44 protein-coding genes are annotated in these 52,866 nt (G+C 62.2%); 17 read left to right on the top strand and 27 right to left on the bottom strand.

Annotated features, from left to right (window positions below; genetic code table 11):
* Together AC1D35_RS19285 and AC1D35_RS19280 are read right to left on the bottom strand one after the other, a co-directional pair.
* Positions 1-1,351, bottom strand: a 1,351-nt coding sequence (locus tag AC1D35_RS19285; RefSeq protein WP_477939558.1) for a DUF5939 domain-containing protein, incomplete at its 3' end; no start/stop codon positions are given.
* 557 nt (positions 1,352-1,908) lie between these two features.
* Positions 1,909-2,478 (bottom strand): beta-keto acid cleavage family enzyme, encoded by a 570-nt coding sequence (locus AC1D35_RS19280; protein WP_477939555.1) that lies wholly within the window; start codon positions 2,476-2,478, stop codon positions 1,909-1,911.
* A gap of 211 nt (positions 2,479-2,689) precedes the next feature.
* On the opposite strand from AC1D35_RS19280, the gene AC1D35_RS19275 reads away from it, so the two are divergent.
* Genes AC1D35_RS19275 through AC1D35_RS19255 form a run of 5 tightly spaced genes read left to right on the top strand, consistent with a single transcriptional unit; the run spans position 2,690 to position 9,705 of the window.
* Entirely contained in the window at positions 2,690-5,791 is a 3,102-nt protein-coding gene (locus tag AC1D35_RS19275; protein ID WP_113309145.1) for an AAA family ATPase, read from the top strand.
* A 13-nt stretch (positions 5,792-5,804) separates the two neighbouring features.
* On the top strand, positions 5,805-7,007 hold the full coding sequence (locus AC1D35_RS19270; protein ID WP_113309152.1) for a YcaO-like family protein: 1,203 nt from the start codon (positions 5,805-5,807) through the stop codon (positions 7,005-7,007).
* Between the two features lie 10 nt (positions 7,008-7,017).
* Entirely contained in the window at positions 7,018-7,773 is a 756-nt protein-coding gene (locus AC1D35_RS19265; RefSeq protein WP_113309146.1) for a TfuA-like protein, read from the top strand.
* Positions 7,774-7,820: 47 nt separating this feature from the next.
* Positions 7,821-9,002: a gluzincin family metallopeptidase gene (locus AC1D35_RS19260; protein WP_113309147.1), complete on the top strand. Its 1,182-nt coding sequence runs from the start codon at positions 7,821-7,823 to the stop codon at positions 9,000-9,002.
* A 25-nt stretch (positions 9,003-9,027) separates the two neighbouring features.
* Positions 9,028-9,705 (top strand): hypothetical protein, encoded by a 678-nt coding sequence (locus tag AC1D35_RS19255; protein ID WP_477939552.1) that lies wholly within the window; start codon positions 9,028-9,030, stop codon positions 9,703-9,705.
* 69 nt (positions 9,706-9,774) lie between these two features.
* Here the strand turns inward: AC1D35_RS19255 and AC1D35_RS19250 are convergent, their stop codons facing one another.
* The 8 genes from AC1D35_RS19250 to AC1D35_RS19215 all read right to left on the bottom strand — a co-directional run bounded on the left by AC1D35_RS19250 (position 9,775) and on the right by AC1D35_RS19215 (position 22,423).
* Positions 9,775-10,074: a helix-turn-helix domain-containing protein gene (locus AC1D35_RS19250; protein WP_245503764.1), complete on the bottom strand. Its 300-nt coding sequence runs from the start codon at positions 10,072-10,074 to the stop codon at positions 9,775-9,777.
* Positions 10,075-10,590: 516 nt separating this feature from the next.
* Positions 10,591-12,036, bottom strand: coding sequence for an HlyD family type I secretion periplasmic adaptor subunit (locus AC1D35_RS19245; protein WP_477939550.1), 1,446 nt, complete (start codon positions 12,034-12,036; stop codon positions 10,591-10,593).
* Positions 12,033-14,177, bottom strand: coding sequence for a peptidase domain-containing ABC transporter (locus AC1D35_RS19240; RefSeq protein ID WP_477939549.1), 2,145 nt, complete (start codon positions 14,175-14,177; stop codon positions 12,033-12,035). Before AC1D35_RS19240 ends, AC1D35_RS19245 begins: the two co-directional genes overlap by 4 nt.
* Before the next feature lie 44 nt (positions 14,178-14,221).
* Positions 14,222-14,530, bottom strand: a complete 309-nt coding sequence (locus AC1D35_RS19235) for a hypothetical protein (protein WP_113301933.1) — start codon at positions 14,528-14,530, stop codon at positions 14,222-14,224.
* Positions 14,531-14,597: 67 nt separating this feature from the next.
* On the bottom strand, positions 14,598-15,830 hold the full coding sequence (locus AC1D35_RS19230; protein WP_477939546.1) for a GTP-binding protein: 1,233 nt from the start codon (positions 15,828-15,830) through the stop codon (positions 14,598-14,600).
* A 22-nt stretch (positions 15,831-15,852) separates the two neighbouring features.
* Complete coding sequence (locus AC1D35_RS19225) at positions 15,853-21,144, bottom strand: DUF4082 domain-containing protein (RefSeq protein ID WP_477939544.1); 5,292 nt, start codon at positions 21,142-21,144, stop codon at positions 15,853-15,855.
* A gap of 264 nt (positions 21,145-21,408) precedes the next feature.
* Entirely contained in the window at positions 21,409-21,939 is a 531-nt protein-coding gene (locus AC1D35_RS19220) for a dihydrofolate reductase family protein (protein WP_113312258.1), read from the bottom strand.
* 253 nt (positions 21,940-22,192) lie between these two features.
* Positions 22,193-22,423 (bottom strand): hypothetical protein, encoded by a 231-nt coding sequence (locus tag AC1D35_RS19215; RefSeq protein WP_113312257.1) that lies wholly within the window; start codon positions 22,421-22,423, stop codon positions 22,193-22,195.
* Positions 22,424-22,751: 328 nt separating this feature from the next.
* On the opposite strand from AC1D35_RS19215, the gene AC1D35_RS19210 reads away from it, so the two are divergent.
* Positions 22,752-23,225 (top strand): NUDIX domain-containing protein, encoded by a 474-nt coding sequence (locus AC1D35_RS19210; RefSeq protein ID WP_477939541.1) that lies wholly within the window; start codon positions 22,752-22,754, stop codon positions 23,223-23,225.
* 62 nt (positions 23,226-23,287) lie between these two features.
* Here AC1D35_RS19210 and AC1D35_RS19205 read toward each other — a convergent pair whose 3' ends face one another.
* Entirely contained in the window at positions 23,288-24,256 is a 969-nt protein-coding gene (locus AC1D35_RS19205) for an MBL fold metallo-hydrolase (protein ID WP_477939539.1), read from the bottom strand.
* Positions 24,257-24,650: 394 nt separating this feature from the next.
* Complete coding sequence (locus AC1D35_RS19200) at positions 24,651-25,031, bottom strand: winged helix-turn-helix transcriptional regulator (protein ID WP_477939537.1); 381 nt, start codon at positions 25,029-25,031, stop codon at positions 24,651-24,653.
* 155 nt (positions 25,032-25,186) lie between these two features.
* Between AC1D35_RS19200 and AC1D35_RS19195 the strand changes: the two genes are divergently transcribed.
* A complete protein-coding gene (locus AC1D35_RS19195) occupies positions 25,187-25,579 on the top strand; it encodes a DoxX family protein (RefSeq protein ID WP_477855143.1) in 393 nt (130 codons plus the stop codon).
* A gap of 35 nt (positions 25,580-25,614) precedes the next feature.
* The gene (locus AC1D35_RS19190) at positions 25,615-26,361 is read left to right on the top strand and encodes an SDR family NAD(P)-dependent oxidoreductase (protein WP_477855142.1); all 747 of its coding nucleotides are present in this window, start codon (positions 25,615-25,617) and stop codon (positions 26,359-26,361) included.
* A gap of 37 nt (positions 26,362-26,398) precedes the next feature.
* Here AC1D35_RS19190 and AC1D35_RS19185 read toward each other — a convergent pair whose 3' ends face one another.
* The 3 genes from AC1D35_RS19185 to AC1D35_RS19175 form a co-directional block, all read right to left on the bottom strand.
* Entirely contained in the window at positions 26,399-26,923 is a 525-nt protein-coding gene (locus tag AC1D35_RS19185) for a hypothetical protein (RefSeq protein WP_477939561.1), read from the bottom strand.
* Positions 26,924-27,023: 100 nt separating this feature from the next.
* Positions 27,024-27,605, bottom strand: coding sequence for a dienelactone hydrolase family protein (locus AC1D35_RS19180; protein ID WP_477939534.1), 582 nt, complete (start codon positions 27,603-27,605; stop codon positions 27,024-27,026).
* 138 nt (positions 27,606-27,743) lie between these two features.
* Positions 27,744-28,877, bottom strand: coding sequence for an FAD-dependent oxidoreductase (locus AC1D35_RS19175; RefSeq protein ID WP_477855140.1), 1,134 nt, complete (start codon positions 28,875-28,877; stop codon positions 27,744-27,746).
* An 83-nt stretch (positions 28,878-28,960) separates the two neighbouring features.
* On the opposite strand from AC1D35_RS19175, the gene AC1D35_RS19170 reads away from it, so the two are divergent.
* Positions 28,961-29,665, top strand: coding sequence for a TetR/AcrR family transcriptional regulator C-terminal domain-containing protein (locus AC1D35_RS19170; RefSeq protein ID WP_113311898.1), 705 nt, complete (start codon positions 28,961-28,963; stop codon positions 29,663-29,665).
* Between the two features lie 77 nt (positions 29,666-29,742).
* Here AC1D35_RS19170 and AC1D35_RS19165 read toward each other — a convergent pair whose 3' ends face one another.
* The 3 genes from AC1D35_RS19165 to AC1D35_RS19155 form a co-directional block, all read right to left on the bottom strand.
* Positions 29,743-33,300, bottom strand: a complete 3,558-nt coding sequence (locus AC1D35_RS19165) for a type 2 periplasmic-binding domain-containing protein (RefSeq protein WP_477939532.1) — start codon at positions 33,298-33,300, stop codon at positions 29,743-29,745.
* Between the two features lie 755 nt (positions 33,301-34,055).
* Entirely contained in the window at positions 34,056-34,307 is a 252-nt protein-coding gene (locus AC1D35_RS19160) for a KTSC domain-containing protein (protein ID WP_113301916.1), read from the bottom strand.
* A 42-nt stretch (positions 34,308-34,349) separates the two neighbouring features.
* The gene (locus tag AC1D35_RS19155) at positions 34,350-34,853 is read right to left on the bottom strand and encodes a hypothetical protein (protein ID WP_477939530.1); all 504 of its coding nucleotides are present in this window, start codon (positions 34,851-34,853) and stop codon (positions 34,350-34,352) included.
* Between the two features lie 306 nt (positions 34,854-35,159).
* Here AC1D35_RS19155 and AC1D35_RS19150 point away from each other — a divergent pair, with 306 nt between their 5' ends.
* Positions 35,160-35,717: a terminase small subunit gene (locus AC1D35_RS19150; RefSeq protein WP_113311893.1), complete on the top strand. Its 558-nt coding sequence runs from the start codon at positions 35,160-35,162 to the stop codon at positions 35,715-35,717.
* 6 nt (positions 35,718-35,723) lie between these two features.
* Entirely contained in the window at positions 35,724-37,208 is a 1,485-nt protein-coding gene (locus AC1D35_RS19145) for a terminase (RefSeq protein ID WP_113311899.1), read from the top strand.
* A gap of 165 nt (positions 37,209-37,373) precedes the next feature.
* Here the strand turns inward: AC1D35_RS19145 and AC1D35_RS19140 are convergent, their stop codons facing one another.
* The gene (locus AC1D35_RS19140) at positions 37,374-37,835 is read right to left on the bottom strand and encodes an Lrp/AsnC ligand binding domain-containing protein (protein WP_113301912.1); all 462 of its coding nucleotides are present in this window, start codon (positions 37,833-37,835) and stop codon (positions 37,374-37,376) included.
* A 158-nt stretch (positions 37,836-37,993) separates the two neighbouring features.
* On the opposite strand from AC1D35_RS19140, the gene AC1D35_RS19135 reads away from it, so the two are divergent.
* The gene (locus AC1D35_RS19135) at positions 37,994-38,899 is read left to right on the top strand and encodes a DMT family transporter (protein WP_477939560.1); all 906 of its coding nucleotides are present in this window, start codon (positions 37,994-37,996) and stop codon (positions 38,897-38,899) included.
* 214 nt (positions 38,900-39,113) lie between these two features.
* Here AC1D35_RS19135 and AC1D35_RS19130 read toward each other — a convergent pair whose 3' ends face one another.
* The gene (locus AC1D35_RS19130) at positions 39,114-40,427 is read right to left on the bottom strand and encodes a Clp protease/crotonase-like domain-containing protein (RefSeq protein ID WP_113311895.1); all 1,314 of its coding nucleotides are present in this window, start codon (positions 40,425-40,427) and stop codon (positions 39,114-39,116) included.
* A 550-nt stretch (positions 40,428-40,977) separates the two neighbouring features.
* Here AC1D35_RS19130 and AC1D35_RS19125 point away from each other — a divergent pair.
* Positions 40,978-41,292: a hypothetical protein gene (locus AC1D35_RS19125; protein ID WP_162748639.1), complete on the top strand. Its 315-nt coding sequence runs from the start codon at positions 40,978-40,980 to the stop codon at positions 41,290-41,292.
* A 112-nt stretch (positions 41,293-41,404) separates the two neighbouring features.
* Here the strand turns inward: AC1D35_RS19125 and AC1D35_RS19120 are convergent, their stop codons facing one another.
* Positions 41,405-41,932, bottom strand: coding sequence for an RBBP9/YdeN family alpha/beta hydrolase (locus AC1D35_RS19120; RefSeq protein WP_113311897.1), 528 nt, complete (start codon positions 41,930-41,932; stop codon positions 41,405-41,407).
* 105 nt (positions 41,933-42,037) lie between these two features.
* Between AC1D35_RS19120 and AC1D35_RS19115 the strand changes: the two genes are divergently transcribed.
* A complete protein-coding gene (locus AC1D35_RS19115; protein WP_113311900.1) occupies positions 42,038-42,514 on the top strand; it encodes an Lrp/AsnC family transcriptional regulator in 477 nt (158 codons plus the stop codon).
* Between the two features lie 543 nt (positions 42,515-43,057).
* On the opposite strand, the gene AC1D35_RS19110 is transcribed toward AC1D35_RS19115, so the two are convergent.
* Positions 43,058-44,578, bottom strand: a complete 1,521-nt coding sequence (locus AC1D35_RS19110; RefSeq protein ID WP_477939526.1) for a hypothetical protein — start codon at positions 44,576-44,578, stop codon at positions 43,058-43,060.
* Between the two features lie 190 nt (positions 44,579-44,768).
* Here AC1D35_RS19110 and AC1D35_RS19105 point away from each other — a divergent pair, with 190 nt between their 5' ends.
* The 3 genes from AC1D35_RS19105 (at position 44,769) to AC1D35_RS19095 (ending at position 47,043) form a co-directional block, all read left to right on the top strand.
* Positions 44,769-45,344, top strand: a complete 576-nt coding sequence (locus AC1D35_RS19105) for a transglutaminase-like cysteine peptidase (RefSeq protein WP_113311942.1) — start codon at positions 44,769-44,771, stop codon at positions 45,342-45,344.
* Positions 45,345-45,641: 297 nt separating this feature from the next.
* The gene (locus AC1D35_RS19100) at positions 45,642-46,265 is read left to right on the top strand and encodes an outer membrane protein (RefSeq protein ID WP_113302093.1); all 624 of its coding nucleotides are present in this window, start codon (positions 45,642-45,644) and stop codon (positions 46,263-46,265) included.
* Positions 46,266-46,578: 313 nt separating this feature from the next.
* Positions 46,579-47,043 (top strand): DUF3597 domain-containing protein, encoded by a 465-nt coding sequence (locus AC1D35_RS19095; RefSeq protein WP_113311943.1) that lies wholly within the window; start codon positions 46,579-46,581, stop codon positions 47,041-47,043.
* 120 nt (positions 47,044-47,163) lie between these two features.
* On the opposite strand, the gene AC1D35_RS19090 is transcribed toward AC1D35_RS19095, so the two are convergent.
* From AC1D35_RS19090 to AC1D35_RS19070, 5 genes are all read right to left on the bottom strand, one after another.
* Positions 47,164-47,460: a YkgJ family cysteine cluster protein gene (locus AC1D35_RS19090; protein WP_113302091.1), complete on the bottom strand. Its 297-nt coding sequence runs from the start codon at positions 47,458-47,460 to the stop codon at positions 47,164-47,166.
* Between the two features lie 107 nt (positions 47,461-47,567).
* Positions 47,568-51,818: a P-loop NTPase fold protein gene (locus AC1D35_RS19085; protein ID WP_477939523.1), complete on the bottom strand. Its 4,251-nt coding sequence runs from the start codon at positions 51,816-51,818 to the stop codon at positions 47,568-47,570.
* An 83-nt stretch (positions 51,819-51,901) separates the two neighbouring features.
* Positions 51,902-52,144: a hypothetical protein gene (locus AC1D35_RS19080; RefSeq protein ID WP_162748658.1), complete on the bottom strand. Its 243-nt coding sequence runs from the start codon at positions 52,142-52,144 to the stop codon at positions 51,902-51,904.
* A gap of 2 nt (positions 52,145-52,146) precedes the next feature.
* A complete protein-coding gene (locus AC1D35_RS19075) occupies positions 52,147-52,590 on the bottom strand; it encodes a hypothetical protein (RefSeq protein WP_113312179.1) in 444 nt (147 codons plus the stop codon).
* A 62-nt stretch (positions 52,591-52,652) separates the two neighbouring features.
* On the bottom strand, positions 52,653-52,866 hold a 214-nt coding region (locus AC1D35_RS19070; protein WP_477939520.1), incomplete at its 5' end, for a hypothetical protein.

Genomic DNA, 52,866 nt, shown 5'->3' with positions numbered 1-52,866 from the left:
CCAGTCCGTCGCGAACCCCAATCGCTTCGTAAACATCCTGACTGACGAAAATCTCGTCAGCGTCGGCAAGGTCTTGGACGCGCGCAGCGATGTTCACAGTCTGGCCGAAATAGTCGAGGCGCTCGTTCAGCGTAACAGCAATTGCCGCGCCTTTGTGGACGCCGATTTTGAGGATCAGAGCGTTATCTGGCTGCCGCTTGTTGAACGAGGCGATTTCGCTGCGCATATCGAGCGCCGCCCGCACGGCATCGGCAGGCCGCAGGAACGCCGCCATCACCGCATCGCCGATTGTCTTGATGATCGCGCCGTTGTGGCGAACTGTTACGTCCTGCAGCCGGTCAAAATGCTGTTGCACAAGYGCAAAGGCATTCAGGTCTCCGATCCGGTCATAGAGCGCAGTCGAGCCCTTCAGGTCGGTGAATAGGAGAGCGATGTCCTTGACGCTGAGCCCTTCGTGGCTGCGGATCACCTCGGAGCGGAAAAGGTCGCGGAACGTCTGGGTCGTGAGCAGCCTCTTTCCTGAGAGGAACGGCGCGAAGTGRAGCGGCGGCGGCCTATCGACGCCGGGCGGCAATTGAAGGATTCCGAACTCGATGCGTTTGTCCGCGACATTGGACATCTCGAAAATCACCTTGCCGGCCGCGATTGTGCCYGCATCCGGCGTGCTGGACTCGAGGTCAAGACGGATTGCAACGCGCTGTTCGCCAGTCGGGAGTGTGGGATCGACAATGAATGTGATACCTGCGTCGCTGTCGGAGCTGCTGCCATGTAATACGCCAGCTTCTGCGAYTATCTCAAAAACGGTCGTCTCGCCCGGCTCGATATAGGCTAATCCGCGGCTCAGCATCTCCCTCAGGTGGACAAAAGGCGTTCCGTCAGGGATCAAGCCCTCATTCGTCGAGCTATAGCGGAAAAGATAATCTTCMACCGTCAGCGTCTGCGGATCGTGATAGGCGATGCGGCGAATGGCGGGGTTCACGGTGAACGTTATCGCGATCATGTCGTCGAGAGCCGCCACGAAATCCAGATGGCAGTGGGTGCACCGGCAGCGACTGCCGAGATTCTTGAGAGCCCGGAAGCTATCGATGACACAGGAGCAGACCGGACAGATCAGAATCCAGGTCATGTCGAAGAGACCTAGCGCGGTGGCGTGCAGGAAGAGAGCAATYGTTTCCTCCTCGTTGAGGCTCTTGTCGGTGGCAAATTTGATCGGATTGATGCGGAAGAGCTCGGCGTCGCTTGCCGAACGGATGTTGCCCTCGAGCTTGGATACGATCCGCGCACTCCAGCTCCGGGCAGATTCTAGCGCCGTTAGCTTCTCTTCGAGGTTCTTCTCGTCGATCGATGCCATGGCGGCCTCCTCCCCGGACTGCCGTATTGTCAACCGAACGAGTCAGATGATTGTCCAACATCRGCGGTTTCACAAGTTGGCASCRTTCTAGGTTTACCATAGTAAAAGGCTTCATTGTAGTGGCAAGCCCCCAGGGTCCCAAGACGTGAGGAGTTGGTGCCGACGAGCCTTTCCGCCGCATCCTCCTGGYGGAAGCGGTCCTGAACAAGATTAGCGTCCGATTTCGCGCTTTCGCCGAAGGGTCGGCCACCGCCACTATTTCTCGACTGTCAATTCCGTCCGATCTGGGGCCGATATCGGCGCATCGCCGACCGGCTTTATTGGGGCCGTCTTCGGACTGTCCGCTTCGGGAGCGTAGAAAATGAAAGCGGTCACGCAACCGTCATGCGCTGAATCGGTCCAAAACAGACTCTATGCCAGTCTGACCGAACGAACATTTTTTCAACCTTCGCGACCGACTGGCCATTGCGCGTGTTGGTGATCCGCTAGCATGGCACCGAAGATTTCCGGGATCGATGCTCAGTGCCGCAGATCTGTTTCCCCGATTTTTCCTGCTTTCAGCCGGGCGGCGGCAGGCCAAGCAACGCCCGCGCCTCCGCAGCGGTCGCCGCGCGGCGCCCGTACTTTTCGATTGTTTCGACGCATTGCCTGACCAGCGCCGCGTTCGAGGGCGCCAACGCATCCCTGCCGATGCGGATGTTATCCTCAAGGCCTGTGCGGCAGTGTCCACCCAATTCGGCGCACCAATTGTTCAGCGTCACTTGGTGCCGGCYGATCCCAGCAGCGCACCAGGTCGCATCTGGCATGAGCCTCTTGGTAGTCYTTACCATGAACTCGAACGCCTCGCGGTCGACCGGCATGGCGTTCTTCACTCCCATCACGAACTGGACGTGAAGCGGCCCTTTGAGGCGCCCGTCCTTGACCATGCTCGCAGCTTGGAAGATGTGACTGAGATCGAACGCTTCGATTTCGGGTTTTACGCTGTGCTTACGCATCTCCGAAGCCAGCCAGTCGACGAGGTCGGGACTGTTCTCGTAGACGCGGGTTGGGAAGTTGTTTGAGCCGACTGCCAGCGAGGCCATGTCCGGCCGCAGCGGCAACATGCCGCCGCGCTCCGGGCCGCCCATTGCCACGTCCGTAATTCTGACGGGTCGGCGACCTCCGAATCTCTTTGAAATCGTTACGTAATTTCGACGTGCGGGTCTGCCCCGCCGCACGGCATTTCGAGCCGCGTACAATCCGATCTCCTTTCAACTTTTGGCTACCGACACATCGTGTCGGCCTGTGTTATAGTCGCTCTGTCAGGTGCAGGATTTGGCAGACACGCAAGGGGCGGCGATGGCGAGCGAAAGTCCTATCAACTCACCGAAGCACCCACGAAAATCGCCGGGCGGGGGCGCGCGGCCGGCGGAGCATGGCAGCGAGCGGCGCCTCATCACGGCGCTCTGCTACGATCTTGTCGGATCGACAAATCTTTTCCATCAACTCGATATCGAGGACTTCCAGGAGCTGATTTCCGCCTTTCAGCAGGCGGTGCGGTCGGCGATCGTCGCGCGTTCCGGCGTGATGCGGGTCGAGGCCGGTGACGGCGGTGTTGCCCTTTTCCCGACGGAACTTGGCTCGCGCGATGCCGCGTCACTGGCGATTCGCGCTGGCTTCGACGTTATCGAGGCCTGCCGGCGCGTCGGCCGCGAGGCGCGGCGCAGCGACATGCATGTCCGCGTCGGCATCGCCACCTCCATCGCGCTGGTCCAGGAACCGCGCGAGGAAGTCCCTTCGCAGGTGCCGGTGACGGGGGCGGCGCTCGCCATGGCGACGCGGCTGGAAGCGCTCGCGGCCCCTGACAGCATTCTCGTCTCGGAGGAAACGAAGACCCTAGCTGGACGCGCCTACGCCTTCATCTTCGAGGGCAGCCGGTCGCTAAAGGGATTTGCCGAGCCCGAAAGGGTTTGGCGCGCGCTCGAACATCGTACCGAAGTCACCCGCTTCTACGCCTTCGGACGGCTTGGCGGTTCCTTCATCGGCCGTGCCGCCGAGCTTGAGACAATTGGCCGTTGCTGGCGAGAGGTCTTGGCCGGGAAAGGCCAGATCCTGGCGATCGAAGGCGACGCCGGCATCGGCAAATCACGGCTTTTGCGGGAGATCCGCAAGCTTACCCGCAAGGAGCGATCGAGGACCTTCCTGTTTCAGTGCGCGCTCGGCGGCGCGCGCTCCACGCTTCACCCACTCATGCATGGCTTTCCCGGCACGGCGTCCAAGGCGGTTGGCCCCTCACGCCTGACGGCGACAACCGTCGCCGCCGCGTTCGCGCACCACGGCATAGAAGAGCCAGACGTCGCCGAACTGTTTTCGTATCTGCTCGGCGCTGCGGGCCGAAACGAGTCCCTCTCCGGCAGCGATCCCAAGGCAATCCGCGACAGGGCGCGGCGGGCGACCATCCATGCGCTGGAGACCGTCGGCGCCCGCGGTCCGCTGATCATGGCGGTCGAGGATATTCACTGGATCGATCCGACGTCGCAGGACCTCCTTGGGGAAATCGCCCGCACGGTTTCACGGCTTCCCATCCTTCTCGTCGTCACCTTGCGCCCCGGCGCCGCGATGGATTGGGCCGGCGGTGCCGACGTGGTGCACTTGTCGTTGAAACCCCTCAATCGCGACGAGACGAAGCAGGCGATCGAAGCGAGTTGGCCGGCACACAAGCGCACGGCGCTTCCGGAACTTCTGGAGGCGACGGAGCGGATTTCCGGCGGCGTTCCGCTGTTCATCGAGGAGATCTGCCAGTGGATCACGGAGATCGCGCCTGCGGATGCGGCGAATATTCCTGAGGCAATCGCGCATGACGGCGAGGCCAAGGTCTCTCACACGCACGCGCTTGCCTTCGAAGGGATTCTCGACGAACGGCTCGCGCGCCTCGGACCGGCGCGGGACGTGGCGCGAGCCGCGGCGATCGCCGGCGGCCGTACCACGCTGCCGCTGCTTCACGCGCTTTTGCCGGATCTCGCCAGGCGGTCGCTGGCGAGTGCGGCGGATGTGCTGTGCGAGACCGGCTTTCTGACGCGTGGCCGAACCGGCGGAACCGTGATCTACCGCTTCCGACACGCCCTGATCCAGGAAACGATCTACGAAGCACTGCTGCGCAAGCAACGGCAGGTTCTGCACCGGCGGCTGTTCGACGCCGTCAGCGACGACCGTGGGCTGGCGGAATGGATCGACACCGGCGGGCTCGCCGACCAGGCGGAACGCGCCGGGCTCACGGAGGAGGCAATTCGGCTGTTCATCGCCGCCGGCTCCGAGAGTGCCGGCCGCTCGGCGATGATCGAGGCGCGCCACCATCTGGAGCACGCGCTGGCCCTTTGCGCCGAGATGGACGAAAGCGAGGCGGTCGACGCCTTGCGGCTTTCCGCCTTCACCAGGCTCGGCCCGATCCTCACTGGCCTCGTCGGCGCCAATTCTCCGCCCGCCCGCAAGCTGTACGAAGACGGCGTCGCCATCGCCCGCCGCCAGCCGAAGGAAGACCAGCCAAAGTGGTTTCCGATCTATTGGGGCTGGTGGCTGACCGGGCCTGACTTTCTCGTCATGCACGACCGCGCACTCGAAGTGCAGATGATGATGCTTGGCACCGAAGATCGCGAAATCGCCCTGCAGGTCAAGCATTGCATCTGGGCGATCGACTTCAATCTCGGCTGGCACAGGGAGACGCAGGAGGCGATCACGGCGGGGCTTGCGCTCTACGACGAGCGATCGGCCGAAACCGCGCGAACGCTCTATGGCGGCCACGACGCCAAGGTCTGCGGCCTCGGACAACTCGCTCTGTCGCTCTGGCTGACGGGACAGGGCTCGGCCTCGGACACAGCACTTGCGGACATGGTCGGCCTGGTCGAGCGCATCGGCCATGTTCCGAGTACCGCCCATTCGCTCGACACCGAGGCGGTCTCGGCCTTCTACCGCGACGATTTCGAGCGGCTGGCGGATGTTTCGAGCCGGATGCAGCTCTTTGCCCAGCAAAATGAGATGCAGTCGCTCGCTGGCATGTCGCTGCTTTTCGGCGGCTGGGCCAAAGCCCACAGCGACGACCTCCTCGCCGGCCATGAGATGTTCGGCGAGGGATTGGCGCTGCTCAAGGATCTCGGCGCCGTCGCCGACCTGCCGATCTATCTCTACATGCACGCGACCCTGCTCGGCCTTGCCGGCAAGTACGAGCAGGCCATCGACGTCGTCACCGACGCCATCCGGCAGGCCAAGGAAACCGGCCATGCCTACTGGCTCGCCGAACTCTACCGCTGCCGGGCCGTGCTGCGCGCTCGGGGAAACGTGAAAACCAATCTTGTCGCCGCCGAACTGCTGACCGCCGTGACCATCGCCGAAAGCCAGGGTGCGATGGCTCTGCTGCAAAGGGCGAGCCGCTCAACCCGGGAGCTGGGCGTTGTTATCGGACGCTGACACGGCCGAAGGCCTGACCCCTGCCCCGCCGGCGATCGACGGACGGATTGCCGACTTTCGCGACGAGCTTGCCGCCGGCTTGAGGCAACCGCTCGATACGCCGGCCGACCCCGGCGCCGCCGAGGCATGTTTTCGCAGGCTACTCCCTTTCAGCCGCCGGGCCGGCATCACCCGTCTCGCCGACCTGACCGGGCTCGACCGTCTCGGTCTGCCGGTGGCGCAGGCCATCCAGCCGGCCGCGCTTTCCGAGGTGACCTCGCTTGGCCGCGGCCTCACCCTGATGGAGGCGGCGGTCGGGGCGATCATGGAGGGTCTCGAGCGTTTCTTCGCCGAGCGCATTCCCTCCTCGGACTGCTTTCTTGCGACCGCCGACGAGCTTCGGATCGACGCGGCCCTGCTCGAAAACCTGCTGCTTCCCCACGCCGGCACCGCATGGCGATCGCTGCCAATTCCCTGGACCTTGGCTGTCGATGTCGCGAGCGGAGCGCCGCAGCCGGTGCCGCTCGAACTTGTTCACACCTGCTATACCGATCCCGAGCCACAGGGCGACGGATTGTTCATCCGCACCACCACCGGCCTTGCCTGCCACAGCACGGCGCGCGATGCCTTCGCGCATGGACTGTTCGAATGCATCGAACGCGACGCGATCGCGCGGGCCTTCGCCACCCACGGCTTTTTCGATCGTTGCCGCATAGCGACATCGCACATCGGGCCGAAGGTCGAGCATATTCTTTCAGTCACCCGGACGCAGGGCATCGCTTTCGCGCTTTGGCACGCCCCCTCGCCCACCGACCTACCGGTGATCTGGTGCCAGGCGATCGAGGCCGGCGCGGCTGAGCCTACCCTGGCGTTGCCGACGGAGGGCCATTCGGCGGGCTTTACCGTCGAGACAGCGGCGGCGAGCGCGATGCTGGAGGCATTGTCGGCGCGCGCCGGGGCGATTTCCGGCGCGCGCGACGACCAGACGCGCGAACACTATCGGAAGAGCACCGATCCGCTCGTCGCGGACGCCCGCCGCCTGATCCTCGAAGCCACGGCTGCGGGCACGGCAGCGTCGCCCTTCGCCCCAACATGCCTGCGCGACGTCGTCGACCGGGTTGCCGCCTGCGGGCTTGGACCTGTTCTCGCCGTACCGGTCGGAGCGGACGCCGAAGCAGGCGTGGCCTGCGTGCGAACCATTCTTGCGGGTGCGCGGCCGTTTTCAATTTTGCGTTGAGGGGTTGCCGATGACGAATGCCGGCAAGGAAGGTCCAATTCTGGTATTTCTCGGCCCCACGCTGCGTCTCGAAGAGGCGCAGGCGGTGCTCGACGCGATCTATCTCCAGCCTGTATCCCAGGGAGACGTCATACTCGCCGCCCATGCCTTCCGCCCACGTGCGATGGTGCTGATCGACGGACAGTTCGAGGACCGCCCCGCCGTCCGCCACAAGGAAATTCTCTGGGCGATGGCAAAAGGCATCGTCATGATCGGCGCGGCCAGCATGGGAGCCTTGCGGGCGGCCGAGCTTGCGCCCTATGGCATGATCGGCGTCGGCCTGATCTATAGGTGGTACCGGCGCTGGCCGTTGACGGCGGAGGATGCGGTCGCCGTGCAGTCAGGGCCCGCCGAACTCGGCTTTCTGCCGCTCACGGACGCACTTGTCGACCTTCAACGGACGTTCTCGACGCTTGCCCGCCGAAATATGATGACATCCGATGAGCGCGACCAGCTCATAGCATTGGCGCGCGGGACGAACTTTCGCGATCGCTCGCTCGCAGCCCTATTGCGGGCTGGGGGATTTTCCAGTGACCGTATTTCGGCATTGCGGAAAGAAATGACCGGGCAAAAGCGCCAGGACGCCCTCCTTACGTTACGTAAGGCGCCTTCCCTAACAGTAGAGCGGCAGGGCCGCGACGTTGATCGCGCCTGGGTCGCGACCAATACTTTCATGAGAGATTTGGAAGCCTCGCATATTGACATCGACTTGATACGAACTTACTAATTAAACGTGTGGTTGCTCAATCCTTCTTCTTCGAAAGCGATTGTGCCATGGAATCGTATCCGAACAATGTGACGGAACGCGTGAACCCACGCATCGGAACACGATTCTGGATTTTCCCCCAGCCTCCCTTCATCCCCGGCTACGAAGAGCCCGATCGCGTCTGGCTCTCGATCCTGCCCGACGAGATTCGTGACGGACCGAGCGACCAGTGGGTGTACGTGGTCGATCCGTTGATCGAAAAACAGCCCTATGGTCCTGACGATCTGCCGCCGTTCGAAGGCGAGCGGCGACCGGCGGCACGATCTGGCCCGGATCGCAACTTCGACAATATGGACCCGAAATCGCGGGCCTACCTCGGCGTCCACGTCTATGCCTGCGTACATTTCGTGCTCGACATCTGGCACAGCTATCTCGGTCATCGCATCCGCTGGTTCTTCGACCCGGCCTTTCGCCGCCTGGAAATCATTCCCCTGGTCGACTGGGACAACGCCCATGCCGGCTACGGCTATCTGGAGCTGGGAGCCTCCGATGTCGGCGGCGTGCTGCGGCCCTATGCGCTGAACTTCGACACGATCGCCCACGAGGTCGGCCATTTCATCAGCCTGTCGGAACTCGGCATCCCGATGATCACATCGCGCGAGGCCGATTTCTTCCCGTTTTCGGAAGCCTTTTCCGACTGTGTGTCGCTGATCTCGCTGCTGCATTTCGATTCCGCCGTCGACCGGCTGCTGCGTCGGACGCAAGGCAATCTTCTGCTCTCCAATGAGCTCAACCGTTTCGCCGAGACTAGTCCCGAGACGCAAATCCGGCTGGCTACCAATTTCCGCCGCATGTCGGAAACCACCCGCGAACCGCACGACCGCTCGCTCCCCTTCCTCGGCGCGATCTTCGACAGCATCGTAGACGTCTACCACCGCCAATTGGTTCGCGAAGGGTTCGCCGACCCGCGCCTGCTCGACGTCGATCTCAGTGAATTGACGCTCGACCAATTCGACGAGTTTCGCGGCTTGACCGAGCGATCGTTCCGCGACCGGCCGCTCTATTTCAAGCTGGCACTCGAAACCGCCCGCGACCAGGTCGGTCGCGCGCTCGCGGGGTCGCTGCGCTCGCTCGATCCAAACACTATGACGCTTGATCAAGTCGCAAGGACGGTGGTTGCAGCAACGGTCGACGGGGTCGCGGCCGAACGGCTCGAGGCAAATTTTGTATGGCGTGAAATCATCAGGTGAAACCAGTCCTTGATAGGAGGGGAACATGAGCGACTGCTGCTGCCATCCCGGTGTAGGTCCAAACCCAACAGGCCTAACGCCTCCCAACTATAGCGCCTATAGACCAGGCGAAGTGCGATTATATGGGCGCTTGGCTGATCACGCGCCCATCTTTGTAAATTCCGAGAAAGAGKTACTAAAACGACTCGAAAATGACCTACACGTCAACAACATCGAGGGCGATACAAAGAAAATAGCAGAAATCGTAAGAAAAAGCCTAGCATACACCCTTGATCCCATCTTTGCGATTTTTAAGGAAAAAATCACACTCGCGGGCCTGCTGGGTTTCGATGTTTATTCTCTCCCGGTGGAGATATCCTCCAAGAAATGCTGCGACGATGACAAAGGCAGGTGTATCGGCGTCATATACGGCTACTCCTATGAAGGGCACTGCTATGATTTGCCAAAGCCGTTGATCATGTTCCTGCCATGTCTACCCCACCAGCTTACATCCGGCTATTGCGAATGCGATTGCGGATACGGCCCAGGCCTCGGCTATGCCGTATGGCAGATCGACAAGCTTGAGGATGTCATCGTGATCGATATTCGCATCGACGATGTAAAGACGCTCATCCTCGACGCCAATCTTCCGGGCAACCGTTCACCGCTCGCCTACTCACAGACCATGAGGCTTGCACCGTCGCGGCCGCCGATCAGCGGCTGACTCCGGTATCACGCGGCTAGTGTGGCCGAAGCTATCGGCCACACGCCGTTCATGCGTCTCAAACACACCTCAATTCATCTCGGTCGAGAACCAGGCCATCAGTTCCGCAGCGTTCCTGATCCCGGTGGAGCGCATCATTCTCGCGCGGTGCGCCTCCACCGTGCGCCGCGACAGGTTCAGCTCCTCGGCGATCTCGCCGCTCGTCTTGCCCTGCGCCATCATCGTCAATATCTGCCGCTGCCGGCCGGTCAGCGGATTTTCCGCGTCTGCCAGCGGCCGGTTCAGTGCTTCGAAACAGTAGAGCGCCTCGGCGAAAGGGCGGAAGAGGAATATCTCAGGCTGCCGCCAGTATTGTCTCCGTGCTGGCATTTGTCTGCCGGTGTTCTTCGTCGTTAGCACAGCAAGCCATAAAGCCATCTCGCCCCGGATCAGACTCGCCAATATGTCCTTTCGGAACTAGACTTTTTCGGATTGCAGCATAGCGCCACTACACTGCAGTGCCGAGCCCTCGTCACTGAAATGGCGAGATGACAGCTTATGGCTCCGCTGCGACCGGGTGTTTTCACCACGTAATGTCCGCTTTGCGGCGACGTCGACCGGTGGCTCGATGACCACTATGGAGGCGCGAAGCGGCCTTATCCTTGATCAACGAAAAAGCCCGATTCTGCCCTGAAAGCGGCCATGGCTGCAGATGAGTTCACCTTGGGCGCAGGTGCCTGCCTCAAACTTCCCGTCATGACTGCTTCCCACCGAGATGACGGGCCGAAGACGCCGCGCACCCGGACGCCCAAAAACAGGTCTGGGGGCAGCGCCGTAAGCGGCGGCGCGCCCCCATCCCCTGGCTGGTGCAGGGCCCCTCGCCCTACACCTCGCCCTGCGGCCCCCTCAATTCGGCTCCCGGATCGCGCTATCCAGCCCGCGCAGCAGCGGATAGAGGAAATACGAGATCACCGTCCTGTTCCCCACCTTGATCTCCGTCGTCACGGTCATGCCAGGCAGCAGCCTTACGGGCACGTCCGATGCATTCAGCCGGGTGTCGGCGAGCAGGATCCTTGCCTTGAAGAAAGGCGCTGCCGGTTGGCTGGGCGTGGCGGTCTGTTCCGGTTGGCCGGTGAGGAACGTGTCCTGGCTGATCGTCCTCACCTCGCCCGAGGCCGTGCCGTATTTCTGGAAGGGATAGGCGTCGAGCTTGATGCGGGCGTCCTTGCCGACGGCGACACGGCCGATGTCGCGGGTGTTGATCGAGACTTCGGCTTCGAGCGGCACGTTGATCGGCACCAGCGTCACCACCGGTTCGGCCTCGCGCACGACGGAGCCGATGGAGCGCTGGGCGAGATCGAGCACGACGGCATCGGCGGGTGCGGTCAGCGACACCATGTTGCGGCGCAGCTCCATCTTCTTCAGTTCCTCGTCGGCCATGTCGCGCTGGCCGCGCAGTTCCACCAGCTGCTCCATCGCGGCGCGGCGGAAATCCTCGATGAAGGCCTGGCGGTCGGCCCTGAGCTTGGCATAGGCGTGCGCTGCCTCGTCGGCCTTGCCGCGAACGGCGGACAGGCTGGACTCGACGTCGAGGCGGGCGTCGCGCGAGCCGAGCAGCGTGATCAGCGAGCCGCTCTGCTTGTTATAGAGCCGCTCCCGCGCTGCCTCGATCTGCGAGAGCCCGTCGCGCCTGTCGTTGAGCACGGCCTCCTGGTTCTTGCTCGCCGCAAGAGCGGCCGACTGGCCGGCGATCTGCTGTTCGAAATTCTGCAGCTGCGCCATGTAGAAGGCCCGTCGCTGGCCGAAGAGCTGCGCCTGCAGCGTCTGGTCGGGGGTGTTTCCCGCCAACTTCGTATAGTCGTCGCCGGCAAGCTCGGCCTCGATGCGCTTCACCTGGGCGTCGAGTGCGGCGAATTTCGCCTGCTGCTGGTCGACATCGGCCTGGCTGAAAGTGGCGTCGAGGGTCGCCAGCGTCTGCCCGGCATGCACCACCTCGCCGGCCTTCACCTCGATCGTGCGGATGATCGAGGTTTCGAGCGGCTGGACGACGATGGTCGGCTGGGTGGTGACGAGCTTGCCGGGCGCGATCACCACCTCGTCGATGGACGAGACCGAGGCCCAGATGATTGCCGCGGCAATCAGCGCCGTCACACAATAGAGCGTCATGCGCGCCACCCGCGGCGGCGCGCGTTCCTCAAGCTCGACGGCATCGGACTGGAATTCCGCGATCGCCGGCGGCAGCGGCGGGCGGGCGATCAGTTCTCTGCCCTGACCCGATCGCCCTCTGTCTGAAGGACCTTTGTCTGATGGCACTGGCAGGTTCTCGCTGGGTTTTCTGGCGTGCGCGTTCATGCGACCTGCCTCATCTGCTGGGACCACAGGTGGCGATAGGTCATGCAGCGCGATACAAGCTGATCGTGCCGGCCGATATCGGCGACCTTGCCACGCTCGACGACGAGAATGGCATCGGCATCGACGAGCGTCGAAAGCCGGTGCGAGACGATGATGACGGTGCGCCCGGCAGCGATGCGGCTGAGGTTCTCGCGGATGATCGCCTCGCTGTCAGGGTCGAGCGCGCTGGTTGCCTCATCGAAGATCAACAGCTTCGGATCGGTGATCAGCGCACGCGCAATCGCCAGGCGCTGCTTCTGGCCGCCGGACAGGTTGGAGGCGTTTTCCTCCAGCATCGTGTCGAAGCCGCGCGGCAGGCGCTCGATGAACTCCTCGGCGCCGGCGATGCGCGCGACTTCCATGATTTCCTCGATGCTGGCATCGGGCTTGGCGGCGCCGATATTTTCGCGAACCGAGCCGCGGAACAGGAAGTTATCCTGCAGCACGACGCCGATGCTGGTTCTCAGATGCACGAGGTCGATCTCGCGGCTGTCATAGCCGTCCATGCGCACGAGGCCTTCCTGGCTCTGATAGAGCCCCTGGATGAGCCTTGTGATCGTCGTCTTGCCCGAGCCGCTCTTGCCGACCACGCCGAAGACGCAGCCCGCCGGAATGGCGAAGGAGACATTGTCGAGCGCCGGCGCGCTGTCCGGGCCGTAGCGGAAGGTGACCTTGTCGAATTCGATGCGGCCCTGCAGATGCGGCCGGACACCGCGCCCGCGGCCCGCCTGCTCCGGCCGCTGGTTCATGATCTCGCCCAGCATGCGCACCGAGAGCGCCACTTCCTGATATTCGTGCACCATGGTCACGATTTGGACGAGCGGTCCCGAGACGCGGCCGGCGAGCATGTTGAAGGCGACCAGCGCGCCGATCGTCATCGTGCCGCTGAAGACATCGAGCGCGCCGAGACCGATGATCGCCACACTCATCAGCTTCTCCAGCAATCCCGTCATCGCCTGGGCGATGGTCGAGATCTTGTCGACCCGGAAACGCACGGAGATCGATTGGGCCGAATAATCATCCCACACCTTGCGCTGGCGTGGCTCCAGGGCCAGCGATTTGACGGTGCGCATGCCGTGCACGGTTTCCACCAGCAAGGCCTGCCGGTCGCCTTCGGCCTGGTAGAGCGCCTGCAAGCGGCGCTGGAACGGCCCGACGAGCATCATCACCACCAGCCCGACAAGGGCAGCAAAACCGAGCACCACCAGCGTCAGCTTGACGCTGTAGAGAAGCAGGATCGGCACGAAGACGAGAAGCGACACGCCGTCCAGAAGGGTCAGGAACAGCCGGCCGGTCAGGAATTCACGGATGCGCCCCGTCTGCTGCATGTGCTTGACGAGAACGCCGGCCGAGGCTTGCTCGAAGAGCGCAATCGGCAGGTTCAGCAGATGGCCGAAGGTGCGTGTCGCGACGCGGATGTCGATCCTGTTCGTGGCGTAGAGCAGCAGGTAGCGGCGCAGGAAGGTGAAGGTCGCGTCGAAGATGAGCGCGATCGCAATGCCCGCCGTCAGAACCGTCAGCGTCGCATAGCTCTGGTGCACGAGCACCTTGTCGATGACGAGCTGGAAGAAGATCGGCGTCGTGAGCCCGAGGCCGTAAAGCACGAAGGCGGCGAGCGCGACGTCGCGGAAGAAGCTGCGCTGCTTGATGATTTCGGGGACGAACCAGCGGAAGCCGAAGGGCCGGTCCTCGTCGGACATGCGATAGTTGCGCTTCAGCAGGATCACCGATCCGAGCCAGGCCTTGGCGAACTGCTCTTCGCTGAGCATCATCACTTCGGCGCGTGAGGCGAGCGGGTCGAGAACGCGGATCCTCTCATCCTCGCCCTCCCCGACAGCCCCGGCGATGACCACCCAGTTGCCGTTCGAAAGTTCCGCGAGCACCGGAAAGGCCTCGCCGAGCTGGAACAGGCTTCGCCAGTTGAGCTCAAGATGCCTTGCCCTCAGGCCGGCATCCTTGGCCATGCGCAGCAGCTGCCGCACGGCAACGGGATCGTTGCCGACGGCATAATCGTGCTGCAATCGCTCAGGAGCGAGATCGACGCCGTGATGACGCGCGACGAGAGCAAGACAGTGCAGATTGGTATGCAGAAAACCACTCATGGCCCACCCGAAACAATACAAGACCGAGGCGATATTTATTTTTATCAGTTGAAGTTCGGCGAAGCGTTCGAACCGCCGCCCTGCACCGACTGGATATCGGCAGCGGCCGCCGCCGACATGTCGCCGATGCGGCGAACCGCGCCCGCCTCGACCAGCCCGCCCAGCGCCTTCTGCATGAGATCGACCGCATTGGCGAAGGCATCGACAGGCATGATGATGCGCTGGCGGAAGACCGGCTTCGGATTGTTGTTGGCGTCACGGTCGGTGGCCGAGAGCGACATCAGGTCGATGCGCACGATCGTTCCCGTGATGGTGATTTCGCCGATACCGTCTGCATAAAGTTCGTTGCTCATTGTTCTCTCCTCTGGTTGATAATCAAAACGTCTTCACCTTAGGGCATCCTACGTCCATCAGGACGCTCTAACTACTTGAATGTGCATGCATATGTGCGTGCTGCCAGGCCGGGAACGGGTCCCGAAGCCCGGCGGCAGCCTGCGGATCGAAGCCTGTCTCCCCACCGGTCAGGCAATCGTCGAGTGCGGCGCGGATTTCGTCCTCGTCGAAGCCGGCGCCGATGAAGACGAGCTCCTGGCGACGGTCGCCCCAGGCATCGTCCCAATGCCGGTCGATGAGCTGGCGGAACGGCTGAAAGCGCGGCCATTGCGCCTTCGGCACGCTAGCCCACCAGAAACCCTTGGTATCGATGCGGCACTGGGTGCCGGCAATCGACAGCAGGCCGATCTCGTCGGGCCTTGTCGCCAGCCAGAAATGCCCCTTCGCGCGGATGAGGCCCGGCCATTTCCTGTCGAGGAATTGGCTCAGCAGTGTGGGATCGAACGGCCGGCGGCTGCGATAGACGAAGCTCGAAATGCCGTATTCCTCTGTCTCCGGCACATGGTCGCCCCAGCCGAAGAGTTCCTTGTGCCAGAGCGGATGGCGCGCCGCTTTCGCCTCGCTGAAGAGCCCGGTATTCAGGATGGCGTCGAGCTCCAGCCGGCCGAAGCCGGTCTCGATGACACGGGCATCGGGGTTGAGCGCGGCAACGATGCGGCGAACCTCGCCAAGCGCTGCGGGCGTGACATCCTGTGCCTTGTTGATGACCACGACATCGGCGAATTCGATCTGCTCGACGAGCAGTTCGACGAGCCTGCGCTCGTCGTCTCCGTCCCGGCTCTCGCCGCGATCCCGCAGGAATTCCGCACTCGCATAATCGGCCAGCAGATTGACCGCATCGACGACGGAAACCATCGTGTCGAGCCGCGCGACATCGCAGAGCGCGGCCCCGCTCTCGTCGCGGAAGGAGAAGGTTGCCGCCACCGGCAGCGGCTCGGCAATGCCGGTGCCCTCGATCAGCAGATAGTCGAAGCGGCCGGCGGCGGCGAGCCGGCGCACCTCGCTCAGGAGATCGTCGCGCAAGGTGCAGCAGATGCAGCCATTGGTGAGCTCCACCAGCGTCTCGTCCGTCCGCGACAGGTTGGCGCCTCCGTCGCGCACGAGATCGGCATCGATATTGATCTCGCTCATGTCGTTGACGATCACGGCGACCCGGCGCCCCTCGCGATTGCGCAGGACATGGTTGAGGATCGTCGTCTTGCCGGCGCCGAGAAAACCGGCAAGGACCGTCACCGGAAGTCTGTTGTCTGCACGCGTCATCGGTACTCCCCGCCCGCTTCCTTTACGCCGCGAGCTGCGGTCTGAATGCTACGTCCACGTAGTAGTTCGTGCTGTTATAGCTGGCGCTCGGGAACAGCCCGCTCGACCCATAGGCATAGACGCCGTTGCTGCCGCCGAGCCCCCTCAGGTCGCCGTTCGTCACATCGGCGCTGAAGTAATTGCCGGTCGCCGAATAATTGCCGTTGGTGCTGTAGGAAACGACGTAGGTCGTATCCGCTGCGACCGCGACCTGATGGGTGAGTGTCGCGGTCTGCCAGCCGCTTGCCGTTTCGTTGTCGAAGCTGACACTGCCGAGCAGCGTGCCCGAGGAGGTCCAGAGATAGCCGGAATGCGGGCCTGTATTGTCGGCCCCCTTGTAGAAGCGGATGCCCGTGACCCAGCCTGCGGTATCGGCCTGGAATTTCATGCCGAGATTGACCGGCTGGTTGTCGTTGGTCGAAACGATTGCAGGGGTCGCGCCGGCGCTGAAGAGGTTCTGCTCAGGGCCGGGATTGTTGATGGCAAGCGAGACATCGGCCGTTGCCGTGCCGCCATGGCCGTCGGCGATGGCATAGCTGAAGCTCGCAGGCCCGGTATATCCCGCAGTCGGCGTGAAGGTGATGGTCTGCGCCTGGCTGTCATAGGAGACCGAGCCGTTGACCGCGCCGCTGACGCCGGTGATCGAGATCGCATCGCCATCGGCATCACTGTCATTGGCGGTGAGCGCCGAAGCCTGGATGGTGATCGGCGTGCCGACATTGGTCGAGAAGCCGCTGTCGTTTGCGGCGACCGGACCCGCATTCTGCACCGGCTCCCGGTAGAGCACATCGACCCAGTAATTGGTCGCATTGTAGCTCGCCGTCGGAAACAGGCTGCCCGTGCCATAGGCATAGAGGCCGTTGCCGCCGCTTGCCGTGCTCGACGGCGCCGTCAGCGCGCCATTCGTATGGTCCGACGTGAAGTAGTTCGCGGTTGCCGAGTAGAAGCCGTTGGAATGGTAGCTCGCCACATAGGTGACGCCTGCCGAAACGGCGATCGGCTGCGCGAAGGTCACTGTCTGCCAGCCGCTGGCCGTCTCGCTGAAGAAGGTCGCCTGCCCCAGAAGCTGGCCGCTGCTGGTCCAGAGCGAGCCGACATGCGTGCCGGTGTCCTGCGCGCTCTTGTAGTAGCGCAGTCCGGTGATCTCGCCACGGGCCGACGCGATGAACTTGACGCCGAGTTCGACGGACGAATTGTCGTCGGTAGCGCTTGCCGGTGCGTCGGAAGCCGAAAACAGGCCCGTGCCGTCAGGCTGCTGTCCGACATTGAGGCTGACGGTAGCCGAAGCCGTGCCGCCATGCCCGTCCGAGATCGAATAGGAGAAGCTTGCCGAACCCGTATAGCCTGCTGTCGGCGTGAAGATGACGGTGTTGTTCTGGCTGTTGAAGGTCACCGTTCCGTTGACCGCGCCGTTTGCGCCGGTGATGCTGAGTGGATCGCCATCGGCATCGCTGTCATTGGCGAGCAGGTTGGCAGCGGCAATCGACAGGGCCGTGTTGGCATAGGTCGTATAGCCGTTGTCATTGGCCGCGACCGGCACCATGTTGCCCGTCGACTGGTTGTAGACGACATCGACCCAGTAGTTCGTCGACTGGTAGCTCGATGTCGGGAAGGTCGAGCCAGATCCGACGGCGTAGACGCCGTTCGCACCTGCTAGCGCCGTCAGCGAGCCGTTGGTATGGGCCGTGTTGAAATAGCCTGCCGTCGCCACATAGCTGCCGGTCGTGTGGTAGGAGGCGACATAGGTCGCACCCGCCGTGATCTGCAGCGGCGTGGAGAAGATCGCGGTCTGCCAGCCGGAGTGCGACTCGTTGATAAAGGTAACAGTGGCAACGAGCGTGCCGTCCGCCTTCCAGATGGAGCCGGTATGCACACTGGTATCGCCGGCAGCCTTGTAATAGCGGATGCCCGAGATCGTGCCGCTTGAGGAAGCGACGAACTTCATGCCGAGTTCCATCGCCGTATTGTCGTTCAAGCCGCCGCCGGTCGGTCCCTCGCTGCCCGTAAACAGCGTCTCGCCGGCCGGACCCGGCTGAACGGTGAGGCTGACACTGCCCTGATCCGTGCCGCCGCGCCCGTCCGACAGCGTATAGGTAAAGCTTGCCGGGCCTGAATAATTGTTGGCCGGTGTGAAGATGATGGTTCCGGTCTGCGTGTTGAGAGCGACCGTGCCGTTCAGCGCATTGCCGACGGCGGTAATGGTCATCGCATCGCCGTTGGGATCGGTATCGTTTGCCACGAGCGCGGCAATAGAGATCGTCAGGTTCCCGTTGTGGCCGATGATCAGCCCGCTGTCGTCGGTCGCGACCGGTTGGCTGTTGGGGCCGGCATCGAAGACCACGTCCACCCAGTAATTGGTGCCGCCGGGGCTCTGGCCTGGGAATGTGCTGGCATTGGTGCCGTAGGCGAAGACGCCGCCGCCATCGACGGCCTTCAGCGCGCCGCTGGCATAGGGCTCGTTGAAATAGTTCTCGGTGACGGAGAAGAACCCGTTGCTGTGATAGGAGGCCACATAGGTCGTGCCGGCCGCGATCTGGATCGGACTGGAGAACATCACCGTCTGCCAGCCGGAAAGCGATTCATTCACCGACACGCCCGTTGCCAGCAGCGTTCCGTTGCTCGACCAGAGGCTGACGACATGCTCGCCGATGTTGTAGAAGCCCTTGTAGAAGCGGATGCCCTGCACGGCGCCAGCCGTCGTTGCCTGAAAGCGCAGGCCGAGCTCAACCGGATCGCGGTCGATCGCCACTTCGGTTGCCGGCTTTTCCGCAAGCGTCCACAGGCCCTGGGTGCCCGGCAGCACGACGGTGACCTGCTTTCCGACCGAAGGCGTTTCAAGGTTCACGCTGTCGTCGACGGCGCGCGACATGATCGTATAGGTGCCACTTGCCTGGACGACCCAGTTAAAGCTCCAGCTCTCGCGGCCGGTCGCCTTGAACCAGTGCTGTCCGCCATCGGTGGAGACTTCCACGCCGGCGATGATGCCGCCGCCGAAATCCTGCGCCGTACCGGTGATCGTCACGTGCTGGCCTTCGAGGAAGCTCGCGCCAATGATGGGCGAACTGATCGACGAGGTCGGCTTCAGCGTGTCGGTCGATTGCGTCGCCAGGATCAGGCTCGCATCGAGCGTGGTCGGCTGGATGCCCATGTCGGCGAACATGTTGACCATCGCCTGCTGGACGTTGCGATCGGTCGATGTCGTCGGCCCCTGGTGGTTGTCGCTGAGCCCCCAGGACCAGAAGACGGTGCCGGCGCCGAAGACGAGCGCGCCGCTTGCCGCCCGGTACATGGTGAGGCTGTGGGTGGCGACGGCCGAACCGACTGTCGCGCCGTAATCGCGCAGATAGGTGTCCACCGAGATGGACGAAAGCGACAGATTGACGAGCCCATCCGGCCGGAAGCCGTTCTCGACATCGGAATCCCACTCGTAGCCGAGCAGGTTCTGCACGAGATTGTAGGTATCCCCTTCGTTCAGCTGGGAGACTTCGGTATTGCGCCAGAAGCGCAGGTTCGAATAGTCGTAGGGGATGGAGATCGTATCCTGGCGGTAGCTGTCCACCTGGAACATCGTGCCCGTCAGCGAATTCTCCGGCTCCTGGCCCGCATCGGCATAGCGCGGATCGCGCCAGGTGCCGGTGCCGACATCGCTCGGGTCTGTGCTCGTGCCCCAGGTCTCCTTGTAGCAGACCATGGTGCGGTAGGCCTGGCCGCTGCCGTCGATGCTGCTTTCCCAGCGGACCTTCCAGTAACACTCGTTGCCGCTCCAGAAGGCGAGATTGACGCCGGAATCACGCGCGGCCTCGACATTGGCGCGCTGCTCTGCCGACCAGTATTCGTCATGGCCGACGGAGAGATAGGCATCGTGATTGAGCAGCAGCGCGCCGTTGCGCGAGGCATCGACGCCCGAAATATAGGACACGTCGTAGCCGTTCTGCTCCAGCCAGGAGATGGCGGAGGATTCGACGCCGAAGATAAAATCGTGCGAGCCGCCGATCGGGCTCGTATTGGTGATGATCGGCCTGTTGTAGCTGACCGCCGAGGCGCGGCCGATTGCGGTCAGGCCGCAGCTGCAGTTCGGCGGCAGGTAGCCGATCATGTCGGCCGGATCGACGGGGACTTCGCCGTAATAGAGGCTGGCGCCGCCCCAGGCATTATAGGCCTGCCATGTCGTATCGGACGTCTGGAAGACGATATCGCTGGTCGAGGCGTCGTCGCGCACGACGAAGGGGATGATGCTGGCATCCTCGACCCCGTCCTCGCGCACCAGCTTGGCGAAATAGACGCCCGAGACGAAATCGTCAGGAATCTGCCAGCTCGCCGACACGGACCAGTTGCCGCAATCGATGAGGCCGAGCGACATGTCGACGATCGGATGCGGCTGGATCTGCGCCGTGGTCAGCGATTTCTCGATCGAGTCGACCTTGCGCGCCCCGTCCCCGCCATAATAGCCCATGCGGTAGATATCGATGCGGTAATGGGTGGAATCCGTGGCGATCTTGAAATCGACCGTCCCGCCGATATTGGTGCTGATTTCAGTGGCGAAACCCTGGATCGTGCCGTTGCCGTCGCCTTCGATACCCCACTCGYTGATCGGGTTGCCCTGTTTCAGGTTTTCGAGCGCGATCTTGTTGGGCCCCGCCGCGGCCGCAGCCGTCGCCATCGGTGCCACCAGTGCTGTCGGGGCCGCCTCGGTCGTCTCGGCGGAAACGTCCTGGCTCGACTCCACCGAGATGGAAGCTATCGAGGCCTGAAGGCGCACCGCAGCAATGTTGACACTGCTGGCGGAACCGACCGGTGCCGCCGTGCTGGTGCTGCCGGTACCGGCATCGCCGGTAACACCCGTCAGCGCCGGAGCGACAGGCAGTGTCGCAGCCTCCTCGAGCGGATCCGGGCCAAGCACGGTGCGTTGCGATGTCGAGGAAGGTGTCTGGAAGACCGTCGCAGCCGACGCCGTCTTCGTGGACGTGTCCTGCGTGCCGCCATCGGCCGCAGGCGCCGGCATCACCGACGACGATGTCGGGGACGATTGCATGTCGCCTGATGGGATCAGGGGAGATGTGACCGTGCCGGTAAAGGAGGATTGGACTGTTGCGCTGCCCTGTTTGGCAAAGCTTGGGGAACCATCGGTACTCGTGGAAGATACGACCGTCGCGGATCCCAGAACTGCACTCCAGGCAGAGGGTGCACGACCGATACTCAACGCTCCACCAAATGTACTCAGGTACTCACGGTTACTAACATGAATTCTCCGCATCAGCGGCGTCCCCTTCCGCATCGCMGGCCCTTCGACCGCTATTGCAAGACGCTCATTCTGGCACCTTTCCTAAGGGAACGTACGACAGCAATCCGGGGTATGAGGGTGGTGCCTCCCTACGTCCATGTGATGACCCTCCCGCCTGCCCGAGCTGGCATGGCGGCATGGCCTTCTCCAGCGCCGGTCATCCCGCCCGTCAGCGCAAAGCGCCTCCACGACGGGACGGGCTTTTCGGAAGCGCCAGGAGTGCGGCGATGCAGAGGACGACGGCGGCTGTTATCGCCGTCAGGCCGGAACGTAGGTCAGCCTGATCACGTCCTCGTCGAGACGATCGCTGGCGACAAGGCGGAGCGGCGGCCGGGGGCCGGCGAAGAAGGGCGTGCCGTGGCCGAGCACGACAGGGTGGAGGTACAGTTGATACTCATCGATAAGGCCAAGATCGGTCAGGCTTCGCGCCAGGTCTGATCCGCCAACGCCGATCTCCCCGGTAAGCCGCGCCTTCAGCCCGCGAACCGCCGCCTCCAGGTCATCATCCACAAGCGTGGCATTGGGTCCGACCGATGTCAGCGAGCGCGATACGACCCACTTCGGGTGGCCCCGCCACGCCGCCGCGAAGTCGCGGGCCGCCGCATCCCAGTCGGCATGGTCTTCGTCCCAGTAACGCATGATCTCGTACAGGCGGCGACCGTACACGCTGCCCGTCAGGTCGCGCACTTTTTCGATGAAGTGACGGAAGAGCGTGGGACCGGGCGCAAATCGCTGGTGGTCGATATAGCCGTCCAGCGACTGGTTCATTCCGAACACAAGCTTGGCCATGCCCTTTTCCTCCTCCCAGACGCCACGCCACGGCGGCGGCTCTGATTGCACGATACAATCAGCTGCAGAATAGCTTGACTGGTTTCAATCCGCAATCGGTTTTTGGGATACGCATGAACACTCATTTCTCGCGCTGCCCGATCAATCCACTAGAGCAATTCCAGCAAAAGTGGGAACCGGTTTTGCATCCGGAATTGCTGAGAAAACAATAAGCTAGAGCATTGAAGGCGAGTCCGTTTTCGCCGGAAAGGCTCTAGATATCGGCAAGCCTGAGTTCGATCAGCTCACGCGCCAGCTCGTAGGTTCCGTCCTCGTCGTCGCCGGAAGCCTCGTCGATCAACTCGGCGGCGGCGCGATAGACTTCCCGCTCTTCTTCGGGGGAAAGCAGGCCCTTATTGCCAAGAGCGGAGATGAGTGAGTTCAGAACGGCCGCGGCCGACAGTGTAATGGCCTCGGATGTGAGACGCGTGGATTCTGAAGACATCTTTATTCCTCGATCGGTAGAACAACGCCTAGACAATACGTTGGGCCTGCAACAAGTTCCAAGTGGAGGCCCGACGCGAGATCGGCTTGATCTTATCGCGACAATAACGGCTCCACCACCCCTGATGATTGCAAGAATTGCGCCGGACCTCACTGGTAGATTTTATCTTGCGGACGCCATCATTTAGGCCATCCTGCCGGGGAGTTTCCGTAGTGTGCAACTTGACCTGCGTGGGAATGGCACAGTCTTTGGTAGCGGATTTGTGTCATGGAGTTGATGGTGTGCGCTGCCTGTCGGAGGATGGGCTCTATCCATTTGGAGGGGAAACATGGAATCCAGTCAGGATCGCTTCTTTCAGGCCGTGGCATCGAGGCAGATCCCAAGGRTCAGGGTTGCGGGCATCGTGGTGGAGGACGGAAAACTGCTGGTTCAGCAGCCCGCCGACGATCCATCCTCCTGCTATGCCTTCATCGGCGGCGAATATGAGATCGGCGATACGTTCGAGACGCGGCTGCGCAGGGAATTCGAGGAGGAGACGAATGCCAGGGTGACAGAGGCGCGTTACCTTTTCTGCGTCGAGAACCATTTCCGCTATCGCGGCCGGATCATCCAGCAGGCCGAACACTATTTCCTCGTGTCGCTGGATCGCCATGACGTCGTCAGCCGCGAGACGCACCTGAAACAATATTGGCTGCCGTTATCGTCACTCGCCGAATTGGACCTGCGGCCTTTGGTGGTGAGAGATGCGGTGGCGCGCGGAAGCTACCGGACGGACAGGCACCTTATCCAGATGCCTGATTGATGCCGTACAGCCTCTTGCCGGGAGGCACCCGGCAAGAGGCATGGCGTCATAACCGGTAGCGGTCAGTAGTCCCAGAATATCGGTACCCAGCGAAAGGCTTCGCCGTCGACTGCCACATGGCCGATCGAGGGGAACGGCAGATGGGTGGCCACCAGCAATTCGCCGGTCGCTGCCAGCTCGCGCAGAAGCCGGATACGAACGCGGACCGCCTCCTCGGGATCGTGTTCGAAACCGTTGAACCAGTCGGGATGTTCGAACCCGACGGCGAACACGGCGTCGCCGGCAAACATCAGCTTGCCGCCGCCGGATGCCACGCGCACCACGCTATGCCCGGGGGTGTGGCCGCCGGTGCGGGTGACGACCACGCCCGGCGCCACCTCATATTCCTCATCGAACAGCCGTAGCTGGCCTTTATACTCATCGGCAAAGCGCTTGGCGGCCGCCCGGAGCGCATCCGGAAAGCCCGGCGGCATGGAGACGTGGGAGAAATCGGGCGACTCCCAGAATTTGACCTCGGCGGCAGCCACGTGGATGCGCAAGTCAGGACGCAGCCGCTCCTTCACCCCTTCGACGAGCAGCCCGCCGACATGGTCCATGTGCATGTGGGTCAGCACCACGTCCGTCACCGATGCCAGATCGATGCCTGCGGCTTCCAGTCGCTTGATCAACTGGCCGGCCCGCGGCAAATTCAGATCCGGGTCGATCCCGAGCCCGGCGTCGACGAGGATGGTCTGCTTGCCGCTGCGCACCACGACCACGTTCAGCGACCAGTCGAAAGCGTCCGGCGGCAGGAACATGTCGCCGAGCCAGGCGGCGCGGACGGCCGGTTCGGCATTGTGTCCCAACATCGCGGTTGGCAGCGGCAGCACGCCATCGCTGACCACCAGCACCTCGATATCGCCGATATCAAGCGCGTAGCGCGACGGAACCAGCTCGCCGGACGCCGGTGCACCGGCCTGCGAGGTGTTCTGCGAGGGCATATTTGTCTGCTGTGGGCCCGAGGGACGGGTTTTTGTTTCTGATTGCGACATGACGCGCTCCTGTGTTGTGTGGACACCAGCCTGTCACTCTCCATTCGGCAGCACGCTGATGTTGCATGCCGCCATGGATCCGGCGCTCGAACCTGTGCTTGCGGACGTTTCCGTTTTCGAGCGCTTCTCGGGTGGCGGCCCTCAACACCTACAGCCGCCCTCAGGCCTCCGTAATCCAAACTTACGTTTGGGGGAGTGGCGGCCGGCCGCAGGTAGCCCTCCCGGTCTTCTCTCTCGATGAGCCGCATGCGGTTAAAACAGGCAATGAAACCAGTCTCTTGCGGCTGCGGCCAGGCCGGAGCGCTTCCATCGAATGCTGAACCGTTCGAAGGGATCGACGGTGGGAGAAAGCGTTTTGCCGCTCGGCCCAAAGGCAATCCAGCTATCTCTCGTTTCAGCTGTCTCCGGTTTTGCGGCCGCGCGCGCTCGGTCTCGCCGGCACGCTTTTCCCATGCTCCGTCCACCAGGCCGTCAACGCCTCCATAGTGGGGCCGAGCCCGCGGGCCTTTTGCGTGATCTCATATTCGACGCGCGGAGGAACCTCGGCAAAGACGGTGCGGGACACCAGCCCGTCTGCTTCGAGCTCGCGCAGTTGCGCAGTCAGCATGTGCTGGGTGATGCCGGGGATAGCCTTGCGCAAKTCGCCGAACCGGTAGACCCGCTGATTGAGCAGCCACATGATTTCCAGCTTCCATTTGCCGGAAAGCAGTGCGAACGCCCGCCGCATCTCCTCATGCATATTGACTTCGTCTTCGGCCATGGTCTGCTTTTCCATACTAACCGCAAGTAATTCATCCTACTTGCAAATATAGATCTCAGACGACATTTTCCCGGCATGCACAAGGGAGCGCGGTAAAAGCGCCTCTCAAGAAAAACCGACAGACTCGACGAGAGGAATGTTGCTGCGCGGGCAGTGACAGGGATGAACCTATGACTGAATTTTACCTGTACTGGATCAGCACGGCCCTTCTATCCGTGCTCTACCTCGCTTCGGCCTGCATCTATGTCACCAGGGGCGACTGGGTTCGCGGGGTGCTGGCGGAGCTTGGATACAAGGCTCCCTATCTCGTTCCGTTCATGATCGTCATCAAGGTTCTCGGCCCGATCGCGATCCTTTCACGCATCAGCGTGCCGCTCAGCGATCTCGCCTATGCCGGCATCTTATTTCACCTGCTGCTGTCGGGCCTAGCCCATATCGGTGTCCGGAAACCCGCCGGCGCTCTGCCGGCGGCGATCGGCCTGGCGCTGCTGGCCACCTCCTTCATGACGCAGAACGACGCCCGCGACATACCCTCCCCCTACCTGCCGGCGGCAGCGCGCTGACGCCCGATAACCCAATCCAACTCAAGGAGATAGAAATGGGTCGACTCAATGGAAAAACTGCCATCGTCACCGGCGCAAGCCGCGGCATTGGCCGCGCCACCGCAAAGCTGCTTGCGGCCGAAGGCGCGAAGGTCGCGGTTCTTTCACGCACGCCCGAAGGCGTCGAACGCGCTGTCGCCGAGATCGTCGAAGCCGGCGGCACGGCACTCGCCGTCGTCTGCGATGTCGGTAGGGCCGACCAGATCACGGCTGCGGTAGACAAGGTTGTCGCTGCCTACGGTCGCATCGACATTCTCGTGAACAATGCCTTCGATGGTTCTGCGGTCCTGTCTTCGATCATCGATCTCTCGCTCGAGCAGCTGCAACGCAACTTCGACACCGGGCCGATTGCCTATCTGCGCTTCATGCAGGCTTGCTATCCTCACCTGAAGGAAAGCGGCGAAGGCCGGATCATCAACTTCGGTTCAATGGCCGGTACCGTCGGATTGGCCGGTTATGGTCCCTACAACATGGCCAAGGAGGCCGTGCGCGCGCTGACCCGCACGGCGGCGCGCGAATGGGGTGCCGACAAGATCACCGTGAACAATGTCCTGCCGATCGCAGACACCTGGGGCGCTGCGCAAAAGGATGTCCCGCCGCCAGCCAATGCGCTTGCGCGTTTCGGCTCGCCGGAAGACGACATTGCCCCGGTGGTCCTGTTCCTTGCCAGCAGGGATTCGCAGTTCATCACGGGCTACAGCCTCACCCCTGATGGCGGCGCAATCATCGACAGCGCTCGCTGACGACCCGAGCGGAGGGGCGCAGCCAATTGCGCCCCTGTCACACTCCACCCCGACCACCGGCCCGCTGCCCGCCATCCAGCCCCTTCGCAAACGCCTCGAACCGCCGGTCATAGGCCCCGAACGCACCCTCGCCTTCAAAAATCCCCCAATATTTCCGAAATGACGGCTTCTCGATCTGCCGGCGCAGGAACGTCTCCCAGCCCGGCCAGAAATGCTCCGATATCTCGGGCGTCTTGTGCCGCTCCAGATAGGCGCGCTCGAAGATCGAGATCATCATCTCGTAGAAAATGTCGCGCCTGACGAGGTCGTCGGCTGAGAGGTCGGCGGGTTCTTCCTGCCAGGGAAAGATGCCGAGATGGGGATATTCGACGGAGAGTTCGAGCAGCCGGTGATAGGCATCGCTGATCGTCAGGTAGGAGCTGTTGAACTCCTGCTCCTTCTCCTTCACATGGTCGCGGCGCACCTTGATGAGCTCGACGACGCCGGCGACGATCGCGACGAAGGTGCCGACGGCCGTCAGCAGCGAAATGAGATCGGCATATTCGATCAGCGTGTCGTGCATGGACACAGGCTACATCTTCGCCCTGGCAGGTCAATTGCTGCCTGTCACCCGGCCTGACGCACGCCTTCCCCGTCCATGCCTGCCGATCTCATGGAATGGATCAAACGCGATCCAGAAACGCGCGCACCCTGATCGTGAGCAGCGCTGTGGCATCCGCATCATAGGACGGGAGCGAGCTGTCGGCGAAATAGTGCTGATCGCCGGGATACAGGAAAAGCTCCGCGTCATCGACCGTCTCGACGATTTCGCGGGCGGCGTCGATATCGCCCTCGCCGACGAAGACCGGGTCCTTGTCCATGCCGTGAATCTGCACCGGAACGCCCTCCGGCCAGGGTCCGAAAGCCCACTCGCCGCTGATCGGCAGGCAGGAGTAGAAAAGCAGGGCTCCGCGGGCCCCTGCCCGTGTCTGCGCCAGCTTCTGCGCCGGCRGCACACCGAACGAGAACCCGGCATAGACGACACCCGCAGGCAATCCGTCGGCGAAGCGGACGCCGCGCTCCCGCATGGCGTCGAATCCTGTCTCGCCGATAAAGGCGAGACCCTGATCGATGCTCTGGAAGGTGCGTCCGTCGAAGAGGTCAGGCGTGTGCACGATATGACCGGCAGCCCTGATATCGTCGGCGAAGGCACGCACGCCCGGGGTCAGCCCCTGTGCGTGGTGGAACAACAAGACCTCGGCCATAGTGAGCCTCCGGGTGAGATGATCTGGCGCGCGTTCGGCCACTCTACCGAACCACCGCTTTGCCGGGAAGAGTGATGCCGTTTGGTTCGGCTCGATTGCTGCCGCCATCAAAGCAGCCGGCGCTGCGGGCTCAGCGCCTCATCCCTGCCCGAGCTTGCCGGCCAGGAAATCGACCAGCCCATAGGGTGCGCGCTCGCCGACGCAGAGGTCCAGGATGAAGCGCGCGCCTTCCGCCTCGGTGGCGCTACGGGCAAACATCGGCTCTTCATAGGCGGCAAGCGCCGCTTCGATCTTGTCGGGCTGCGCGGCGATTGCCTTTGCGAGCTCCGCGCCGTCGAACATGGCAAGGTTTGCTCCCTCGCCCGATGGCGCCATCAGGTGGGCGGCGTCGCCGATGAGCGTCACGCCAGGTAGACGCGGCCACCGGTGCGCATCCGGCAGCGCATGGATCAGGCGCGGGGCGAGCGCCGTATCGCTTTCGGTGATCAGCGCGGTAAGCGCCGGCGCCCAGCCGGCGAATTCCCCGGCGATCCGCGCCTTTGCCGCGGCGGTATCAGAAAAGTCGATGCCGGCGATCCATTCGGGCGAGCGGTTCATCTGGATATAGGCGTGCAGGACGCCGCCCGCTTCGCGATGGGCGACGATGCCCTTGCCCGGCGAAAGCGCAAACATCGCGCCGAGGCCGACAGCTTCCGCCGTGGCCGTGTGGCTGATATCGGCATCGTGGAGATAGGCCTCGACAAAGGCCGTGCCGACATAGGCGGGCGTTGCATCCGAAAGCAGCGGCCGCACCTTCGACCACGCGCCATCGGCCCCGACGAGCAGATCGCTGATGACGCCGGTGCCGTCGGCAAAGCGCAGTTCGTGCCGGCCGGCGCCGAGCGCTTCAACGCCGGTGAGTTTCTTGCCCCACCGGATCGTGCCATCAGGCAGGGAGCTGATGAGGATGCGGCGCAGATCGCCGCGCAGCACTTCCGGCCGCGACAGCGTGCCGTCATCGGCCTTCTCCAGCAGCACCGCGCCATGCTGGTCAAGCGCGCGTGCGGCCTCTGCGCCGTGATGGATGATGGCGCGGAACGCTTCGGTGAGGCCGGCAGCCTCCAGCGCCCGCTGGCCGTTATGGACGTGAATATCGAGCTGGCCGCCCTGTGTGCGGGCCTCGGCCGAAGGCTCCGCCTCGTAGATCGTCGCCTTTATACCGTTGACGGCGAGGACGCGGGCAAGCGTAAGGCCGCCGAGGCCGGCCCCGACGATCGTGACTGTTGCAGTCATTGTCTTCCTTTCCGAAGGTGATTGGAACAACGTTCCATAGCTAGTAGTTGGAACGTCGTTCCATTCATGTCAAGATGCGGCCCATGAAAATAAAGACTCAGCAGACACGGACCCCGCGCGGCGAACGGCGCACCGACGCGCTCTCCAAGGAGCGCATCGTCGAAGCGGCCATCATGATCCTCGATGCCGAGGGCGAAAACGCCCTGACTTTCCGCGCGCTTGCGGCGCGTCTGTCGACAGGCAGCGGAGCGATCTACTGGCATGTCGCCGACAAGAGCGAATTGCTGACCGCCGCCACCGACGCCATTATCGGCCGCGTCCTGACCGATGTCGCTGTAGATGCCGAGCCGGGCCAGGCGATCCGCACCTTTGCCCTCGGTCTGTTTGACGCCATCGACGCCCACCCCTGGGTCGGCACCCATCTTTTTCGCGAGCCGTGGCAGGCGGCGATGCTGGAGATCTTCGAAGCGATCGGCGGCAGGCTGCAGGCGCTTGGCGTTGCCGAAGATGCACTGTTCAATGCCGGCTCGGCGCTGGTCAATTACATCCTCGGCGTTGCCGGACAGAATGCCGCCAATGCCCGCCTGCTGCCGCAAGGCACGGACAGGACCGCCGCCCTCGACACTATTGCCGCAAGCTGGACCGAGCTCGACCCGGCACGATATCCCTTCATCCATCACCTGGCGACGAAGCTGCGCGACCATGACGACCGCGAGCAATTCCTCGCCGGCATAGACCTGATCCTCGCCGGCATCGGCACGATCGGCCGGGCGGGTAGAGGCAGCTGAGACGTTGAGCGGGCGGCTCTCGCCCAATCGGGGTTTCGACGCAGCCTTGAGCCGGCTGCGGCCACGGCAATGCTCATTCACTCCACGATTCCCAAGGCGCGCAGCAGCGAGGCTACCGCCGCGGTAAGACCGGACTTCTGTCCGGCCTCCGCATCATGTGCGCAGGGCCGGATGTCGTCAGCAGCACCAAGCGCCGCCAAGGATGGGCCGGGTCCGCCGCTCTGCTCCTTGTCAGGCAGGCTGCAGGGAACAAGATAGCTCTCCTCCGGATCGACAGCGTTAAGAAGGTGGAGATAGGCGAGCGCCGGAGACATCTTGCGCTTGGGGAAATAGGAGGCGAAGCGCGCCGTTGCCGTCGAGCGGTGGGAAAAGATCTGGTAGATGCGCGTCTGCACGAATTGCACCAGCTCGGGATCGTCCCGACTGACGAGAAGCGCATAGGGTTCGTAGGTCAGATATTCGGCGCCAACCAACTGTTCCACCGCGCAGGGCGTATTGCGGGCGTTCCAGCTGTCGAGCTTGCCGAGGATCAACTCCCGATCGCCCATGAAGATCTGCCTCAGGCGGGGATTCGGGCTGCAGAACCACTGGATGAGTTCCCTGTAATCCTTCATCGGGCAGAAATGATATTCACGCCAGGATCTCTTTAGTGGCCTCTCAGAAGGATGGGCTGACAGGCAAAACGGATCGGTGATGGCGGCGGATACCAGCTTGAGCCGATCGGCCTTCAGCGCCTCGTCGCACACGACGACCGGTGGCTCGGCCTGGTCGCCCGCCTTCTTCGGGCCAGGCGGACAAATCTCCTTCAGCGTGGCGATGAGATTGTCCGCCATCTTCTGGGACGGCAGCGGCAGAAAGGATGTCGTATCAGGCTGAATCGGAAGGTTCGCGAGATTCTGCGCGCTTTCCAGCGCCTTTTCAAGCGATGGCCTGATATCATCCGGCAGCGCCTTTTCAGGCGATACGCTGATATCACTTGGCAGCACCTTTTCAGGCGATGCGCTGATATCGCTTGGCAGCGCCTTTTCAGGCGATGCCGGGGCAGAAGCAGGCGGGCCGGGATTGTCGGGCAGCAGCATCTCGATCCTGCTCCTGGCCGCCGCCGCCGCATCGAGGAAATGGCACCGCTCGTACATCGCCTTTCTCTGGGTCGGCGCCAGCGCCCTGAAGAAGTCGACCTGGCAGCTCTTGAAGGCAACGTCTGCGGCCGTCGTTGCCGAAACATAACCGATCGCGGCGTCGCCGTAATACAGCGGCGCACCTCGCGTGTACCGGACGAGATAGGAGACGCCGGAGGCAAAGACGATCGGCGAGTAGATGCTGTTCCTGTCGCGTTTGGACCAGCCATCGGCATCGCTGCCTGAATCGCCATTGGCGCTGAGTGACGCCCCGGCAAAGCGCATCGTCACCGTATCGCAGAGAACCTCGACGGGCTTCTTTTTGCCGACCGTCTCCCCGTTGACCAGCTTGAAGCGTTCGGCCGTCGTAACCGACACTTCCTCGATCGTATATTCGCCAACCGAAAATATCTCGTGGCAGAGGTCCGCCAGATAGCCGATATGATGCGCCTTTCCGTGCCCATCATCGACCAGATAGGAGAACGGCTCGATATTGTCGCGGAAGCCGACGCGCACGTCGCGAGCGAAAACGGGCGTGCTCAGCACGAAGGTGGCGGCCATGATGACAGCGCAGGCAAGCTCCGCCTGCTTTCGGTCGATCCGCCGCCGCGTTCGGCTGAAGCCGGGCTGGCCGAGGTTCCAGCCTGCAAGGAACGTCAGGACCGTCAGGATAAGCCGGCTCAGCGTATCCGACCGCCGGCTGCATTCTGCGGTCGCAATCGTCTCCGCCCTGAAACATGCCTCCGGCCAGTTGGGATCCCAGAACCAGCTATGGGCGATGGAAAGCACCAGCACCGAAGCGGCGCAGAGCACCGCATGGCCAAGGACCGGCCTTCCATGCGCCCGCGCATCGGCCGCCGCCAGGCATATCGGCACCATGGGGAGAAGGGTGATGGCAAGGGTCGGATAGTAGAGCATGAAGGGAGCCGATCCATCGACGAGCAGCGCGTTGAAATAATTGGCATTCGGAGCGATGGAAAAGGCCCGCAGCATCGCAACGCCGATCAGCCCGATGACCGAGGCGGCGAGCGCAAGCGCAAGACAGCCCATCATCTGCGACAGGCGCGAGGAACTTCTATGGTCCCAACCCCGCTGGGCGCCGACCCAGTCCTTCGTGTCCCACCGGTATTGACGCAGCGAAAAGGCCGCCAGAAGCGGCAGCCAGGTCAGCGAGGCGATCTTCAAGGTTTCGAGCAGTGCCGTCAGCAGCACGCCGCCGAGGTTCGTCGTCTCCACATATAGACCGACGAGTTCCTGCGTGCCCCGCCAGGCGCTGGCGGCAAACAGGATAAAGACCGGGATGAGCGACAACAGCAGCCCCGCCTCCGGCCCGCTGCCGACGGCATCCGGCCGGTCGGTTTCCAGGAKCAGATCGGCAAGCGCGTCGATCGCGTGGGCCTGGCCGGGCTTCGGCGCCCTGGCCGGCCCGCGAAAATCCGGATCGCGTTCGAGGAAGATCGCCAGCAGCGTCACCAGTTCGAAACGAGCCGACGTCGCTTCCTTCATGACCTGCGAGATATAATCGTCGAACCGGGCTTCGCTCGCATGCAGAGCGGCATTGGCCGGCTGGGCTTCACTTGCATGCGGATCGGCATTGGCCGGATCGGTGGCATTGGGATCGCCGGTTTCCTGTAGCCGTCGCTGAAAGCTGTTCAGCAGAGCATCGGCCTTATCGACGAATTTGGCCTCGGTCTCCCGTACGCGGGCTGAAACCTCGGCACCCGGCCAGCTGCCGCGCGTAGTCTTTGCCCAGACGATCAGCAGCTCCAGTTGTGACAGCAGCGAGAGCAGCTCGCGGGTTCGCGACGTCCGCTTTCCGAGCAGCCGCATGACGCGTGGATAGCCATTGATCTGGTCCCCCCAGTTCCTGCGAAAGCGCTCCAGCATTTCGGCAAGCGCGCCCCTGCACCTGTTGCGCAAATGCTCCCGGCGCTCGCCGTTGCGCGCCGACGGCTCCTCCAGCGTGGCGATGAGGCTGCGCGTGGTCTGTTCGATGCGCACGGGGATGCCGGCTGCCCGGTAGGCGCGATTGCGCAGCCACTCCTCGGCGATCCGCACTGGTGGCAGCAGATCCGCCAGGCCCGCGAAGGCGAAAGCAAGGGTCAGCGGCCATTGCGGACTGTCGAATTTCAGTTCGGCAATATCGACGGAAATGCCGGCAACGGGGATCATCTGCGTTGCCTGGAAGATCAGTTTGCCGAAGAAGGTAAGCGACACATAGATGATGAGCATCGCACCGGCATAGATGAAATAGGCCCTGTGGAGTGAATTCTGGCCGCCGAGATCCGTCGGGTCGAAATCGCGCAGCGCTTCCGAGGTGGCAGTGATATTCCGCCCCCTCGCCTTGAACCGCGGCCAGGAAAAGAAGGCGACGAAAAAGCAGCCGAAAGCGAAAGCGTAAAGGAAAGCGGGCTCGAACCGGACGCCCATCATGGGCAGTTGCGGCATGTCGGTAAGGGTCAGGCCCTGGTAGTTCCAGAGCGACCACGGGATATCCGCCGGCCAGGGATTATCCATCCGCCTCTCCAGAGATAGTGGCGTTCGCAGGTTCTCAAGCGGGACCAGTCAGTGCCGGTGGATCCGGATTTTTCTGGCTAGCAGTTAGCGACATTCGGGTCGCATGGCCCCGCCACCGCAGCAGGCGGAACGAGTGCGACGGTCGATACGCTGAGGCCAATGGCGATGAGCAGAACGAAGATACGCATGTTACCCTCCCTAACTCACTTTATAGTAGCATATTTGAAGTAACGGGGGAAGAGTGCAGACCGCAACGGGTAATTCGGAAAAAAGAAAGACGCCAGGAAATAAAGTAGTTATCGGCCCGCAAGCTGAGTTTCCACTTAAGCTCACTGCTATCTTTCATTGAATTAGCAATTTCCAAAATATAGTTGATCCGTGTTTGGGTTAGCCGGAGGGCAGGCTCGGCGCAGTCCATAACCCAAAAAGCTGCGACATCACCTCGAATTCCCCCTCTTCCACCCCCACTAACCAACTGAAAATGAATAACAAATCGGCAAAATGCGGCAAAAAAGCCCGAAATTCCGGCTAAGTCATTGATTCTGAATAAGTGATCCACTTACCCCTGAAAATACGCGTAAAGAAATCCAATTCAGCAAACAGCTCGGGATGACGAAAAAAATATAAAAGTTTTTTGGCCTTCATGCGTCACTTATTCATTTTCAAAGACTTAGCCCATTGTTGCAGCCATGCCGGCAGCATTGCACACTCATGGTGCGGGGCTGAAGGCGCGGCGATCGGAATTCCGCCTGCGATCAGTGATGGCGGCGGATGCTGAGCCAGGGAAAGGAAAAGCGCTTGCGGGATTTGTCGTCGGCGCGGGGGAAAGCATCGCGGATGTGCTGCGTGTAATACCAGCCGGGCGACGCTGCGGTGATCAGGTTATTGAAGACGGAGGAAGGCACGTTGAAAAAGCGGCGGCGGCCTTTCAGGCGGAGTTCGACCTCCAGGATTTGCGTCGCCGGATCATAGGTGATCTCCTTGATCAGTCGTGATGAGACTTCCATGGTCGCTACTCTGAAGCGGACGCAGGGACCTCAGGTGAGATCTCAGGACTGCGCCCTGCGCTTTTCGGAAACTGCCGCCGCTCTCRTTCCCATGCTCACAGCCCTCTTACTCGTGCGCCCAATACCCATTGCTCCCATACTCGGGGCTCCCATACTCGGGGCTCCCATACTCGGAGCCCCCATGCTCGGGGCTCCCATACTCGTAGCCGCCAGACTAGTGGCCCCCAGGCTCATGAACCCCGCGCTCACATTTGGCCTGATATGGATGCTCGCTTTCGTGCTCGTATTTGCAATGGTCCTTGCGCCTGCGATTTCGAGCGCCAGATTGTCGGGCGCAATCTGGGATTCGTAATAGTCAAGCTTGTCGGCCGCCACCCGCAGGCCGACGATATGGCCCGGCAGGACATTGAGATGGGTGCGCGTGGTGCCATCGGTAAATTCGATAACGAGCCTGGATGGCTTTTCGGCATAGCCGATCCAGTTTATCTCTCTCTCACGGCGGTCTTTGGCGGACATACCAAGAGATCTTCTGAGTTTTTCAAGCATCGTAAAGCTCCCTCTCGTCTCTGTTGCGATATTATCAAATCGATTTTCTCTGCAACGAAGAGCTTTTCTTTCGGTTAAAAGCGGTGGTTGGTCCCTGTGGCCGCGATCCAGATCCACGCCGGGGCGAGCATCGTCCGGACACGACATGCTCACGGGCTCATCCTTCCAGAAACGCAGGGAACGAGGTCTGGCTGGAGCGCACAACGCCGCTCATCCGAAAAAGTTCCCGCCGGGCTGTCCCGGTGTGCGCTTTCGCCTCGACAACCATTGCCCGGCTATCTCTCCGGCAAACCGGGGTATGATGGCATGATGGAACTGACGGCGCGGCAGCAGCGCTTTGTGGAAGAATATCCTGTCGATCTCGATGGAGAGCAGGCGGCAATCCGCGCCGGCTATTCCACGCGCAGGGCGAAAGCGACGGCGCGCGCGCTTTTGCAGGAGCCGGCCATCGCCGCCGCCATCGAGGCCGGCAAGGCGGAGCGCTCCGGGCGCACGAAGGTCGATGCGGACTGGCTGCTGACGCGGCTCGCCGCCGAGGCCGAGGCCGATCTCGGCGATCTCTATGACGAGAATGGCGACCTCCTGCCGATCAGGGAATGGCCTGCCATCTGGCGCCAGGGGCTGGTGACGGATCTGGAGATTTCCGCGCTCTACGAGGGCACGGGCAAGGAGCGCCGGGAGATCGGCCATGTGAAGAAGGTGAAATTCGCCGAGCGGCTGCGCCGGCTGGAACTGATCGGCAAGCATATCCGCATCAATGCCTTCAAGGAGATCGTCGAGCACAAGGGCCTGAGCGCGCTGGCCGAACGACTGGAGCGGGCCCAGAAGCGGAATGACGAGCGGAATGACGGGGAGGCTGAGTAGGTGACCATGGCCCTGCCCGCTTCAGGCGAAAGCCGCGATCCCAACGACGATATCATCGAGCTTGCCGCTTCCTGCGGTTTCAGCCCGAAGCGCTGGAGCCGGCTTGCCTGGGACTGGGGGATGGGTGAGCTCGCAGGCTACGACGGCCCCCGCCCCTGGCAGGACGAGATCAACGAACTGATCGGCGCTCATCTGGCCGACCCCGCCACGCGCTACCAGCCGCTGCAGATATCTGTCGCCTCCGGCCACGGCATCGGCAAATCGGCCGAGATGGGCATGCTGTCCAACTGGGCGATGTCCTGTTTTGCCGATTGCAAGGTGGTCACGACAGCCAATACCGAGGGCCAGCTGCGCACCAAGACCGCACCGGAGATCGGCAAATGGTTTCGCCTGTCGATCACCGCGCACTGGTTCGATGTGCAGGCGATGTCCATCAAGTCACGCGATCCCGAGCGCAACGAAAGCTGGCGGCAGGATTTCATCTCCTGGAGCGAACACAATACCGAAGCCTTCGCCGGCCTGCACAACAAGGGCAGGATCATCCTGCTGCTCTTCGACGAAGCCTCGAAGATCCATGACAAGGTGTGGGAAGTGGCCGAGGGCGCGCTGACGGACGAGGATACCGTCATCATCTGGATCGTCTTCGGTAACCCGACGAGAAACAGTGGCCGCTTCCGCGAATGTTTCCGCCGCTTCCGCCACCGCTGGGTAGGACGGCAGATCGACAGCCGCTCGGTGCCCGGCACCAACAAGCAGTTCCTTCAACGTCTCGTGGACGATCACGGCGAGGATAGCGATATCGTCAAGGTGCGCGTGCGCGGCCAGTTTCCGAGCCAGTCCGCCATGCAGTTCATCTCGTCAGACGATGCCGACCGGGCGCGCGCCGTGCATCTGCGCTCGGAGCAATATGCCTTCGCGCCGGTCATATTGGGCGTCGATCCCGCCTGGACCGGCGACGACCCGACGGTGATCATGCTGCGCCAGGGACTCTATTCGAAGCGGCTGGCGACCATTGCCCGCAACGACAACGATATCGAGGTCGCAAACCTCATCGCCCGGCTGGAGGATGAATATCAGGCCGACGCGGTCTTCATCGACGCCGGCTACGGAACCGGCATCGTCAGCGCCGGCACAGTCATGGGCCGTTCGTGGCAGCTCGTCTGGTTCGGCTCCACCAAGGTTCTGGACGCCGGCTACTACAATATGCGCGCCTATATCTGGGGCCAGATGAAACGCTGGCTGAAGGCCGGCGGCGCGATCGATCCCGCCAATGAACTGCTCTACCAGGATCTGGTCGGGCCCGAGACCGTGGCGCGGCTGGATGGCAAGATCCAGCTCGAAAGCAAGGACGACATGAAGGAGCGCGGCCTGCCCTCGCCCAACGAGGGCGATGCGCTGGCGCTGACCTTCACGCAGCCGGTGGTGAAGAAGGCGCGTCACCGAGCGGGTGATGGGGTGAAGGCGGCGGTGGAGTATGATGTCTATGGGTAGGCGCGTAGCGGATTTGCGGGATTCGGCCGCAGGTGCGACACGATATCATGGCCGCTTGGCGCCAACAGCAGGCATTGCCGGCATCGCAAAACCGTCTGATCTGCGACCTTGCAAAAGTCAGGAAAACAAGTGTCGCCTAATCGGGATTTGGGCGACAATAACGGGTCAAACAGGCAACATGGTATCTGGCTTCACATCAGCAACGGAAGCATAGGTATGTGTCTCTCTAACGCCGGGTAGCGGGAGGATCACCCGTTGCAGGAAGTCCTGAAACAGAGACATGTCGGCTATCCTCGCCTTCACCAGATAATCGAAGCCGCCGACGACCATATGGCATTCCAGAACCTCCGGGGCTTTCGCCACCGCCTCGGCAAAGCGGTCGAAGACGTGAGGGGCTGTCTGATCGAGCCGAACCTGAATGAAGACCAGCGTTCCGCGACCGATCTTTTGCGGGTCGAGAACAGCTCTGACCGCCGTGATGAAGCCTTCCCGGAAAAGACGTTTGACACGCTGGCTGGTGCCGGTCGGGGATAGTCCTACCCGCCGTGCCAGATCAAGGGTGGTCCGGCGGCCATCCTCCTGAAGCAGGCGAAGGAGACTTCGATCTACGCTATCAAGATCGATCATTTCATCATTCACGCTTTTGGCCCATAATTTGTGTGATATTCACTCAAACGTCCGCAATTGAGCATATTTCATAGCGCCAGATTCCACAATAACCTGTGCTTTCGCAAGGCATGGGGTCGAATGAAAGCAATCCTCCACACGCCCGAATCAACGTTCCGATGGAGGATCAAATGCGACCAGCGGCCGAGCCGGAGAGCCGTAACACAAAGCTTGCCATCATCGCGGGATTGATGATGGTCATCATCACCGCCATACAATTCGTCGCTGCGCGGTTCAGCTTGAGGGAGCATCTGACAGCCTCGGACATAGCCAGCCTGCGTTTTGTGGGTGCCGGCGTGATCTTCCTCCCGATCATCTGGAGAACCGGCCTTGCGAAGTTGAAAGCTCTCGGCTGGCGGCGGGCTTCAATCCTGACCCTCCTTGTGGGGCTGCCCTATCCGCTCATCATCAATTGGGGCCTGAGCTACGCACCCGCCGCCCACGCTGCCGCCCTTTGCCCGGCCTCGATCGTCTTCTTCTCGTTTGTGCTGTCCCGGATCGTTTTCAAAGATAGGGTTTCAAATGCGCGACTGGTGGGGATCGCTGCGATTATCGTGGGGTTGCTGATCTTCGTCCTTCATTCGGGGATCGAAATTGGCAACACCCTGTTCGGTGATCTGTTGTTCAGCGGATCGGGCATCATGTTCTCTGCCTATGCCGTCCTTGTGCGGCGATGGGCTGTCGATCCCGTTACAGCCACGGCGGCAATCGTGCTGCTGTCCTGCCTGCTGCTCCCATTCCTGCATATCTTTGCAACGAGCGGCCTGAACGCGGCATCAGCAGCGGAAATCGGCGCGCAGATTGTGATACAGGGCTTCCTCGCCGGCGCGGCGGCGATGTTTCTCTATACCTACGCTGTCAGGCAGTTGGGACCACAGATTGCATCGCTGTTCATGCCCTGCGTGCCGGTCGCCACAGCCCTGACCGGCATGATCGTGCTGGGGGAGATTCCCGCCCCGGCCCAGCTTCTGGCCATCACCATCATGACGGCGGGCATGATCCTTCCCGCATTGCAGAGGTCGTGACCTGTCGCGGAAATCCTGACTTTTGCGACACTCCGGTCTTTCCTGAAAACGTTCGAGGATTCTCGCCACAAAACTTTGTCGCAAAAGTTGGAGTTTCGCGGCAGATTTTTGCGACGGCCAATCACCGGTTTGGGCCGATAGCCGCCTTCACAACGCAACGATGATGGTCATCCACTCGCTTATCGGCCTTTTGCACGCGTTCTCTCGGACCCTCCTACTGCTGGATGTCCTCGGCGGGAGGAGCGACCACACGAGTGGCGTCGTAGTCCATGGTTGCTGATAACGTCTTGGATGGAAGCTTAGGATGATCGCTGGCAAAGCGTCGAATGACCTTGCTTAGCCTCTGGGCGTCGGGAGTGAGCCACACTTCGGCACTGGCCATGCCGTTCGAATCACGGTTGTGCCAATATGCGCGAAAGTGCGGCCCCTCGCTGTTGTCGACATAGATGCAGGACGTGTATCTGGGATAGTCTTCCACGGCCTCTGGAGCGGTATCCCCAGTCCATTTCAAATCGCTTCCTTTTCGCGAAAAGACTCCCGAGGCAGTCCTTCGCCCTTCCAGGAACGGAACGAGACCGGTTGGCTCTACATAGCTGATTGTCTCGCTGTAGATGTCGGTCTTTCTGGTCCGGACATAGGCTTGGTTGACAATGTGGCACATGTTGTCCGGCTTCTTCATGTCAAACGCGTCGTCGGGTTCCCCGCCTGCCTGCATCGATGCCTTGGCAACGTTTTTGCCTCTGACCGCCCCCGGCTCATCGGAGACCGAGTAGACTTTGGTAACGATGGCTGTTTTGAGCGCTTCGGCGTCCTGCACGTGGTAGAGCCCGGCAGGCGTGGCCAATCCCATCATGGCAAAAACGTCCTGACTGCTGACACCCATCTCGTGCAGATAGGCGGAGAGCATCCTCTTCAGCGCCGGATCGGGCACCGTCGATATCTCATCGAGGTTCCGCCTTGCCGCCTCCGCACGGCTGAGTTTCCTTCTTCCGTTCGCTATCTGATTGAGGCCAATGGAGGCACCCACGGCCGTAGCGCGGACGGTGCCTCCCGCCAGAGCCAGCGGGCACGTCGAAAAACAGTACGACCCTCCAGCACGAACTTCGCCCTGCGACCACCCGCCAAGGACAAGCTTTTCCACGCAGCGCGGATCCAATATCGGGCAGTCGTTCAACCGTGTCCTGCCCACGGCCGTTTCGAGACCGGCTGCCCGGATCATGCGCCCAATCGAGATCGCGGCGTTTACGTCTCCGCCAAAAGACTGAAAGACGACGGGAAGCTTTTGGCCCTTGAGGCTCCTCAGCAGCTTCTTCAATCGCCTGGGCGCGTCGGGCGTTATCCAGCCTTCGGCAGATATCCACTCTATGCAGGTTTCGCTGCAATTGCCGTTCCGGACGAGAGCGAAATTCATCGGTCGCTCTTCGGCAACCGGCTGGTTCGCTGCCGTTGGCGTGATCACAACCAGCGGAAGAAGAAGGAGTGCGGTGACAAAATAACAAACAGGCAGGATGGCGGAGCGAAAAGTCATCGAAGTTTCCAGAAACAGCAGAATAATTCCTATCGTCTTCGCCTCGAATAATGCAACCAGTTTTAGAAGTCCGCGGGAGAAGCAGCAAATGCGCGGCCCCAAGCATTTACGGCCGCTTCGAGACATTTGCGGTCATTCGCGAGGAGCTTTTCAGCGATTTTCAACCGCACGACGACAAGGGTGACGGCAGCGGTGGATTATGATCCCTATGGGTAGACGGGCGGCATCGGTGCCCAAGGATTAGACCGGTGCTCGCATCAGGCTAATCACAATGAACCGGTCCGATTTTATCCACAGGTATATTCCCGGCTCCAGGCGTAAAAAATCCCGCAGAAGCTGGATTCCCTGCCGCCAACTGCCGAGCTAATCCCACTGGTCGAATTGCTGCGCTTCAGGCGCGGGGGTCTACTCGTGATGTCGCGGTGGAGGGCTTAGATGACAAAAACACCGGGGCTGGGGCTCGTCTTTGTGCTGGGTGGCGAGCCCCACAGTTTCGCCGGCCATCTGACGAAACTGCGTTGGGGAACACTGCCTCAGGGGGGACTTAAGGATGAACTCCATCTTAAAAGGTCCGCCAATGCCGCCCTTGCCCTATGCCGACGACCCGAACAGCCTCGATATTGTATGCGATGTCATCCTGTTTGACTGGTTCAACGCAGGCGTGGACAGCTTCGATATCAGAGACTTCAGGGAAGAAATGGAGTCGCATTACAGAGAGATGGGCAGGCCCGTCCCCGCTGGGATTGCGGACCCTCGAAAGCTCGTTCCGACGCTGCGGCTGTTGCAGGCTCGCATGCACCTCGTCAAGCCGACGCGGATTACCGGGATCGAGTGGCAATTCCTCAGAAATGGTGACCGGGATTGAAGGCGCCCGTCGTCAGAATATCGAGCCGCCTGTCCATCRCTCCCTGGAAGAGTAGAGAATGTCGCGGCGAAAATCCCCGCTTTCGGACGCTGCCAAAGACGGGAGGTCTGTGTCAGCCTGCGAACACTCTCAGCAATCCCCGCCCCTCGGGCCAGTCCTCCAGGCCGCTCTGCCCGTTGATATGGCCGAAGGCGCCGATGATTTCGAGGTCGCTTCCCCATTGAGCCGCCCGCATCTCGGCATAAGGGAGCGAGCCGTAGGGATCGTCGGTGCTTGCCACGATCAGGGATGGAAAACGAAACCGCTCCTGCGGCACGGCTGCAAAGCCCGCCGCCTGTGCGGGGAATGCCGCCGAGGAAGGATCGGGCACGGCCACCAGAAATGCACCCCTGGCTGGCGCGTCCGATACCTTTTGCCAATGCGCGACAAGCAGGCATGCGAGACTGTGGGCGACCAGAACGGGCGGGGTTGCGGCAGACCGCACGACCCGTTCCAGCGCCGCGATCCAATCGGGAAGATCAGGCGCATCCCAGCTTGCCGGCGAGAAGCGACGGATGGACGTGTCGGCCTCCTCCCAGCGGCTTTGCCAATGGGTATTTCCGGAATTGCCAATGCCAGGCAGATGAATGAATTCGCTCACCGCTTAACCTCTTCGTTGCGTTCGGCTCATTCTGGCCGTTTACAGGCGCAAACAGAATTGGCATTCATCGGAAAAGAGAAGCACAAACCGATGGATTCAAGGCAGATGGCGAAGGTTACTGATAATCGTACCGCACTTGATCCGACAGATATCGCCATGATCGAAATTCTTCAGGATGACGGACGTATCAGCGTTTCGGAGCTGGGCAGAAAGGTCGGCCTCTCCCAGCCCGCAGCCTCGGAACGGCTCAAGCGGCTTGAGGAACGCGGCATCGTCACAGGCTACAGGGCGGTCGTCGACCCTGCCTCCCTCGGGTTCGGAATGATGGCGGTGATCCGCCTGCGCACGACGCACGAACATATCAAACCGTGTTTGAAGCAGTTTTCCGAAATGCCGGAGATCATCGAGGTGTTGCGGCTTACGGGCGAGGACTGTTTCCACCTTAAAGTCATCGTGCCCTCGCCGGCCGACCTTGAAGGCATCGTCGATTCGATTGCCCGCTACGGCCCCGTTACGACGGCGATCGTCCTGCGCAGCGAACGCCCCAAACCTATCGGCCGCGATCTGATCGCGGAACGCTAGCCTTGCACGATTCTCACGTTCCACGACGAAACCGGGATCACGATTTTCAAGGGAAATCCGCCTTGCGAACCTCTCGCACAAGTCAGCACGTCCAGGCCTGATTTTGCGGCGGCCATGTGCCCGGCCTGGGCCGAAAGCGGCCATGGTGGCGCTGCCCACACGGCATGAAAAAGGGCTTCATCGCTGAAGCCCCGTTTCGGTTACGTATGTCGGCTCGAACCGATTCTGGTATGCCTCCCTTTCCTCCCTCGTCTCCGTGTTCCCGGCCCAGCCCGGGTTATCTCACGCAGACCCAGCGCGCCCGCTCCCCTCGGGCGCAGATGACTCCGACGCAATACATTTGAGCCATCACCGCGCCGAGGCGCGATGCCTGGATTCCCGTGACTTCCTTCGCGCCAGCACGCGGGCACAGGAATGAGGAAGGAAAGGGAATGCGTCCTTTGGATGATGGCAAGAAGTCACCGTCACCGGGCCGCATTTCCGATACCGCCATTGAAGAAGGGCTTCACTTCTGAAGCCCTTCCTCCGGTTCAGGATGCCGGATCAGCCGGGCTTGTGTCCGCCCTTGTCGGAGCCGCCGTTATCAGAGCCACCCTTGTCTGAGCCACCCTTGTCTGAGCCGCCCCTGTCCGAGCCGCCCTTGTCCGAGCCGCCCTTGTCCGAGCCGCCCTTGTCCGAGCCGCCCTTGTCAGACCCGCCCTTGTCAGACCCGCCCTTGTCGGAGCCGCTGTTGCCACCGCCGTTGTCCGAGCCGCCGCTATTGCCGCCGCCGTTGTCGGAGCCGCCGCTGCTGCCACCGCTGTTACCGCCGCTGTTGCCGGAACCGCCACCACTGTTGCCGCTGCTGCCACCGTTATTGCCGGAGCCGCCACCACTATTGCCGCTGCTGCCACCGTTGTTGCCGGAGCCGCCGCCACTGCTGCTGCTGCCACCGCTATTGTCGGAACGGCCACCGCTATTGCCGCTGCTGCCGCCCTTGTCGGAGCCGCTATTACCGCTATTGCCGCTCTTGTCAGAGCCGCCCTTATCGTTGCGGTCGTTGCCACCCTTGTCGTTGCGGTCGTTTCCGCCCTTATCGTTGCGGTCGCTACCGCCCTTATCGTTGCGGTCGTTTCCGCCCTTGTCGTTACGGTCGTTGCCGCCCTTGTCGTTGCGGTCGTTTCCGCCCTTATCGTTGCGGTCGTTGCCGCCCTTATCATTGCGGTCGTTGCCGCCCTTGTCGTTGCGATCGTTGCCGCCCTTGTCGTTGCGGTCGTTTCCGCTCTTGTCGTTGCGGTCGTTTCCGCCCTTGTCGTTGCGATCGTTTCCGCCCTTGTCGTTGCGATCGTTTCCGCCCTTGTCGTTGCGGTCGTTGCCGCCCTTATCATTGCGGTCGTTGCCGCCCTTATCATTGCGGTCGTTGCCGCCCTTATCGTTGCGATCCTTGCCACCCTCGTGGTCACGGTCCTTGCCACCCTGATGGTCGCGATCCTTGCCACCATCGTGGTCACGGTCCTTGCCACCCTGATGGTCGCGGTCCTTGCCACCATCGTGGTCACGGTCCTTGCCATCGTGGTCACGGTCCTTGCCATCGTGATGGTCGCGATCCTTGCCACCATGATGATCGCGGTCCTTGCCACCATGATGGTCACGATCCTTGCCACCATGATGATCGCGGTCCTTGCCGCCGTGATGATCATGGTCCTTGCCGCCGTGGTGACCGTGGTCCTTGCCGCCAGGATGGCCGCCATGATCGCCGTCGCCGTCGCCAGGGCCGGAGCCGCCGGTGTTGCCGTCGCCGTCATCGCCGCCATTGCCCTGATCGCCGGAAGAATTCTGGTTCGACGCCTGTTTGCCGGAGCCGGAGCCGTTGCGGTTGCCGGAGCGGTTGCCGCTGCTGTCATCATTGACAGTGCGGCTGTCATCGTCGGTGCGGATGGATTTCGTCGGCAGGCACAGTCTTGCCTCAATCGAACCCGGCGCTGCCGTGGCGCAGTTGACAACTGCCGGCGCGGCCATTGTGAGGCTGCTGCTTGCCAGAAGGTAAGCAACGGCGACGCTATACTTCGCTGCTTTGCGGATCATCTATTTTCTCCCAAAGTTAACAGACCGTTAACGAGGAGAATTCCTATATTAGCAAACTGTTAATTCCAAGAATAAACTGTGGATAATGGCACAGGTTCTTAATCTATAGTTAATTACGTAAGTAATAATTTTTATTAAAGTTTTAGTATAAACTATGTTACCTTCTCCGCGAACAATAGAGGGGTGATTCATGCGATGGCTGGTTTGTCTTGTTTCCCTTGTGTTCTTTCCCACGCAATTTCAGGCATTTGCCGGACAGGTCCTGCCCGTCGGCAGGAGCATCGGCGCGCCGGTGGGATTCGCGTCGGCCTGTGCGAGCTACCGCTGGCTTTGCCGTGCGACTTCGGCGCGACCGGCAGCGGATGAGGCGGGCATGCCGCTTCTGCGCAAGGTCACGCGCGCCGTGAACCTCCGCGTCCGCTCGACGGAGGACCGCTCCGCCTCCGGAAACGACGATGTCTGGACCCTGCCTTCAAGCGGCCGGGGCGACTGCGAGGATTACGCTCTTCAGAAGATGAAGGACCTGATCGACGCCGGCTTTCCGGCAAACCGCCTGGCCCTTTCGGTGGTGATCGGCCCGCATGACGAAAACCATGTCGTGCTGATCGCCCGCATGGACGACGGCGACTATGTGCTCGACAATCTCGACAACGGGGTAAAACCCTGGAGAGCCACGCCCTATACTTTTCTGGCAACCCAGGATTTCCTGAAACGATCGACCTGGCGGGTAACGCTTGCGGGGCCAAGGGCGAACGAGTTTTCGTGAGATTGGGATGGGGRCCTGACAGGCTCCCCATCCGCCGACCCGGCATCCGCCTCGCGTACAAGCTGCAAAATGGAAATCCGGCCGCTGCGTCTCTGCGCAGTGGAGTGCCGACTTGCCGTCAGGAAAAATTCTTCTTGCTCAAAGCCTTGGCAGACAGGGCGTCTCGCGGTTCAACACGCAATGCGGGTCCGTACGCTAGCGTACAGTTCTGCTGGTGTGTCTTTGCCGCTACAGCCTTTTGGTGCAGGGCTGCTACCTGTTGGTTTGTCAAAACTGAGCATATTCCGGGGTACACACATGAAGACGACTATCGCCACTCTCCTTTTCGCCCTTGCTGCCGGCACGTCTTTCGCCGCCGATCTGGTGGAAGACGTTCCATCCGCACCCGTTGCGATGGCACCTGTTTTCACCTGGTCGGGGCCTTACTTCGGCATCGATGGCGGCGCCGGCTTCCTTGACGGCGATTTCAGCATCGGCGGCGTGAGCGCTTCCGAAGATTTCGACGGCGGCGTCTTCGGGGCATTTGGGGGCTATAACTTCCAGTTCGACAATATCGTCGTCGGCATCGAAGGCAACATCGAGCACAACTGGAATGATGAGGACCTGCTGGGCGCAAGCATCGGAACCGATTGGTCCGGCGCCGTCCGCGGCCGGGTCGGATACGCCTTCGACAAGGCGCTGTTCTATGGTGCGGCAGGCTGGACCGCGACGCGCGGCTTCATCGACGTGCCGGGCGGCGACAAGGAAACCGAGACGTTCAACGGCTATACCGTCGGCGCCGGCATCGACTACGCCTTCACCAACAACGTCTTCGTTCGCGGCGAATATCGCTTCAACGACTATGGCGACAAGGACATTCTCGGCGTGAATGTCGATCTCGACCAGCAGGAAATCAAGCTGGGCATCGGCGTCAAGTTCTAGGAACCGGCGACCGTATCCGTCGAAAGCCCCGCCATGTTGCGGGGCTTTTGCATTTCTGGCCGATCTTCCAAATCCTGTTCCGGGCTCGCCCCTCTCGCCCGAAGGTGGCACACGCGCTGCCGACCGTCACCCGGCCGATGACGAAGACGCGGCATCACCGAACGGGAACAACAGCGCGGTGCAGCTGAACCATGTTTCCTGCCGGCGGGCTTTGCGGATCGCGTTACCACCCTAGTTCTCTCCCGGTCAGCATTTGGGAAGCCGGCTCCGTACGGCGTTTGCCCATCGCAACCACAAGAGGAGGGTTTCCCCCGTGAGCGTCTTCGACCGCATCAAGAACGCGATTTTCGGCAAAGCGCAGGCGGCACCCGTGCCGGAGCCTGCGGCCGCCGCCCCGCAAGCCTCCAGTACGCCCGCAGCTTCCCCTTCCGCTCAGCCCACCGCGGCCAAGCCCGCACCGGTGACCGAGCCCGCAACCGGCGCGCCGCCGCCGGCTCAAGCGAGCCCCGCCCAATCCAGCAGCGCCGATATCGAGCAGATCCTCAACGCGGCCGTCAAGAAATCCGGCCAGAAGCTCGATTGGCGCCATTCGATCGTCGATCTCATGAAGGCGCTCGGAATGGATGCCAGCCTTGCGGAGCGCAAGGAGCTCGCAGCCGAACTCGGCTATTCCGGCGATACCAATGACAGCGCGAAGATGAACATCTTCCTGCACAAGGCGCTCATGAAGAAACTGTCGGAAAACGGCGGCAAGGTGCCGGCCGATCTTCTGGATTGATTTGCGGGCTGGATTGAATGGCGGGCGGCAGCAAAGACTGCCGCCTCCTGCAACGCAAATCCTGGGCTGGCGGCAAGGATATCATTATCGACAGGCACACCGGCAGAGCCAGGATCAGCGCTACGCCAGCCCGAAGGCCTTACGCGCCGTCGTACAGGCGTCGTCTCCGGGAAGGCATGTGCGGCAGACGTCCGGCCTGAGGCCGTAGATCACGCATGATACTTGCTTACCGATGGTGCCTGAGAGCGCAGAGCAACGCTCACCATCACAGCGCATGCCTGATTGATCCGCCGAGACGAACTGAGCCGGCAGCAAATCGAGGTCCTCGTCGCTCTCGGTCGAGAATCTCGGCCATTCGTGCGAATAGGAACAGCACGCGCCGCAGGCCTGACAGTCTAGCTCGGTTGATAGGGTCATGGCCTGCTCTTAACACTGTATCCGCCACAGATGCAAAACCATTGGCGCCCCCACCTCCCGATGCCGGCGGGTCGACCATCTCCCGGACCTGTGAAACGTAAGGCATATCAAGGCATGTCCGGCAACGCCGGGCTGACGATCGAGGTGTAGGTGCGGCGGTCATCCGCGGTGACGGCGGCAAGGAGGTCGCCTGGCATCTTGTCGCCGCAGATCTCGTTTGCGCCGAGGATGAGCAGCTTTGTCTCGTCGAGCGCCGGCGGCTTGCGGTCGAACCAGCCGGCCGGAAGGAAGCGGCGGACGATCCTGTCGAGAATATCCGGCCGGTGCGGATTTGCGTCCGCATCGAGGCGCGCGGCCAGATAGCGCATCCGGTTTTCAAACAGCTTGACCGCCCGTGGCGTCGGGTTCACCGCATGGACTGACGGAGTGACCTTTCTAAGCGTGTCGGCGAAGGCGGAGCTGTCCTTCTCGATATCCATCCGCCGCCGCGCCAGGTCGACGAGCAGGAACAGCAGGAGGAAGATCACGAGCAGCACGTCGCCCGCCCACCATGCCCAGCGCGGCATCAGCTCCCGCTCGGTCTGCCACTCAGCCGGCTGGAAGCGGAAGGGCTTTTCGGCAGGCGCGGGTGCCAGATCCGGCTGGCCGGTCCCGCCATTTGTCGGCGTCGGGGCGGCAACAGTCGCGCTCCCGGGCCGGCTGATAGTGGATGGGACGGCCGCCCCGCCAAGCTCTGGTGTTGCAAATGGCTGCAGCAGCAATGCGGCGCCACCGCCGATCAGGGCTGCAAACGCCGCCGTACGGCAAAAATCCAGAAAGAAGGAGGCCGTCGTCTTGAAGGGAGCGAGCCAGCGCGGATCGGCATCCGGCTCCGGCCCCTCCTCCACCAGCATGCTGACGGCAGCATCGGGCTGCAGCGGCGGCACAGCGGTCTCGATATTGATCAGCTTTTCGAGGTAACGCCGGGCGAAGGCCCGCCGCCGGGCCACCGTGCGAACGGCGGGATCGGTAGCATCTGCGGCCGGCAGCATCGCGCCCCCGAGCTCGCGATCGGGCAGCCCGTCGACGATATCCTTGAAACCCAGACCGACGGCATGTTCGATCTGCTTGCGGTCGATGCCGAGCACGACGAAACAGGAACCGGCGGACACGAGATAGTTCACCGCTTCAAGCACGGCGAGCACGGCATCGGGCGGACAGCGGTCGAGATCATCGATGATGATGATGATCCCCGGATTTCTCGATGTTCGCGCCGTGCGGCAGACATCGCTGAAGGCGCTTGCAAACTGGCTTCGGAAGCTGAGCTTGTCGCGGTAGTCGGTGACGGATGCGCGGTTGCGCAGCTGGCTCAGCAGTTTGGCCGGCTCCACCGGGAATGCGATGAGCTTGCTGCGCACGAACAGCAGGGCGGCGAAGGCGAGAATCGCGCCGATCCCCGTCTTCGGGTCGAGGCCCAGCCAGGCAAGCGGCTTTTCCAGCCAATGCGCCACATCGTCGGTCGCCTTCTCCGCCGTCTCCTGAGCGGCGCCAGCAGTATCAGCAGCACCGGCAGTCTTCTCACCCGCCTGAGGGCTTGCGGCCTTCTCCGCCGGGGCCGGGCCGGCAGCGCCGCCTGCCGATTGCGTCTGCGAAACATTGAAGACGAGATCGGTCAAGGCCGAACCGAGCCTGCCCTGCAGGCCCATATTGGCGACGGCGAGCGCGATCAACAGCAGCACGCCGGCCGCAAGCGCGCTCTGCAACGGCCCGCGCAGCCTGAGTGCCAGCAGGCGCATCCGAAACACCATGCCGCTCCAGGTGTACCAGTGCGGCACCACCGTGCTGCGAACCGCCTCGAGCAGCGCCGCCAGCAGCGAGACCTCCTCGCGGTGATGCCAGGCATTGAACCAGACCGGGCGCGCGCCATAGCGGCGCAGATCCTCGCGTAGCAGGTTCATCAGCGAACTCTTGCCGGTGCCCCACCCTCCGGTCACCGCGATCGTCAGCGGCGGCTTGGTATCGACGTTGCGGATGAAGCGCGACATGGCGAGCGCGATCGGCTTGAGCCGCAGGACGTCGCGGTCCCGCCAGCCGATCGGGCTATCCGAACTCGGCGCATCCTCGATGCCGCGCCGCTCGACGGCAACGCCGCGCGCGAAGGCAACGCCGGCATAACCCAGCATCAGAAAGACGACCGGTGCGGCCGCAAAGGTCCAGGGCGCCGGAAAGCTCTTCAGTTCCCGCCAGGTCTCGACAAGCGGATGCTGCGCATAGAGCACGAAGGTCTCCGTAACAGGCGTATTGCCGGTCAGACCGGAGAATGGCCAGATGGCGAAGGGCTGCCGCTGCCGCTCGCCCGCCACCCAGGCTGCCTTGTCGCCGTCGAAGCGGATCGCCGTCAATGTCTCGCCGGGTACCAGGCGCAGCTGCCGGAACGTGGCCGCGCCTGACGTGAGCTGTTCGGATACCAGGATGAGGCCATCGCCGCCGACCACGAACAGCGTCGTGGCATCGAGAAACCCCAGCGCCCGGAAGGTGGCGCTCGCCGGCAGGCCGGCAGGCAAACCCAGTTGGGCGGGAGGCGGAGGATTCAGCTCCTGCTGCTGGATCTGCTGTTGTTGCTGCTGCTGCTGTTGCTGCTGTTGTTGCTGCTGCTGTTGCTGCTGTTGCTGCTGCGTCTGTGTCTGCTGTTGCTGCTGATTTTGGACCTCCTGTTTCTGCTGCTGTTGCGGCTGAGCCTGCTGCAATTGTTGCTGCTGCTGATTTTGAACCTGCTGTTCTGTCTGCTGGACCTGCTGCTGCTGGATCTGCTGGCCCTTCTCGTCGAACACGACAGCCGGTCTGCCGGGATCGGCGGAGGGAGCAAGCGGTCCGCCTCTGGCGTGTTCGTCCATTCGCAGGCTGAGCAGGACCGAACGGAGCGGTGCATCGTAAGAACAATCCCAGGACGCTGCATCCGCGGTCCAGCAGACAACGTCATCTGGCAGCCGGACACCCGCCGAAGGCGCCAAACCCTGCAAAACGCTATAGACCCTGATGGTGCCGTCGGCCGAAGCGGTGACGATGCGGCTGCCGTCAGGAGAGAACGCGGCACTGGTCGCACCTGTCCTTGGCATTTCCACGACGTCGCGCCGTTTTCCGGCGACGGTCACCCAGATCCGCGCCGCACCATCCGCGGAGGCGGTGACGATGTTTCGGCCGTCAGGAGAGAAAGCCGCCGTGTAGACTGTATCGGTATAGCCGCTCAGGACGTCGGTATTCTCCGCGGCGCCACTGTTCCAGATCCGTATGGTGCGATCCATAGAGGCGGTGACGATGTTCCTGCCGTCGGGAGAGAACATGGCGCTGGTCACCGGCCCTTCGTGGCCGCGCAACACCTTGAGTTCGCTGCCGGTGGCCACGTCCCAGATCCGCGCGGTTGCCTCTGACGGAGAGCCGGAAACACCCGCGCTGCCTCCCAGAGCCGTGACGATCTGCGCGCCGTCAGGCGAGAAAGCGGCGCTCATGACCGGCCCATCGTGACCACGCAGCACCCTGAGTTCGCTGCCGGTCGCAGCGTCCCAGATCCACGCGGTGCCGTCGAGCGCAGCCGTAACGATGCGGCTGCCGTCAGGAGAGTACGCGGCGCTCATGACCGGCCCATCATGACCACGCAGCACCCTGACCTCGCTGCCGGTCGCCGCGTCCCAAATCCGCACGGTACCATCGGCCGCGGCCGTAACGATGCGGCTGCCGTCAGGAGAGAACGCGGCGCCCGCCACGCTCCCCGTATGACCGCTGAGCTCGTCGAGCCTGTCCCCGGTGGCGGCGTTCCAGATCCGCGCGGTGCCGTCGGCCGAAGCCGTCAAGATGCGCGCGCCATCGGGCGAGAAGACGGCGCTGGCCACTGGCCCTGCATGAGCCTTGAATTCCAGGATCTGGATCGGGCGGATGTCGATCCTGGCCGTCTCGAGCGGCGGCTGATCGCGACGATAGATGCGCCCGTCCGCTCCGATGAGCGCGCCGGTCTCGTCACTCCACAGGGCCAGAGTGGGATAACGGCCCTCCGGCCGCAGCTGCAGGGCGCCCTCGCCGATCCAGGCCGCCTGCGCCTCGCCAAGCGCCCTTGGCGCCCAGCCGGTGCCTGGGGTGCCGAGCGGGCGCTGTCCGAGTCCGTTGATCTCTGTTGCCGGCAGCGGGTGGAGGAACCAGTCGATCCAGTTCGCCGGTTTTGCAAACGGATCCGGCCGCGCCGGCTGCCAAAGGAAACCGTAGAGGACCAGAACCAGTCCGGCGAGCGCAAGCGCAAGAACCCAATAGGGATTGACTGCCGACGCCACCAGCGAACGCCGCGTGCGCACCGTCCCCGATGCTTCCGTTGCCGGGTCCCTGCTGTCCATGCGATGCCCCCACATGCCGCCGACACGCCCTCAGGTTGCCATCCTATCACGAATGCTAGCCGCATAAAATTGCCGCAGCAGCCTCACTTCGCTTTCTGTGGCACCGGAAAATCGTTCATCAGGTCGAGCATGCAGAGGGAAAAATCGAGCTCCGTTTCCTTCGAGCGCACCCGTTCCCCGTTTGGCTTGACATTCGTCACGTCGAGCTCGATCGGAACGGTAATCATCCTGTCCCCGTAAAACTGGTTGAAGGCGACACTGATCGCATGAGAGGAGGTCGTCGCCTCCTTGAGGATTTTCAGCGCCGGATCGGCATCGAGGACCATCATCACGCTCCCGGGCGTTTCGGTGCCTCTCCGTTCCGAGCGCATGTCCGGATGGCTTTCCGTAGCCGCCCCGAGGAGATAGACCTTCGACGGCGCCGATGGCGTGAAATGGATATCGCCATCTTCCCCCTCCAAGCCTCTTCAACGGTGAGATACAAGGTGGTGCTCCACGGGGGAAGTATGTCCGTCTCGCCCACGAAGGAACGGGTCTTGAGCAGATTGAGGTGCCCGGTCACCCGAAGATATTGTCCCGGCCGATAGACATGATCCCGCTTTATCGCGACGAACGAATAGGTACAGCCTCCAGTCTTGCCATCCTCCATCACCAATGGCTGAGCCTGCGCTTTCAACGTGCCGTGCAGGATATCGAGCACGTCTCTTGCCTTTGCCGGCGCCACGGCGAGGCAGGCCGCAAGCAATGCCCCGGCCAGCGAAATCCACTTCATGCCAATTCCTCAACCCCTTGATATGGGCGCACCATAAAGTGGTAGAAATGACTTGAACAGGGTCATAGCACGATCCGGGATGAAGAGAATCCGGGGGCTTCGGCGCCTGCCGGCAACCGCGTCATCAGGTGCATCCGGAACGCTTGCCTGCCACCTCTTCCCTCGTTCGCATCCGATGCATCCTTTTCCCGCTCGAAAGTTTCAAGACCGAACGCGAATGAGGAGACCGAAATGCCGAGCACTGCAGGCAGCGACGCCATCGAAGGCATCGAAGGC

Source organism: Rhizobium sp. P1_E6, from assembly GCF_056405875.1.
Note: the sequence above shows the minus strand (reverse complement) of the source record. Positions and strands in the feature narration are given on the sequence as shown.

Excerpts from the sequence above, each read along its gene's own strand:
- AC1D35_RS19275 (WP_113309145.1), top strand. The coding sequence starts at position 2,690 with ATGGCGAGCGAAAGTCCTATCAACTCACCGAAGCACCCACGAAAATCG.
- AC1D35_RS19265 (WP_113309146.1), top strand. The coding sequence starts at position 7,018 with ATGACGAATGCCGGCAAGGAAGGTCCAATTCTGGTATTTCTCGGCCCC.
- AC1D35_RS19260 (WP_113309147.1), top strand. The coding sequence starts at position 7,821 with ATGGAATCGTATCCGAACAATGTGACGGAACGCGTGAACCCACGCATC.
- AC1D35_RS19250 (WP_245503764.1), bottom strand. The coding sequence starts at position 10,074 with ATGCCAGCACGGAGACAATACTGGCGGCAGCCTGAGATATTCCTCTTC.
- AC1D35_RS19245 (WP_477939550.1), bottom strand. The coding sequence starts at position 12,036 with ATGAACGCGCACGCCAGAAAACCCAGCGAGAACCTGCCAGTGCCATCA.
- AC1D35_RS19240 (WP_477939549.1), bottom strand. The coding sequence starts at position 14,177 with ATGAGTGGTTTTCTGCATACCAATCTGCACTGTCTTGCTCTCGTCGCG.
- AC1D35_RS19235 (WP_113301933.1), bottom strand. The coding sequence starts at position 14,530 with ATGAGCAACGAACTTTATGCAGACGGTATCGGCGAAATCACCATCACG.
- AC1D35_RS19230 (WP_477939546.1), bottom strand. The coding sequence starts at position 15,830 with ATGACGCGTGCAGACAACAGACTTCCGGTGACGGTCCTTGCCGGTTTT.
- AC1D35_RS19220 (WP_113312258.1), bottom strand. The coding sequence starts at position 21,939 with ATGGCCAAGCTTGTGTTCGGAATGAACCAGTCGCTGGACGGCTATATC.
- AC1D35_RS19215 (WP_113312257.1), bottom strand. The coding sequence starts at position 22,423 with ATGTCTTCAGAATCCACGCGTCTCACATCCGAGGCCATTACACTGTCG.
- AC1D35_RS19205 (WP_477939539.1), bottom strand. The coding sequence starts at position 24,256 with ATGTCGCAATCAGAAACAAAAACCCGTCCCTCGGGCCCACAGCAGACA.
- AC1D35_RS19195 (WP_477855143.1), top strand. The coding sequence starts at position 25,187 with ATGACTGAATTTTACCTGTACTGGATCAGCACGGCCCTTCTATCCGTG.
- AC1D35_RS19190 (WP_477855142.1), top strand. The coding sequence starts at position 25,615 with ATGGGTCGACTCAATGGAAAAACTGCCATCGTCACCGGCGCAAGCCGC.
- AC1D35_RS19185 (WP_477939561.1), bottom strand. The coding sequence starts at position 26,923 with ATGCACGACACGCTGATCGAATATGCCGATCTCATTTCGCTGCTGACG.
- AC1D35_RS19175 (WP_477855140.1), bottom strand. The coding sequence starts at position 28,877 with ATGACTGCAACAGTCACGATCGTCGGGGCCGGCCTCGGCGGCCTTACG.
- AC1D35_RS19170 (WP_113311898.1), top strand. The coding sequence starts at position 28,961 with ATGAAAATAAAGACTCAGCAGACACGGACCCCGCGCGGCGAACGGCGC.
- AC1D35_RS19160 (WP_113301916.1), bottom strand. The coding sequence starts at position 34,307 with ATGGAAGTCTCATCACGACTGATCAAGGAGATCACCTATGATCCGGCG.
- AC1D35_RS19150 (WP_113311893.1), top strand. The coding sequence starts at position 35,160 with ATGATGGAACTGACGGCGCGGCAGCAGCGCTTTGTGGAAGAATATCCT.
- AC1D35_RS19145 (WP_113311899.1), top strand. The coding sequence starts at position 35,724 with ATGGCCCTGCCCGCTTCAGGCGAAAGCCGCGATCCCAACGACGATATC.
- AC1D35_RS19140 (WP_113301912.1), bottom strand. The coding sequence starts at position 37,835 with ATGATCGATCTTGATAGCGTAGATCGAAGTCTCCTTCGCCTGCTTCAG.
- AC1D35_RS19135 (WP_477939560.1), top strand. The coding sequence starts at position 37,994 with ATGGAGGATCAAATGCGACCAGCGGCCGAGCCGGAGAGCCGTAACACA.
- AC1D35_RS19130 (WP_113311895.1), bottom strand. The coding sequence starts at position 40,427 with ATGACTTTTCGCTCCGCCATCCTGCCTGTTTGTTATTTTGTCACCGCA.
- AC1D35_RS19125 (WP_162748639.1), top strand. The coding sequence starts at position 40,978 with ATGAACTCCATCTTAAAAGGTCCGCCAATGCCGCCCTTGCCCTATGCC.
- AC1D35_RS19115 (WP_113311900.1), top strand. The coding sequence starts at position 42,038 with ATGGCGAAGGTTACTGATAATCGTACCGCACTTGATCCGACAGATATC.
- AC1D35_RS19110 (WP_477939526.1), bottom strand. The coding sequence starts at position 44,578 with ATGATCCGCAAAGCAGCGAAGTATAGCGTCGCCGTTGCTTACCTTCTG.
- AC1D35_RS19105 (WP_113311942.1), top strand. The coding sequence starts at position 44,769 with ATGCGATGGCTGGTTTGTCTTGTTTCCCTTGTGTTCTTTCCCACGCAA.
- AC1D35_RS19100 (WP_113302093.1), top strand. The coding sequence starts at position 45,642 with ATGAAGACGACTATCGCCACTCTCCTTTTCGCCCTTGCTGCCGGCACG.
- AC1D35_RS19090 (WP_113302091.1), bottom strand. The coding sequence starts at position 47,460 with ATGACCCTATCAACCGAGCTAGACTGTCAGGCCTGCGGCGCGTGCTGT.
- AC1D35_RS19085 (WP_477939523.1), bottom strand. The coding sequence starts at position 51,818 with ATGGACAGCAGGGACCCGGCAACGGAAGCATCGGGGACGGTGCGCACG.
- AC1D35_RS19080 (WP_162748658.1), bottom strand. The coding sequence starts at position 52,144 with ATGGTCCTCGATGCCGATCCGGCGCTGAAAATCCTCAAGGAGGCGACG.
- AC1D35_RS19075 (WP_113312179.1), bottom strand. The coding sequence starts at position 52,590 with ATGAAGTGGATTTCGCTGGCCGGGGCATTGCTTGCGGCCTGCCTCGCC.